The organism is Micromonospora sp. NPDC048842 (assembly GCF_040649935.1).
Classification (GTDB): domain Bacteria; phylum Actinomycetota; class Actinomycetes; order Mycobacteriales; family Micromonosporaceae; genus Micromonospora; species Micromonospora hortensis.
On record NZ_JBEZGK010000002.1, the window covers coordinates 338,808 to 395,953 of the forward strand.

Here is a 57,146-nt window from a genome sequence, read left to right on the forward strand (position 1 = left end):
AGCGACGACGACTTCGCCCTGGGGCTGGTCGGTGCGGCGGCGTACGGGATCGTCGGCCTGGTCATCATGGCCGCGGCGTTCCTGCTGCTCGACGCGGTGACCCCGGGCCGGCTCGGCGAGCTGCTGGTCGACCCGGAGCCGCACCCCGCCGTGTGGGTGTCGGCAGTGGTGCACCTGGCCACCGGCGCGATCATCGCCGCCGCGATCCTCTGATGACCGGGGGACCGCGACCGGGCGATGCCGGTCGGCCGTACCCGGGGCGGTCATGAGCACCGGGGCGCCGCCGGTGGTCGACGGCGGCACCGAGGCCCGGCCGCACTGGCGGCTCGCCCGCGCGGCGGTGCTGGTCGCGGTTTTCGTCTGCGCCGCCTGCGGGCTGGTCTACGAGCTGGCCCTTGTCGCGCTCGGCAGCTACCTGATCGGCGACACCGTCGGGCAGGCGTCGATCGTGCTCGGTGTGATGGTCTTCGCGATGGGCGTCGGCGCGCTGGTCGCGAAGCCGTTGCAGCCCCGGGCCGCCGCAGCGTTCGCGGTGATCGAACTGACCCTGGCCCTGCTCGGTGGTCTGTCCGTACTCGGCCTCTACGCCGCCTTCGCCTGGCTCGACCTGTACGGCCCGGCGCTGGTCGGCACCGCCTTCGTCCTGGGCCTGCTGATCGGCGCGGAGATTCCGCTGCTGATGGTGATGTTGCAGCGCATCCGCGAGCAGGCCGCCGGCAGTGCGGTGGCCGACCTGTTCGCCGCCGACTACGTCGGCGCGCTGCTCGGCGGGCTCGCCTTCCCGTTCCTGTTGATCCCCGTCTTCGGCCTGCTCAAGGGTGCCCTGGTGGTCGGCGCGGTGAACGCGGTGGCCGGTCTCGCCCTGGTCTGCACGGTGTTCCGGAGTGAGCTGAGCCGCCGGGCCCGGCTCGTCCTCGGCGCCGGCTCTGTCGTGGTAGCGCTCTGCCTGGGGTACGCCTGGGTGACCGCCGCCGACTTCGAGGTGACCGCCCGGCAGCAGCTCTACCGGGACCCCGTCGTGTACGCCGAACGCTCCCGTTACCAGGAGATCGTGCTGACCCGGTCGGTGCGGGAGGTCGGCCACGCCGACAGCGACCTGCGGTTGTTCCTCAACGGTGATCTTCAGTTCAGCTCGGTCGACGAGTACCGCTACCACGAGGCGCTGGTGCATCCGGCGATGCGCGGCCCGCGCGGCGACGTCCTGGTTCTCGGTGCCGGCGACGGCCTCGCCGTCCGGGAGATCCTGCGGTACCCGGACGTCCGCCGGGTGACAGTGGTCGACCTCGACCCGGCGGTGGTGGCGCTGGCCAGCACCGTGCCGCAACTGCGGGAGCTCAACGGCGGCTCGCTCGACGACCCCCGGGTACGGGTGCTGAACACCGACGCGTTCGGCTGGCTGCGTACCGCCGCCGAGCGCTTCGACGTGGTGGTCGCCGACCTGCCGGACCCGGACGAGACGGCCACCGCCAAGCTCTACACGGTCGAGTTCTACGCGCTGATCAGGTCGGTGCTCGCCGAGCAGGGACGGCTCGTGGTGCAGTCCGGCTCGCCGTACTTCGCGCCCCGCTCCTACTGGTCGATCGACGCGTCGGTGCGGGAAGCCGGCTTCGCCACAGTGCCGTACCACGTCGACGTGCCGTCCTTCGGCGACTGGGGTTTCCTGCTCGCCACGGCGGGACCCGTCCCGCCGGTGCTGGAACTGCCGGCCGACGCGCCCCGGCTGCGTTTCCTCGACCCGGGCGTGCTGCGGGCGGCGGCGGCCTTTCCACCCGACCGCGCCCGCCTGAACGTGCCCCCCAGCACCCTCCTCCAACCGAGGGTCCTCGACTACGCCCGCACCGAGTGGCGCGGCTACTGACCCCACCGCCTGGCGCCTGAAACGAGGCGCTGAGACAGGCGAGTGTCCGCTCATGGCGCAAACCTCGTGATTAACGGGGTGGAGTGGGGGCGGACGGGGAAAGGGTGGAGGCATGTTTGGGATGCGGAAGGCTTGGGAGCGCGAATTGGGCGCCGCCGTCGACGAGTTGGTGGCGGCTGACACGCTCGCCTTCGGTGGGGTGGGGATCGCGGGCGCGCTGCTGCCGGTGACCGAGGCGTACCACCGGGTCGAGGCCGCCCTCAGCGACCACCCCGAGGAGGTACGCCGCCAGCTCGACCGGGTGCTGGCCGACGGCACACCCGCCGGCCGGGCGTACGCGGCCACGCTGCTGGAGCGCGTCGACCCGGAGGCGGCCCGAGCGGCCTGGACGTCGCTGCGGGACGATCCGAGCGAGTTCACCACCTTCGTCGGCTGCGTGATGGATCGCGAAACCCTCGGCACGTACGCCAGTCGGCGGCTCGCCTCAGCATGATCCATTCGCCGGTCGGTGCTGCCCGATTGGTGCTGCCGGTCGCCGACGCCGCGCCGTACGTTGCGAGCCATGAGCCCGCCCGTCGCCGCGCCGCGTCCGCCCCGCCCGGTCACCGTGACCATCGCCTTCTGGCTGCAACTGGCAGTGGTGCTGGTGCTGCTCGGCCTGGCCGCGCTGACGGTGGCCGAGGCGGTGCACTTCGATGGCCAGATCGACCGCGCGGCACGGCTGGTGCCGGACGCCGACCCGGACGAGGTGGCTGGCGAGCGGCAGGGCAACGTCGCGATGACGCTGATCCTCGGCGTGCCGGCGGTGCTGCTCGCGGTCTGGTTGGCGGCCACCGCCGTCCCGGTCCGGCGGGGCGCCAACCTCGCACGGATCCTGGTCTTCGTGGCCAGTGGCGCGCAGCTGCTGGTCTGCTTCGCGCAGTGCTGCTCCGGTGGGTTCCTCGTGCCGCTTCTGACCATGCCGGAGATGGGGGACGAGCCGGCACCGGACTGGGACGAAGAGTGGGAGACCTCGACGTTCTACGACACGCTCTACTCCGGCACCGATCCCTGGGACGACCTGTTCTTCCCCGCGGCGGGGCTGGGGGTGCTCACCGTACTGGCCCTCTCCGCAGCCGTGGTCCTGCTGCTGGCGCTGCCGCCGGCGAACCGCTGGTTCGTGCCGCGTACCGCGAACGAGGCGCTGCCCGGCCCGGCCTGGGTGATGCCCGTCCCCACCTACGCCCCGACCGGTTACGGATATCCGACAGCTCCACTCGTGCCGGGCTTCCTGCCGCCGAACCAGCCGCTCCCACCCGGCTACCTGATCTGCCCCGACCCGGCCGCGCACCTGACGCCGGGTGCGCCAGGCACCTCACCAGGGACGACGGGACCGCCGACGGTGCCTCCGGAGGACGCACCCGACCACCCTCGCTAGCTGAGCTGTCGGCCACAGCGCGGGCCTTCCTGGTGCCGAGGGTTGTTACCGTCTGCGCCGACGTACCTGGGGAGGTGGTCGGGTGGACGCGCTGGTGACGTGCCTGGTGGCGGCTGTTGCCGTACTCGCGGTGGCGGTGGTCGTGGTCGTCGTGCGGGCCCGCCGACGGCCGACGGGCCGGCCCGACGGCCAGTCGACGGAGCCGCCGCGCGACGGCCCACTCCGCCTGACTCAGGGCGACCGCGTGCGGATCCGCGAGCGGGAGTACGCGGTGAGTGCCACGATCCGTCTGGTCGAGGGCGACTGGAGTTGGGTGCAGCACCTCCTCGACGACGACTCCGGCACCCGCCACCGGCTCTCCGTGGAGGACGGCCCCGAACTCGAGCTGGTGTTCTGGACCGCCGAACCGGGCGCCACCGTCACCCCGGGCGCCCCGACCATCGAACTCGGCGGGCGGCGCTACACCTGGGCCGAGACCGGGCAGGCGCGTTACACCGCCACCGGAGAGACCGAGCTGCCGTCGACCGGGACGATGCGCTACCACGACTACCAGGCCGGTGGCGCCGCGCGGCTCTCCTTCGAGGCGTACGGCGAAGAGGGTTGGCGGGTCGCCCGCGGTGACCTGCTCGCCCCCGCCGACCTGACGATCCGCCCGCCTCGTGCCTGAGGCCCGCTGAGCCGGACCGAGCGGACGCGCCGGGCTCGTCACGGCATGCCGAACTGGCTGGTTGTCGATACGGTGTGGGCGCGATCTTAGGGAAGGAGAATCGTGGTCGATTCCCAGAGCACGCCGGCCCGTCAGCGGCCATCCATTGTGTCGATTTCCAGTTACCTGCTCTTCCTGTTCCTGGCACTCCAGGTGATCACTCTGATCATCACGCTCAGCACCTTCGGCAAGACGCGGGACGCTCTCCGTGAGGCGTACGCGGGCAGCGCCACCGACGGTGAGCAGGTGGCCGATGTCTTCGCCGTCATCGGCATCGGCGGGAGCATCGTCCTACTGCTGCTCGCGGTCGTTCTGGGCGTGCTGGCCCTGTTCAACAACCAGGGCCGCAACGGCGCCCGCATCACCACCTGGATCGTCGGCGGCATCATGGTCTGCTGCGTCGGCGGTGGTCTGCTCAGCAACGCGGCCGGCGGTTTCAACACCGGTGGCGGAACTACTGCCAACGGGCCGAGCCCCGAGGAGATCCAGCGTCGCCTGGAGGAGGCCCTGCCCTCCTGGGTCACCCCGGTCAGCCTCCTGCTCAATGTGCTCAGCCTGATCACGTTGATCGCGGCGCTGGTCCTGCTGGCGCTGCCGAAGGCCAACCCGTTCTTCCGCAAGCAGACCGCGGGCTGGGAGCCGCCGACCCCGGGCGCCAGCTACCCGGGCAACCCGCAGGCGCCCGGTCAGCCGGGCTACCCGCAGGCATCGGGTGAGCCGGGTTATCCGCAGGCATCGGGTGAGCCGGGTTATCCGTCGAGTGGGGAGCCGAGCTACCCGCCGCCACCGGCGGCGGACCGGCCGGACGACACGCCGCCCACGGACCGGCCCGGGTCAACCCCGCCGCCGACCAACTGACGGCTCGATAAGCACGACGCCGACGATCCCTCCGAGTAGGTTGCAACCCGACGCCTACCGGAGGGATTCGTCGTGTCGTACCCGGAATCGGCGCCGGCCCGCCGGCCCGCCGCCGTTCTGTCGGCGGCGACCGTGCTGTCGGTGATGGCTGTCGCCGCACTCGCGTACGCGGTGGTCGACCTGGTGGTGCTGGGCGGGACTGTCGACGCGTTCCGCTCCGCCGCCCGCGACACCTCCGCGAGCGCGGAGCAGATCGACGACGTGGTGACTCTGCTCCGCGCGTCCGCGGTGCTGTCGGCGGTGGTGGCGGTGCTCTCCGCGCTGCTGCTCGCCGGCCTGGCCCTCGGCCTGGTGGCCGGTCGCAACGGTGTCCGAGTGGCGACCTGGGTGGTCAGCGGGCTCGGCCTGCTCGCCGGCTGCTGCAGCGTGGCGGTGGTCGCCGGCGAACGGGCCGCGCCACTGCAACTGGGCTCCGGCGAGGAGGCTCTCGCCGAGTTGCTGGGTCTGCTCGGCGATGCGTACCCGTCCTGGTGGATCCCGCTCAACGCCGGGCTTTCCGTCGCACAGGCGCTCGGTTACCTTGTAGTAGCTACGCTGCTGGCGCTGCCGGCGGCGAACAGGTGGTTCGGCCGCCACCGCTCGACGGCGCCAACCGCACCGCCCATGTTCCCGCCCGCCCCGCACCAGCCCCCGTCTGCGCCGCACACGCCCCCGTACCCGCCCAGGTGAGGACAATGCCGTGACGCTCGACCCCACGACTGCCGAGCGCCGAGCCCTGATCACCGGGGCCACCGCCGGCATCGGCGCGGCGTTCACGCGAAAGCTGGCCGCCGACGGCTGGCACCTGGTGCTCGTTGCCCGCGACGCGGCGCGGCTGACCGAGCTGGCCACCGAGCTTGGTTCCACGTACGGACGCGAGGTGGAGACGATCTCGGCGGATCTGTCCACCGACGACGGCTGCGCCACGGTGGAGCAGCGGCTCGCCGACGGCAGCCCGGTGCACCTGCTGGTCAACAATGCGGGGATCAGCCTCAACAAACCGTTCCTGCGCTCCACGGCGGAGGACGAGGCGCGACTGTTGCGACTCAACGTGCACGCGGTCATGCGGCTGACCCTGGCGGCGCTTCGACCGATGACTGAACGGCGAAATGGGGCAGTGATAAATGTCTCTTCGGTCGCCGGCTTCGGTACGGCGATGCCCGGATCGACGTACTCGGCCAGCAAGGCGTGGGTCACCAACTTCAGTGAGTCCGTCGGGCAGTCGGCGCGGCCGTTCGGCGTTCAGGTGATGGCTCTCTGCCCCGGCTACACGCGCACCGAATTCCATCAGCGGGCCGGCATCAACATGTCCAAGACGCCGGAGTGGCTGTGGCTGCGGGCCGAGGATGTGGTGGAAGAAGCCCTGCGTGACCTGCGCAAAGGCAAGATGGTCAGCATCCCGGCGTGGAAGTACAAGGTGGTCGTCGCCGGCATGCGACACGCGCCGCGGCGGCTGCTCCAGGCGGTCGCGCGGGACACCCGCGGCCGGATCGGTCGCGACGAGCGCTGAGCTTCGACCGGCCCGCCGACCCCGAGCGAGTGGTGGGACGGCGCTGGCACGCCGCTGTCGGGCCAGTTGCTGAGCGTAGTCGAACATCGCCAGTCATCGGTTCCCCTCGGGGCTGATCAGGGTGGACCCCGCACACGGCGTTCAGAGTTGCGCAGTAACCTCTATCGCCATGGGGGACCACGACGACCTGCGTAAATTCATTACCGACCTGGCTGTGGTCCACGGCCGGGTCGTGCTCTCGTCGGGGCGCGAGGCAGACTGGTACGTGGATCTGCGGCGCGTCACGCTCCATCACCGGGCCGCTCCTCTGGTCGGCCGGGTGTTGCTCGACCTCACCGCCGACTGGGAGTTCGACGCCGTTGGGGGCCTCACCCTGGGCGCGGATCCTGTCGCGCTCTCGATGCTGCACGCCGCCGCTCCGACCGGCCGGGCCCTGGACGCCTTTGTGGTGCGCAAGGCGGGCAAGGCCCACGGTCTTCAGCGGCGGATCGAGGGACCGGAGGTGGCTGGCCGTCGAGTGTTGGCGGTGGAGGACACATCCACGACGGGCGGAAGTGTTTTGACCGCTGTCGAGGCGCTTCGCGAGGCCGGGGCGGAAGTCGTGGGCGTGGTGGTTATTGTTGATCGAGGCGCCGGCGACGCGGTGCGAGCCGCCGGATTGCCGTACCGGGCGGCCTATACGTTGGCTGACCTCGGCCTTGTGGCGTAAAAGTCTGCCGATTCGGATCTGCTGATATGCAGGCGGATCGATGCTGCTGGTGGAAGGATGGAATACGTGGGAACTGCGTTGGCCGAAATGACTATGCCTCAGATCTCGCCGCTAAACGGCGAGCCGATCGAACGTGCCGATGCCGAGCGTCTGGCCGGGGTCCTCAAGGCCCTTGCTGATCCTGCTCGGTTGCGGCTGCTCAGCCTGATCCAGTCGGCCCCCGAGGGCGAGGCGTGCGTCTGTGACCTGACGGCGCCGCTCGGCCTCTCTCAGCCGACGGTCAGTCACCACCTGCGTATCCTCACCGAGGCTGGCTTGTTGCAGCGGGAGAAGCGCGGTGTCTGGGCGTACTACAGCCTGGTCCCGAGTGCGATCGCGACGATCGCCGACCTGCTGACCCCGCCGCGTAAGCGGGCCACCAAGAAGGCCCGCTGACCTAGGCACTACACGCCGTTCCGAGCCGGGGCGGCGTCCGGTGGCGAGCCAGGGGTGGCGCCACCGGTGGTTGACACCTGCTCGTCCCCGGTCGCACCACCGGAGGCCGGGTTCGACATGCCGACGGCCGACCCCCTCACCAGGGGGCCGGCCGTCGTCGTACCGTTCAACGGTCCTGGCCGTGCTCCGGGCGCTGACGGCCGTGCTCGTGCCGGTCGTGGTCGAACGCCTCGCGGGCCGCCTCCACCGCGCCGGCGGCACTGGCCGCCGCGACCACAGCGACCGCCTCGCCGCGCTTACGAGCCCGCCGGTCGCGGAGGAACTCGAAGAAGATCGGCAGCACCGAGATCACAATGATCAGGGCCACCACCGGCAGGATGTAGTGGTCGATCTTGTCACCGATGGCCTGGTAGATCTGCTCGGCCAGCAGGTAGCCGATCAGCAGGATGCCGTCCACCCAGAGCACCGCGCCGACGATGTTCCAGAGCAGGAACTTCTTGGCCGGCATGCCGAGCGCGCCCGCCACCGGGTTGAGGAACGTCCGGACGATCGGAATGAAGCGCGCCAGCACGACGGCCTTCGCCGGGCCGAACTTCTGGAAGTAGTACTCCGCCTTCTCCACGTACTCCTTCTTGAAGAGACGGGAGTTCGGCCGCTCGAACATCGGCCGGCCGTACCGCGCGCCGAGCCAGTGCCCCAGCTGCGCCCCGACGATCGCGCAGATCGGCCCACCGATCAGCAGACCGGTGAGGGAGAGGCGGGTGCCGTCACCGAAGATCGCGTCCGCCACCGGTGACGAGGCGACCCCGGCGAGGAACAGCAGCGAGTCACCGGGGAAGAAGAAGCCCACCAGCAGGCCGGTCTCGGCGAAGAGGATCACCCACACGCCGATCAGCCCGAAGGTCTGCAACAGATCCTTGGGATCGAGCGGGTTCAGGGCGACGCTCTCCAGGAGAGCGCGGGTCTTCTCAGCTGTGTCCACGGCCACAAAGGGTACCGAAGCCCAGGGTCCCGGCCGCGCCGGACCGGCCCGTCACCACCCGCCCGCGTCTTGGGGTCGTGGGGTCGTGGGGTCGTGGGGTCGTGGGGTCCAACGACGGTGCCCCGCCGACCGTGTGGTCGACGGGGCACCGGTGGTGCGGGGTGGGTCAGGCGACGAAGCGGGTCCGGCGGCGCTTGGCCACCAGGTAGCCGCCGGCGCCCGCGGCGAGCAGCAGCGCGCCGAGGCCGGCGATCAGCCCGGTGGACTGACCGGTGATCGGCAGCGAACCGCCGTCGTCACCGCCGCCCTGGCCGCCGTCTCCGCCGCCGTTCACCAGGATCTGCGCGGTGTCGTTGGCCGGGTTCAGGTCCTTGATCTCGGTCTCCTCGCGCCCGGTACGCAGCGTGACCTCGCCGGCCTGGTCGCCGGCCTGGTCGATCCGCACCTGGAACTCGTAGTCGACCTTCTCGCCCTTTTTGATCGAGCCGTCCACGAAGCACCGGTAGACCCGCGCGCCGGGCTTGCCCGGCTCCCACCCGTCGTCCTCGGAGTCGAAGCAGTTCTCCGGAGCGCGGACGGCGGTGACGCCCTTCGGCAGCGTGACGGTGGTGCCGACATATGGCGACTCGCCGCCACCCGCGTTGACGGCCGCCGGCCCGTTGTTGACGTAGCCGACAGTGAGCGCGACGGTGGCGCCGACGTCACCGGTCACCGTCGCGCCGCGCGCTGCCACATCGGCCCGCTGGTCGCCGGTCACCTGAAGGTCGACCCAGGTCGAGTTGTCCAACGGGTTGACGTCGGTCTGCCGGGAGCGCAGGTTCATGACCGGCTCGAGCTTCAGCTCACCCTCGGTCCCGTTCGGCCCGATCTTGGCCGGGAGTTCGGCCTCGGACCTGTACTCGTCCCAGTCGGCAGGCGTGAACCAGGTGGAGAACCCGCCGAAGGCGTTCGGCGCCCAGGTGTCGGCGGGCACGGTGAACCCAAAGCTGTCGTCGAGGCGGAAGCTACTGTTCTCGCCGATGGTCGTGTCGAAGCGGCAAGCGAACGCGAAGTCGTGCAGCGGGCCCTCGGTGTACTCGCAGTTCTCGTAGCGCTTCGACGGCTGAAGACCGTCCGCGCCGACGACGTAGAGAACCGCGTCCTTCGCTGGCACCTCGCCCCGGTTGGTCACCTGGAACGGGGCCTTCAGCGTGGCGCCGGGCGCCCCCTTGAGCTCCAGGGACTCGTTGGTGGTGAGGTCGACGCCCTCGCCGATTTCTACCGTCGAGCTGTAGGAGGCGGATTCGGACTTGCCGTCCGGCGTGACGGTGAACCTCAGCTCGCCCTTCTGATCGGGCTTGGCGTCGGCCTTTGCGCGAACGACGAGGGAGACGAGGTTCAGGTACGAGCCGTCGTCGTCCTGGTCCTCGACCTTGCACGTCAGGATCGCACCGGACTCGGTGCAGTTGTCCCCGCTGCTCTCGACGTCGGCGAAACCGTAGACCTTGCTCCGGTCCACCTTGATGGTGTAGTCGTCGGGCTGCCGCTCCGTGGTGAGCGAGAAGAGGGTGAGCCACTTGTCGGTGCCGCCGGGCGCGACGATCACGTTGTTGGCGTACAGGTCGAGATTCTCTACCGGTGCGGCGAGGGCTGCCGGTGCGGCGGCGGCGGGGGCGGCGGCGGCGACGAACGCGCCTGCTACGCCCAGTCCGGCGAGCCAACGCCGGGTGGAGTGGGTGAGCATGAGGGGGGTTCCTCCAGTTGGGGGATCAGGTGGAGCCTGCGGATCTTAAGGAATCGCTAAGGCAGACTGCAGCCCTCAAATCCGCCCGCTGAGCAAGACGAACCAAAAGGTTGATCAGAGTCACCGCAATGTTCGGTCGGTCCGCCTCCGTCATCTGAGGCAGGAGCCCCCGGGAGGTGCAGTGACGTACGAGGAGTTCGCGGACACGCGGCTGGCCCCGCTACTGCGGTACGCGGTGATGCTGACCGGCGAACCACACCAGGCCCAGGATCTGGTCCAGGAGACCATGGTCCGGGTCCAGCTCAACTTCGGCGAGCAACCGTCGTACCGGTTGGCGGACTCCGTCCTGCTGGTGCACATCCCGGCCGACCGGAGCCGGCCGTACCTCATCTCGTTGCCGCGTGACCTGGAGGTCTCGATCCCCGGCCGGGGGGTCGAGAAGCTCAACAGTGCGTTCTACACCGGTGCCGGCGAACCCCGGCCCGACCTGGACGCCGGCTACGACCTGACCCGGCGGGTGGTCGCCGACCTGACCGGGGTACGCGTCGACGCTGGCGCGGTGCTGACGTTCGCCGGGCTGCGCCGGATCACCGAGGCGGTCGACGGGGTGGAGGTGTGTCTGCCAAAGGAGGTGCGGTCCTGGCACACCCGCCGGACGTTTCCGGCCGGCTGTCAGCTGCTCGACGGAGCTGCATCCGTCGACCTGCTGCGGCAACGGCGGTATCTGCCCGACGGCACGTTGGACCGGGACCGTAACGCCCAGCGCTACGTCGCCGGGCTGGTACGGCGGGCGGTCGCCCAGGACGTGCTGACCAACCCGGTACGGCTCACCGCGCTGCTGTCAGCCGCCGGCAAGGGTCTGGCGGTCGACGACGACGGCCTGCCGCTGACCAGGCTGGTGGCGGTGCTACCCGAACTGAAGAGCGTCGATCCGGTGGGGCTCAGCCTGCCAGTCGGCCCCCCGGCAGGCAACGCTTCGCGGCTGCCCCTGGACCCGAAGGAGGGCCCGGATTTCCTCGCCGCGCTGCGCGAGGATCGGTTGGCGCAGTGGGCGGCGCAGCACCCGGAGCAGGTAAATCCCGTCCGCTGACGGACGCGGACAGCACGACGACGCCCCGCCAGCCCGGTACGGGCCGGCGGGGCGTCGGTCGGGTCGGGGTGGGTCAGGCGGCGCAGCGGGTGCTGTGGCGTCGGGCGAGCAGGTAGCAGCCGGCACCGGTGACGAGCAGCAGGGCACCGATGCCCGCGATCAGGTTGGTGGGGGCGCCGGTGATGGGCAGCGAACCACCGCCACCGCCACCGTCGTCATCGCCATCACCATCGCCCTGGCCACCGCCGCCCTGAGGCGCGTTGACCACGATGGTGGCCCTGTCGTTGACAGGTTTGAGGTCGTCCTGGAAGCCGCCGCCGGCTGGGCACTCGCACGGCGCGTTGACCCGCACCGCGCCCCGGGCGTTGGGGATGACCTTGTCGATCCGTAGCCGGAACTTAACGGTGTAGGCCTGCCCGGCCACCAGGAGCATCTCCGAGGCGCACAGGTACGTGCGGGTGGTGTCCTGCCGCAACCAGCAGTTGTCGGGGACCTCGACGGCGGTGGTGCCCGGCGGCAGTTCGACGTTCGTGTGGGTGGCGGCCTCGAAGTCTCCGTTCGTCCGGTCGAGCGTCGCCGGGCCGTTGTTCCGGAAGCCGACGGTCGCCGTGACGACGGCACCGGCCGTGCCCTTGAGCGTGGCGCCGATCGCCGCGAGGTCGGTGCCATTAGTGCCGGTGGCCTTGATGGTCCACCCGGTGTAGTCGTTGCCTGGGCCAACGTCGGTCTGGGAAGCCTTCCGCATCCTGCCGGGTGCCCCGGTCAGAGTCAGCTTCGGACCGCCGCCAGGGGTGGCCGCCCGAGCGCCGACGGCCGTCCGCACCCGAGTCAGGTCCTCGAAGTCGGCAGTGGTCATGAACTGGGCGTAGCCGGAGTGGTTGGCCGGCGCGTAGGTGTCCTTGACGAACTCGAGGTTCAGCGTGGTGGCCAGCCCGGTGCCCACCGGGATGTCCTCGTCGAACTGGCAGGAGACCAGGTGGTCGTCGGAGTAGCGGCAGTTGCTGAACCGGTCCTTTGTGCGGATCGAGTAGGGGAGATCGAAGACCGCGACGAATCCGTTGACGACCTTGTCGCCGGCGTTGGCCACGGCCAGCGGAACGGTGAACTTCCCACCCGGCTTGGCGGAGAGGCTGGTGAACGGGCCGCCGGCCAGGTCGACCCCCTCGCCGACCCGGACGTGCGAGGTGTAGCTGCCGCTCCGCCCGCCGGCCGCCTGGAAACTGACCGCGACGTCCCCGGAGTCACCGAGCTGCGCGTCTTCAGTGAGGCCGAGGTGCACCCGCTTGACCCCGTTGCGGTAGATCCCGCTGCCGAGCGGCGGCATCTCGTAAAGGGTGACATCGGAGGGCTCCGTGCAGACGAGGACGCCCGGCTCCGGCGCGGTGCACTCCTGGCCGTCCGCAGGAGTCACAGTGATCGTGTCGGCCAGGGAGCGGTAGTCGTACCGCACGGACACGTCGGTGAGGACCGTCGGTTCGTCGGCGTACAGCAACAGACCGCGGATGGTCGCCTCCGCGCCGATGGCCACTGTGGCGTCCTGGAAGTAGGGCTCGATCGTGGGTGCGGCGACGGCGGGGGTGGCGGAGGCGGCGATCAACGCGCCTGCGGCGCCGAGCCCGGTCAGCCAGCGGAGCGAATGCTTGAGCATGGGGGTCCTCCCGTGGGGGTACAGGTGGCGCTCGTCCAACCTAGAGACGCCCCGACTCCCCCGGTAACCCCCTTCGGATCGATATCTATCCAATGACCCGAACGGCTGAGCACCAGTGTCGCAACGGGCAGCCGACCCGCGACGGGATCAGCGGTAGTCGTCCTCGTCCCCGGTGACCACCCGGGCCTGCTCCATCGCGTCCCAGTCGTCGACCTCCAGGCCGCGGTGCGGCTCACCGTCGATGTCGGCCGGGCCGGCGACAGTGGCCTGCTCGACTGCGTCGGCCGGGTCCGCCTCGGGGTCGCGTTCGTCGGGCGCGAGGTGGTCGCCGGGGGTGAAGTCCTCGTCGGGCTGACCCATCATCCCTCCCGGGGGTCTCGGGGCACGGTTCCCACCCACCGTACGGGTTGGGCCGGCGCACCGCCCGGAAGCGGAGTAGGCGGAATCAGCCCTCGGCGGCGCGACCCGGTGCCAGGATGGTGCCGTGGGCTTCCTCATCAGACTGGCGATCACCGCTGTCGCGTTGTGGATAACCACGCTGATCGTGCCCGGGGTCGACGTGCACGGTCGTTCGGGTGGCAACACCGTCCTCACCCTGATCGTGGTGGCGCTGATCTTCGGCGTGATCAACGCGGTGCTCAAGCCGGTGATCCGGGTCGTCGGTTGTGTGTTCTACCTGCTGACCCTGGGCCTGTTCGCGCTGGTGGTCAACGCGTTGCTGTTCCTGCTCACCGACCGGATCGCCAGCGGGCTCGACCTGCCGTTCCAGGTGGACGGATTCTGGCCGGCGTTCTGGGGAGCCATCGTGATGACCGTGGTGACCTGGTTGATCAGCGTCATCGTGCCGGACAACCTTGACCGCCGGTGAACGGCAAGCACCCGGGTCGGTTGTTCCGGCGCACCTCACCTACGGGATACTCCCGGCGGAGGACAGCGCGGTCCGGCGCACAAATGAAGAACAGCGGCCAGCACGGCCGAGAGTAAGGAGCGCATCACATGCCCATCGCTTCCCCCGAGGCTTACGCGGAGATGCTGGACCGCGCCAAGGCTGGCCGGTACGCGTACCCCGCGATCAACGTGACCTCCTCCCAGACGCTGAACGCGGCGCTCAAGGGCTTCGCCGACGCGGAGAGCGACGGCATCATCCAGGTCTCCACCGGTGGCGCCGAATACCTTTCCGGCCCCTCGATCAAGGACATGGTCACCGGCGCTGTGGCCTTCGCCGCGTACGCGCACGAGGTCGCCAAGAAGTACTCGGTGAACATCGCCCTGCACACCGACCACTGCCCGAAGGACAAGCTGGACGGGTTCGTGCGTCCGCTGATGGGCATCTCGCAGGAGCGGGTGAAGCGCGGCGAGGAGCCGCTGTACCAGTCGCACATGTGGGACGGCTCGGCCGTGCCGGTCGCGGAGAACCTGCAGATCGCCGCAAAGCTGCTCGACGAGGCCGCCAAGGCCAAGATCGTCCTTGAGATCGAGGTCGGTGTCGTCGGTGGCGAGGAGGACGGCGTCGAGAACGCCATCAACGACAAGCTCTACACCACCACCGATGACGGCCTGGCCATGGTCGAGGCGCTCGGCCTCGGCGAGAAGGGCCGCTACATGGCGGCACTGACCTTCGGCAACGTGCACGGCGTCTACAAGCCGGGCAACGTCAAGCTGCGTCCGGAGATCCTCAAGCAGATCCAGGACGCCGTCGGCGCCAAGTACGGCAAGGACAAGCCGCTCAGCCTGGTCTTCCACGGCGGCTCGGGCTCCCTGCTGAGCGAGATCCGCGAGGCTCTGGACTACGGCGTCGTGAAGATGAACATCGACACCGACACCCAGTACGCCTTCACCCGCCCCGTCGTGGACCACATGCTGCGCAACTACGACGGCGTGCTGAAGATCGACGGCGAGGTCGGCAACAAGAAGCAGTACGACCCGCGCGCCTGGGGCAAGGCCGCCGAGGCCGGCCTGGCCGCCCGGGTCGTCGAGGCCTGCGAGCACCTGCGCTCGACCGGCACCACGATGACCAAGTAACGACGTCCCACCCGACGGCCGGCTCCCCGCACGGGGAGTCGGCCGTCGTCGTCAGGTCGTCAGCAGGCGTACGGCCTCGCGCACGTCGTCGGTGAGGTGGATCGTCGACGACAGGTCACCGAACGGGGACGCGGCCAGCAGCGGACGCAACAGCGCCTCCACCGGCAACTCGACGGTCCAGTAGGCGCGGTCCAGGAAGATGTACGCCCCGCTGGCGCCGTCGGTGCCGTAGTAGGTCTTGGTGGCCGCCTGGAACACCTCCTGCACAGTGCCCGCCCGCCCCGGCGCGAAGACGATGCCGCCCCGGGCGAGGCGCAGGATGGTGTCCTCCCGGATCGCGTTCGAGAAGTACTTCGCGATCCGCCCGGCAAAAAGGTTCGCCGGCTCGTGCCCGTACAGCCAGGTCGGAATGGCCAGACCACCCGCACGCGCCCAGCCCAGGTCGTCGCCACGTTGCCGGGGCACCCCCGCGTACCGCTGCCGGACCGTCAGCGCCGTGGCCGTGTACCTGTGGTGGTCGGTGAAGTCGGGGGCGGTGGCCAGCAGGTCGATGGCGGCCGTCACATCGGTCGCCGGTCGGTCCGCCAGGTAGGCGCCGAGGTTCGCGGCCTCCATCACACCCGGACCGCCGCCGGTCACCACCAGCCGGTCGGCCCGCGCCAGCTCCCAACCCAGCACGGCCGCCATCCGGTACGCGGGACTGCCGCGCCGCACCGCGTGCCCGCCCATGATGCCCACCACCGACTGCGGCCCGTGCGCGGTCAGCCAGACGCGGGTGGCGTCGGCCAGCGCGTTGTCCACGCCGTGGTCGTGCAGCCGCTGACCAAGCGCCTCCTTGACGTCCGGCAACGCGCCGCCGTGCGCCCGGTAGTGGTCGTACACCCGGGTGTCGTACATCCCGGTGAACCCGCCCTCGGCGAACCCGGCGGCCAGTTCGTCCGGGGTGTAGAGGTGCGTCGGCTGGGTCGGGTACGGCAACCCGGAGAACGGCGGCACCACGTTGGCGCCGCGCCGGACCAGGTCGGCGCCCACATCCCGGGACGCGAACCGGCAACCGACGAAGAGGGTGCCGGCGACGTCGACGCCGGTCAGGTCGGGCACCGGCGCGAGGTCGAGCCGCAGGCCCTGCACGGTCAGTCCGGTCAGCCGACCGGTGGTCAGCTGACTGTCGAACTCGGCACGGGTCTGGATCTCACCGGCGTGCAGGTGCGGCTCGATGACGTCCGCGGGAGGTGGGGTCGGCACCGGGCCATCCTGCCCCTCCACCGGGGCCGGTCAAACCTCGGGCCAGGGGTGGAACCGACAGGAGCCCGGTGGTCGTGGCCACCGGGCTCCTGCATAACCGGTTCCTGGGGAGGCTCCGGACCATTAGTTGTAGTGGAAAACACCAGGCAGCGGCATAGGCCGCAGGCGTGACCAACTCCTCAGCCGTTCAGCGGGACACGTCGGCCGACCCGCTCGCGTGTCGCCCTGTCCAGCGGGTTGAATGGGGCGATGCAGAACCTTTTGCCAGAGCCACCGGCCACCCGCCTGCCCGTGAACGACGAGGCCGACGCCGCCCTGGCCGCCGCCGCCGAGGCCGGCACCGATGAGGCGTACGCCAACGTGGCGGCCGGCTTCCCGACCTACAGCGCGGCCTGGGCGGAGCTCGCGGCGCGGGCGTTCGCGCAGGGCCAGGTGGTGACGGCGTACGCGTACGCCCGCACCGGATACCACCGGGGCCTCGACCAACTGCGCCGCAGTGGCTGGAAGGGGCACGGCCCGGTGCCGTGGTCACACGAGCCCAACCGGGGCTTCCTCCGCTGCCTCTACGTGCTGTCCCGCGCCGCCGACGAGATCGGCGAGGCCGATGAGGCGGCCCGCTGTGCCCAGTTCCTGCGCGACTGCGACCCGGAAGCGGCGGACGCGCTGGCGAGCAACTGACCCCGCCCCGACGGCCGGCCCGACATCGGGCCGGCCGTCGGCGGTTACAACCCCTCGGCGACCGCCGCGGCGATCTTCAGCCAGGCGTCCCGGGTGGCCGAGGAAAGCCCGCCGTACCGGATCGGCTCGCCACTGTCGATGAGCCGCTCGTACGGGGCCAGCAGCACCGCCCGGGTGCGGGCTGCGAAGTGCTCCTGGATGGCCGGCAGGTCGATCTCCTTGCGGGACGGTGGCATCGACACCACAGTCACGGCCTGACGGACCAGCCGTTGCCGGCCGCTCTGCTCCAGGTGGTCGAGCATCCGGGCGGCGGTCTCGGCGGAGTCGTTACGGGCCGACATGGTGACAACCAACTGGTCGGTGGCATCCATGGACGCCTGCCAGTTCTGCGCCCGGACGTTGTTCCCGGTGTCCACGAAGATCAGCTTGTAGAACCGGCTGACCACCTCACGGATCTCGGCGAAAGCGGCAGCGGTCAACATCTCGCCGCCGGTGGCCGACTCGTCCGAGGCCAGGACGTCGAACATCCCCTCGCCCTGCGAGCGGACGTACTGCGACAGGTCGCCGACCCGCCCGTGCGCGCCCTGGAACTGCCCGAGGTCACGCAGCATGTCCCGCACCGTGCGGGAGTGGAAGTCCTGTTGGGCGCGCATCCCCAGGGTGCCCTGGGTCTCGTTGTTGTCCCAGGCCAGCACGTAGCCGCCGCGCTTCTGACCGAACGTCATCGCGAGCAGCAGGATGGCCACCGTCTTACCGGCACCGCCCTTCGGGTTGACCACTGTGACCTGCCGCAGACCGCCGAAGTTGCGGCGCACCATCTCGATGTCCCGCTTGAGCTCCTGCTCGTGCCGCCCCGGAGAGAGTCGGAGGAGGCCCATCTTGTTGACCACCGCGCGGACACCCATTGTCGCCACCGGGTCGGCGGGTCGAACCTGGCGGCGTCGGGCGAAGTCCTCGGCGGTCGGTGCGGCTGTGGTGTCCGGCGTCCAGCTCGCATCCGGGTACGCGGCCGCGTCCGGGTACGCGGGGGCCGGCACCCGGGTCACCCCGTCGGCCTCCTGGTACGGCTGCCCGGGCGTGCCGCCGGGCGAGCCCTGCTGCCAGGGCGGTGGGTACCAACCCGGCGAGGGCGGGAACGGCCCGGGCGGTGGGGTCCCCGGACCGGCCTGCCCAGGACCGTGCTGCGGTGCGGGCGGCCCGGGCGGAGGGCTGAACTGCGTCACGTCGGGCGGCGGCGGAATCTGCGCCGGGCCGGCCTGGCCGGGGATGAACGGCTGCCCGGGATGTGCCTGCGCGGGACCGGCGTGCGGGACGACCGGCGGAGGCGGAATCGGAGGCGTCGCGCCGGCCTCGTCCGGAGGGGGCGCGGCCGTTCCGGCCGGCCGCTGCGGCGGGTACGCCCACGGCGACTCGGCAATCGGCCGCGCCGGCCCGTCGGCGGACCCGTCTTCACCGGACCCACCAGCCTGCGGTGCTGATCCCGCCTGTGGTGCTGGTCCGCCGACCTGCGGCGTCGGCCCACCGGCCTGCGGCGTCGGACTACCAGGCCGCGGTGCCGGACCGGCCACCGCAGGGCCGGCGGCCGAGGGGTCTGCCGGCGCTGGGCCGGCGGCCGTCGGGCTGTCGGTGGCGTTCGGGCCGGCGGTGGCCGCCTGTACGGGCCGGTCGGGGGTGGCTGCGGCCGTGGTGGGGCGGTCGGCAGAGGCGGATGCGGCGGCGCGGTCGGCAGCGGCGGTCGGGTGGTCCAGGGTGAACGGCAGGTTCAGATCGACGCCGCCCGGGGCGATTGGCGCGGCGGCCGGACCCCGGTCGCCGGGCTGTACCTGTGCTACTTCGCCGGCGTGGCTGGCCGCGTCGGGCGCGGCACCGCCCGCGTCGCTCGCCGAGGGACGGCCGTCCCTCGGCGCGGAGGTGGTGCCCGGTGTCGCGGCGGAACCCGGGATGCCGGGGCCAGTTGGCCCGCCGTTGCTCCCCGGGCCGGTCGCCGGCGGCGTCGGCTGTGCACCGGTCGCCGACGGAGCAGGCGGCGGTGACGCAGCGGCCGGGGCGGTCGGTGGCGGCCAACTCGGCTGCGCCGGCGCCCAACCCGACCCGGCGCCGGACGGACCGCTGACCCCCCACCCCCCGGGTGCCGGGACGGCGCCGGTGAGCGACGGGTAGTCCGACGGCGAGGGCGGCGACTGGGCCGCAGCGCCGGGCTGGCCGGGCACCGGCGGTCGCCCGGTCGGCGGCGCGGCCACCGGTGGCGTGACCGGTGGCGTGACCGACGACGGCCCACCCCGCTGCTCGGCGACCGCAGCCCACGGCGGCACCGCGCCCCGGTCGCCCGGATCTGGTGGCCAGAGTGGTTCGACGTCCCGCTCCGGCACCGGCTGCTGGCCGGGCACCTGCGCCCGGTCGGCGTTCTCGTCCATTACGGCCCTCCCCAGTCCTCCTGCGAGGATAGGCCCAATCGCCCAACAGGGCCGATCGGTGCAGGCAGGTCGGCCGGTCGGTGCGGTCGAGTCAGATCGACCAGACCGCCCAGGCGCCCGGCTCGACCCACCAGGAACGCTTACGGGTCAGCGCGCCCTCGACACCATCGTCGAGGTACGGCACCTTGCCCTCCCTGGGCAGCACCGACACCGCCCGCCCACGGGCCCGCCGAACTTCGAGGCGTACCCGCTTGCGTCCCCACGCCGAGCGGACGACCACCGGCACGGCCACCGCGACCTCGACCTGGCCGTCGGCCGGGTCCGGCGCGGTCAGCAGCGTCACGTCGTTGAGCGTCGCGTACCCGCCGGCATTGCCGACAGCACAGGCCAGCAGCGGTTCCGCACCGTCGGTGAGGATGGTGTCATCGACCTCCACCCGGGCGCGCCAGTGCAGCGGCCGGCCGGCGTCGTCGGCCGCGCCGAGGAGCGCGCCGTCCAGGGTCACCGAACCGCCGTCGTTGCGCAGCAGGTCCAGCCGGCGCGGTGTCCCGTCCAGCACCGCGGCGGCCACCGCCGTCGGGTCACGGGGCAGCCCGAGCTGCGCGGCCAGGTCCCGGTGGGTGCCGCCACGGGCCGGGTCGAGCGGGAGTACGGCCACCGGCGGCAGGTCGGGCAGGGTCCGGTTGCCGGGCAGATCCGCCGGGCGCTTGCTGGGCGCCGGGGCGTACCGCTTGACCAGGCGGCGCAGCACGGCGCGCAACTGCCCGTCGCTGGCCGTGGCGATGACCAGCCGGGTCTTGCTGTCCGGGTCCGGCCAGGTGAGGCCGTCCGGGCGCGCCGGGCCGTCGAGCCGGGCCAGCACCGCGTCGATCTCGGCGTCGGATCGGGCCGTGACCGTCTCCACCCGGGCGCCCCGGGCGTTCAGCGCGTCGGCGCACGCCAGCACCGGCACCCGTGGCCGCTCCGTCGCGCACTGCCCGGTGTCGGTGCTGGCCTCGCTGCCGCCGGCCTGGCCGACGCTGGCCTGATCGGTGTTCGCCTGGTCGGTGTTGGCGTGACCGGTGTCGGTCTGGCCGCTGTTGGCTTGGCCGGTGCCGGTCTCGCTCGTCGGGACGGTGTCGGCCCCGGTCGCGCCGCCGCAGCAGGCCCCGCCGCTGCCACAGCCCCCGGGAGCGTCCCGCTCCGAACCGAGGGTGAGCAGCACCACGTCGTACACGGAAGGAGCCTCCTGCCTCTCGACGCGACCCCTGCCGGCCACGCCGTCACTACTTGTTAACCTGACACCCCGGGCTCGCCGAGCGGTCGCCACCTGGCACCCGAGCCTTCTGGAGGCGGAAAAGATGCCAGCGATCGTGCTCATCGGCGCTCAGTGGGGCGACGAGGGCAAGGGCAAGGTTACCGACCTGCTGGGTGAGCGGGTCGACTACGTCGTGCGCTACTCCGGCGGCAACAACGCCGGGCACACGGTGATCACCCCGGACGGCCAGAAGTACGCGCTGCACCTGATGCCGTCCGGCGCGCTCTCGCCGAACGCGATGATCGTCATCGGCAACGGTGTGGTGGTCGACCCGAAGGTGCTGCTCGCCGAGATCGACGGCCTGGCGGAGCGCGGCGTCGACGTGTCCCGGCTGCGGATTTCCGGTGACGCGCACCTGATCATGCCGCACCACCGGGCGCTGGACCGGGTCATCGAGCGCTATCTCGGCTCGTCCCGGATCGGCACCACCGGCCGCGGCATCGGCCCGGCGTACGGCGACAAGGTCGCCCGGATCGGTATCCGCCTCCAGGACCTGCTCGACCCGGGCATCCTGCGCAAGAAGCTGGAACTCGCGCTGCGCGAGAAGAACCAGATCCTGTTCAAGGTCTACAACCGCAAGGCGATCGACCTCGAGGCGACCGTCGAGGAGTACCTGGCGTACGCGGAGCGGCTCAAGCCGTACATCGCGGAGACCCGGGCGATGCTCTGGGACGCCCTGGACCGGGGCGAGACGGTGCTGCTGGAAGGCGCCCAGGCCACCATGCTCGACATGGACCACGGCACCTACCCCTTCGTGACCTCGTCCAACCCGACCGCCGGTGGTGCCTGCGTGGGCGCGGGCATCCCGCCGACCGCGATCAACAAGGTCATCGCGGTGAGCAAGGCGTACACCACCCGGGTGGGTGCCGGGCCGTTCCCGACCGAGCTGTTCGACGCCAACGGTGACCACCTGCGCAAGATCGGCGCGGAGTACGGCACCACCACCGGCCGGGAGCGCCGGTGCGGGTGGTTCGACGCGGTCGTCGCCCGGTACGCCTGCCGCCTCAACGGCGTCACCGACCTGGTCATCACCAAGCTGGACGTGCTCACCGGCCTGCCGAAGGTGCCGATCTGCGTCGGTTACGAGATCAACGGCGTCCGGGTCGACGACATGCCGATGAGCCAGACGGACTTCCACCACGCCAAGCCCGTCTTCGAGGAACTCGACGGCTGGTGGGAGGACATCACCAAGGCCCGCACCATCGACGACCTCCCGGAGAACGCCCGCCGCTACATCGCGAGGGTCGAAGAACTCTGCAACACGAAGGTCAGCGTCGTAGGCGTAGGCCCAGGCCGAGAAGAAAACGTAGTCCTCCACCCCCTCCTCCCCTAACCCCACCCCCACCCCACCCCACACCCCCCACCCCCACCCCACCCCGGTGCTCGCCTCGGTGATCAAGAAGTTTGCGTCAGATCTGGCCGTGAGGTTGACGTAAAGCTCTTGATCACCGGGGCGGACTGTGGGGTTATCCACAGGGGTTCGAGGGTTGTCCACAGGGGCTTCGCTCGGGTGAGGTGGGTGGGCAGGGTGTGGGTGTGGGTGCACATCAACTTCTACGCCGCATTGCAGCCGTGCAGGACGGCATGGTCACCTTGGACCAGGCATTGCGTGCCGGCCTGACCAGGGACCAGATCCGACAGTTGCACCGGTCCGGCAGGTGGCAGCGGCTTCTCCGTGGGTGCTTCGTTCCAGAAGCGGAGTTGAGTGATTCGACGCGTCGGCGGGCACGAATCCGCGCTGCGGTCGTGAGCCTCGGCCCAGGCGCCTTCGCTGTTCTGGACTCCGCGTTGGAGTTGCACGGCATCGCGGGTCTTCGCCTGACAGCACAGGTCCACGTTTCGGTGCCAGTCGATCGACCCCGACCCCAGCGCGCCCTGGTGCCGTGGTTGACGGTGCATCAGGTGACCGTCGGCCCCAGCGACATCGTCAAGGTTGCGGGCATCCCGGCGACCTCTCCGCTTCGCACCGTCTCGGACGTCATCCTTCGGGTTGATCGTTATCCAGCGGTCTCGGTCCTCGACTCAGCCCTGAACCAGGGCCGCATCGATCCGGCACATCTGGCGGCCATTCCGAACCTGATCCGGGGACGTCGGGGCGCGGTCATGGCACGCGCCTGTCTCGCCGAGGCGGACGGGCGGGCGCAGTCGCCGCTGGAGACGCGTAGCCGGCTTCGGTGCGTGGACGGCCGGGTACCGCCGGACACGCTGCAGTTGGAGGTGCGCGACGATGACGGCTATCTGCTCGGCATTGGCGACCTGGGCTGGCGCGGCCCAAGGCTGATCGCCGAAGCGGACGGCCGAGACGCGCATGGCACCCCGGAGGCCGCCTACGCCGACCGCCGTCGCCAGAACCGCCTGGTCAACGCCGGCTGGACCATTCTCCGTTTCACCTGGCAGGACACCCTCCACCCCACCTACATCCCCCGTACGGTCCGCCAAGCGATCGCAGTCGCGGTCGCTCAGCGAAGGTGATCAAGAGGTTTCCGTCAAGAACGGGTCCACCGCTGACGCAAACCTCTTGATCATCGAGGCCCTACGGCGGCGGGGGTTGGGGAGGGGGACAGTAGGATCTCGGGCGTGCGGGTTCTTTTGGTGGGTGGTGGCGGGCGGGAGCACGCGCTCGCGCTTGGTCTGGTGGCGGATTCGGGTGTCTCCGCGCTGATTGCGGCGCCGGGTAATCCGGGGATCGCCAGCCTGGCTGAGCTGCGAGCGGTCACTCCGACAGATCCGGCCGCGGTGGCGGCGTTGGCCGTGGAGGTGGCGGCTGACCTGGTGGTGGTCGGGCCCGAGGCGCCACTGGTCGCCGGGGTCGCCGATGCGGTACGCGCCAAGGGCATCGCCGTGTTCGGTCCAAGCGGTGCGGCCGCGCAGCTGGAGGGCTCCAAGGCGTTCGCCAAGGACGTGATGACCGCCGCCGGCGTGCCGACCGCCCGGGCGTACGTCTGCACGGACGAGGGAAGCACCGCTCGGGCGCTGGACGAGTTCGGCGCGCCGTACGTGGTGAAGGACGACGGGCTCGCCGCCGGCAAGGGCGTGGTGGTGACCGACGACCGGGCCGCCGCGTTGGCGCACGCGGACGAGTGTGGACGTGTCGTGATCGAGGAGTTCCTCGACGGCCCGGAGGTCAGCCTCTTCGTGGTCACCGATGGCGAGGCGGCGCTGCCGCTGGTGCCGGCACAGGACTTCAAGCGGCTCGGTGACGGCGACACCGGGCCGAACACCGGTGGCATGGGGGCGTACGCGCCGCTGGCCTGGACCCCGCCCGGCCTCGTCGACGACGTGATGCGCGATGTGGTCCACCCGACGCTCGCGGAGATGCGTCGCCGGGGCACCCCGTTCGCCGGCCTGCTCTACGTCGGGCTCGCGATCACCGCCGCCGGCCCTCGGGTGATCGAGTTCAACGCGCGCTTCGGTGACCCGGAGACCCAGGTGGTGCTCGCACTGCTGGAGACCCCGTTGGGTGGGCTGCTGCACGCGGCGGCCACCGGCTCGTTGGCTGAGCACCCGCCGCTGCGGTGGCGGGACGGCAGCGCCGTGACCGTGGTGCTCGCCTCGGCGGGTTATCCGACCGCGCCGCGCACCGGCGATGTGATCACCGGTGCGGACGGTCCGGGCATCATCCACGCGGGCACCGCCCGCCGGGCCAGCGACGGCGCGTTGCTCTCCGCCGGCGGCCGGGTCCTCTGCGGTACGGCCACCGGCGCCGACCTGGCCGCGGCGCGGGACGCCGCGTATGCGCTGGTCGACGGGGTGGAGTTGGCCGGCTCGCAGCACCGCACCGACATCGCCGCCGCCGCGATCGAGGATCGGATCACGATTCCCGGCTGACCTCGGGCAACCTCGGCCCGCCTCGTCTCCGTTTGCTCAGTGAGACGAGGGGGTGGCGGCGGATGCCGGTCGATGTCGAGGGTTACCGCGACTACGTCGGCGCGCGGCTGGAGTCGTTGCGCCGCACGGCGTACCTGTTGTGTGGCGACTGGCACACGGCCGACGATCTGGTGTCCACGGCGCTGGTCAAGCTGCTCAGACACTGGCCGAGGGTGTCCGCCATGGACAGCCCGGACGCGTACGTCCGGCGGACCCTGTTGCGGGTCTGGCTGGACGAGCGGCGTCGGCCGTGGCGACGCGAGGCCGCCTGGGCCGAGGTGCCGGAACAGCCGGCCGCGGCCGGCGGCACGGACGGCGCTGCCGACCGACTGACCATCCTCGCTCTGCTGGCCGAGTTGCCGCCGCGTCGTCGGGCGGTCCTGGTGCTGCGCTACTTCTGTGACCTGTCCGTCGAGGAGACCGCCCGCGAGCTGGGCTGCACCGCCGGCACCGTGAAGAGCCAGTCGGCTCGTGCGATCGAGGCGCTGCGTGGTCGCCTCGTCGACCTGCCGACTCAAGTCGAGGAGGTTCGGACCGATGGATGAGCTGACGGAGCATTTCCGGGACGCCGTGGCCGGGTCGCCGCCGAGCCGGATCGATCTGGACGGGCTGATCGCCGCCGACCGGCAGCGCCGTCGACACCGGGCGTGGACGTTTGCCGGCACCGGGGTGGCCGCAGCCGTCGCGGCCGTCGCGGTGCCGACCCTGGTCGCCGTGCCGGGACCGGGCGGGATGGCCCTGCCGCCGATGAGTTCCGGGTCGGGCGACGTGTCGCTCTGCCCGGCGCCGATCCCGTTGGACAGTGGGCCCGAACCGTTGGCCAGCGGACCGGAGCCGTTGGCCAGCGGACCGGAGCCTTCCTCCCAGACGTACGACACGGTGCGCGTACGCCCGACGGAGCGGCCGGAGACGGGCGTACCTCGGCTGACGGCGGCGCTGCGGGCAGCGCTGGCCACCACCGTGCCCACGAACCTGACGATGACCGGGGCGGTGCCCGAGTGCGATCGGCCGCAGTTCGCGTACCAACCGCCACACCGGCAGTACGAGACGATCGCGATACTCAACCGCGACGGGCGGCACAGCCATCTGAAGGTGGCCTTGTATCCCACCCCGGCAAAGGCGCAGCCGGACTGCGCGGACGCGCCTGACGGTCGGAACTGTGAGGTGCGAGGGCTGGGCGACGACGGGGTGGCGATGCTGAGCACCAGTACGGACCCGGCCGGGGACACTCTGCGCTGGGTGCACCTCATGCGGGTGGACGGCACATCGGTGACGGTCACCGTCGGCAATCTCCTGCACGGGTACGGCGGTCCGGTCGACGGGGTTGCCCGCGAGGCGCTGCTGACCTCGCAGGAGCTCGTCGAGCTGGCGCGGGCGCCGGGCCTGACCCTCTACCCCTGAACGGCGGTCAGCCGTAGTAGCGGCGCAGTTCTCGGGTGAGCACCTTGCCGGTGGCGTTGCGGGGCAGGTACTTCACGAAGATCACGTCCCGGGGGACGCTGAACCGGGCCAGGAAGTGCCGGACGTACTCACGGACCGCCTCGGGGTCGAGGGTCTCGCCGGGGTGCAGGGCGAGGAACGCGGAGAGGCGCTGGCCGTACTCGGGGTCGGGCACGCCGATCACGGCCGCCTCGCGGACCTGCGGTAGTTGCGCGAGCAGGTCCTCCACCTCGGATGGGAAGACGTTCTCGCCGCCAGAGACGATCATGTCGTCGGCCCGGCCGTCGACGAAGAGCAGCCCGTCGGCGTTGAGTCGGCCGAGGTCGCCGGTGTCGAGCAGGCCGTCGTGGGTTTCCCGGCTGGCACCCGAGGTGTAGCCCTCGAAGAGCATCTCGTTGCCGACGAAGATCCGCCCGACCCGTCCGTCCGGTACGGGTTGGCCGTCGTCGTCGAGCAGTTCCAGCCGGGTGCCGTGCGGGGGACGACCAGCGGTGGTGGGTGCCTGACGCAGGTCCTGCGGGCCGGCGATGGAGGCCCAGGAGACCTCGGTGGACCCGTAGAGGTTGTAGAGGACGTCTCCGTAGACGTCCATGAACTTCGGGGCCAGCCCGCCGGGCAGGGCGGAGCCGCTGACCGCGACGACAGTGAGCTGGGGGCGTGGGTCCGGCGGGGGCACCTCCAGCAGCCGTTGCATCATCACCGGTACGGCGAAGAGCGCGTCGCACCGGTGCGTGCTCAGGGCGGCGAGAGTGGCGGCCGGGTCGAAGCGGCGGTGCAGCACGATGGTGGCCCGTAGTGCCAGGCACACCTGGAGGGCGGCGAATCCCCAGGTGTGGAAGATCGGTGCGGCGATCATCACGCGGTCCCGGGCGTGCAGGGGGATGCGGTCGATGATGGACACCAGTGGGCCGAAGCCGCTGGGCGTCGGCCGGCGAGCGCCCTTGGGCGTACCGGTGGTGCCGGAGGTGAGCACGATGATTCGGCCGTCGCGCTCGGGCGGGTGCAGGTCACCCGGCAGTGCCCCGGCCACCAACTCCTCGCGGGCGCGTTCGTCGAGGCGGGGCAGCTCGGCGGGGAGGCCGAGGACCCGCTCGGCGAACTCGTCGTCGTGCACGAGGAGCCGCAGCCGCTGTTCCTCGGCGACGGTGCCCAGTTGGGCGGCGCTGAGCCCGGTGTTGACCAGTACCGCGTCGACGCCGAGCAGGGTGGCGGCGACGATCGTCTCGATCAGCCCGTGGTGGTTGCGGCAGAGCACGCCGATCCGGTCGCCGGCCTGTACGCCGAGCCCGGCCCGCATCGAGCGGGCCATCCGTTCGGCCCGGTCGAGCAGGTCGTGGTAGGTCAGCTCGCCGCCGTTCTCGTCGATGACGGCGGGACGGCCCGGGTCCCGGGCGGCTGCTTGGCGTAGCTCGCCTGCCAGGCTCCACCCCCACGTGCGCAACGCGTTGAGCTGCGAGGCGACCCGGACCGGGCTGCCGGGGGTGAGCAGCCCGCGACGGGTCAGCGTGGCAATGACGAACGGCAGGTCCATGCCGCAGACCTCCTCGGGGTGGTGCGCGGACGGGGCGGCGGCCCGCCCGTCCATCAGGGCTTCTTTCCTTGATCATGCACTGGGCGCGGCAGAAGGCCCAGTTGGCGTCGGCGTGGGGTGACAAAGACGGCACTGATCGTGGAATTCGGCCACCGTCGGCCCGACCTCGGTCGAGGAGGGGCTGGGCCGACGGCGGTCAGCGGATCTGCATCCCGGAGATCGCCCGGGAGATGACCAGTCGTTGGATTTCCGAGGTGCCCTCGAAGATGGTGTAGATCTTGGCGTCCCGGTACCAGCGCTCGACCGGGTGGTCACGCAGGAAGCCGGCTCCGCCGAGCAGTTGCACTGCTTTCTCGGTGACCGACACGGCCACCTCGCCGGCCTTGAGCTTGGACATCGATCCTTCGCCAGCGGTGAACGGGCGGTTGTTGCGGCCCATCCACGAGGCCCGCCAGACCAGCAACCGCGCCGCGTCGATCTCCATCCGCATGTCGGCCAGCGCGAACGCGACAGCCTGGTTCTCGATGATCGGGCGTCCGAACTGGACCCGGTCCTTCGCGTAGTCGAGGGCGTACTCGTAGGCGGCCCGGGCCACGCCGAGCGCCTGGGCGCCGACTGTGGGTCGGGACAGCTCGAAGGTGCGCATCGCGGCCTGCCCGGTGGCTCGCTGACCGGAGCGGGCCCGGTCCAGGCGTGCCAGCAGGGCGTCCCGTCCGCCGAGCAGGCAGCGGCCGGGTACGCGTACCCCGTCGAGGAAGACGTCGGCGGTGTGTGACGCGCGGAGGCCGAGTTTGCGCAGCTTGCGGGTGGCGGCCAGGCCGGGGGTGCCCGGCGGTACGACGAACGCCGCCTGACCGCGGGAGCCGAGCGCGGGGTCGACCGAGGCGGTGACCACGTGCACTCCGGCGATTCCGCCGTTTGTGGCGTACGCCTTCTGGCCGGTGAGCACCCACTCGTCGGTGGCCTCGTCGTAGACGGCCCGGGTGCGCATCGCGCCGACGTCGGAGCCGGCTTCCGGCTCGCTGGTGCAGAAGGCGGCGACGGCCGGCGAGTCGACGTCGCCGAAGCACTGCGGCACCCACTCGACCATCTGGTCGGGGGTGCCGGCGCCGTAGATGGCGGCGACGGCGAGCGAGGTGCCGAAGATGCTCATGCCGATGCCGGCGTCACCCCAGAAGAGTTCCTCGCTGGCGATCGGCAGGGAGAGCCCGGTCGGGTCGGCCCAGCAGGTGGCGAGGAACTCGAAGCCGTAGAGGCCGACCTTGGCGGCTTCCTGGATCACCGGCCACGGGGTGTCCTCGCGCTCGTCCCACTCGGCTGCGGCTGGGCGCACGACCTCGGCGGCGAAGCCGTGCACCCAGTCGCGTAGATCCCGCTGTTCCTCGTTCAGGTCGAGCGAGAACTCAGCCATGTCAGGCCTTGGGGATGTCGAACAGGTTGGCGATGTTGGCGGCGAGGCCGAGGTCGCCCTTCGCCTTCAACTTGCCGGTCATGAACATCATCACCGGGTTGGCGCCACCGGAGACGATCTTCAGGAACTCGACAGGGCCCATGGTGAGGCTCAGCTTCGGGTCGTGCTGCGGGGTCTCGTTGACGACACAGGTGCCGTCGGCGATGACAACCTCGTAGGTGTCGCTGCCGCCGTCGGGGCGACCGGTGATGATCCAGTGGATGACCGCGTTCGTGGAACCGGCCCGGTCCGCGCGGAACAGCGACGGCATCCGGCCGAACACCTCGCCCAGGACCTTGTCGCGCAGGTCGCCGGACATCACCTGGGCGATCTTGTCGTCCGGGGTGGACTTGACCAGCTGGGCGAACTCCTTGGGGCCGACGTTGGCGAAGGTGGCCGGGTCGAAGTCAGTCATCAGGTGCGCCTTCCGGAAGATTGGCTACTCGCGCGTAACCCTACGCACGAGTAGGTATGCTCGCAAGGTGTCCAGCGTCCCCGCCTTCAAGCGCCTGCCTCGTGCCGTCCGCGAGCAGCAGATGCTCGACGCGGCCGTCAAGGTCTTCTCCCGACGTGGCTTCCACGCCGCCAGCATGGACGAGATCGCCGAGGACGCCGGCATCTCCAAACCCATGGTGTACGCGTACCTCGGCACCAAGGAGGAGCTCTTCGTCGCCTGCCTGCATCGGGAGGGCACCCGGATGATGCAGGCCATCGCCGGGGCTGCGGCTCCCGACCTGCCGGCCGACGAGCGGCTCTGGCGCGGGCTGAGGGCGTTCTTCGGCTTCGTGGGCGCCCACCGGGACGGCTGGGCGGTGCTCTACCGGCAGGCCCGGGGCGAGCAGCCGTTCGCCGGCGAGCTGGCCACCATGCGGGCCCGGCTGGTCGAGGTGGTCGCCGGGATGCTCGACCACGCGCTGCGCGCCGAGGGCCGCGAGATCGCCGCCATCGACCTGGAGGTCGTCGCGTACGCCCTGGTCGGCGCGACCGAGTCGCTGGCCGACTGGCTCGCGGACCACCCGGAGGCCGACCCGGAGAAGACTGCCACCCGGATGATGAACGTGGCCTGGCTCGGTGCCGCCCAACTGCTGCACGGCGTCACCTGGTGTCCGCCGGCCGACTGACGGCCCCGGCGGTAAGAGCGTCGGTGCCCGGCCCGCCGGCCCGCGCCGCGCCCGGCCCGCCGGCCCGCGCCGTACGGCGTCGGTTGCGGAGCCAGCGGACCACCTCGACGACCACAGTCACCGTCAGGGCGAGGCCCAGACCGAGCAGGAGGCCGCGCAGCGGGTCCTGTTCGAAGGCCAGTCCGCCGACGTAGCCGACCAGCGCCGAGTAGAGCCCCCACGAGCTGGCTGCCAGCGCGTCGAAGGCCAGGAAGCGTCGCCGTGGATAGCGCACCGCACCCATGGTGAGGGTGACAGCGGTCCGGCCGCCCGGGATGTAGCGGGCCACTGTGAGGATCAGACCACCCCGGGTGGCGATGCCCCGACGGGCCCGGTCGATGGCGGCTCGGCGTCGACCGTCGGGCGGCAGCCGGTCGAGCAGCCGCGTGCCGCCACCCCGCCCGATGGCGTACGAGATGTGGTCGCCGACCAGCGCCCCGGCGGCGGCCACCAGGATGACCGCCGGCAGGTACGGCGCTCCGGAGGCCGCGAACACCCCTGCGGTGATCACCGCCGTCTCGCTCGGCACCACCGGGAAGAAGCCGTCGAGCACCGCGATCGCGAAGATCGCCAGGTACACCCAGGGTGAGGACATCGTGTCGTGCAACAGGTCGAGCAGATCCATGATCCCGATGCTGGTCGGGGCGGCGACTCCCGACATCGGCCAGTGGTCAGGTGGGCGCCACTACTTAGGTAGCGGCCGTCCCCGAGGGCGGGTAGGGGTCTTCCCCCACCGCGCCCCGGTCCGCCTGCGCACGGCGGCGCGATAGGTGCGTGAGGCCCTACGCTCGCTGCGTGGCCTCCAGCGCCGTCGCTCTCCGGCGGGTCATCCAGCGGTACGGCCCGATGCTGCTCGCCGTCGTCGTCGCCGCGGCCGTCTGGGCCAGCGCGACAGGTGACCTCGGGGTCCGCTCGCCGCTGCCAGGCGCGGTCGTGCTGCTGATCGTGTTGGGCTCGGCGTGGGCCGCCGGCACGGTTCGCACCCGTCTTTGGCCGTTGTTCCTGGCCGCGGCGGTCGGCTGGTTGGTGCTCGCCGCGGCGGCCGCCGGGGTGCTGGCCTCGTACCAGGCGGGTCTGCGGCTGCGCGGTCGCCAACTCGCCAGCTACCTCGCCGGGGCGGCGCTGGTGCTGGGCGGCGGGGTGCTGGTCGGGCTGGCGGTGGGTGGCGTACGCCGGATGACCACCGCATCCAGCGGCAACGTGCTGATGCTCGCCGTCTGTCTGGTCGGACTTCCGTTGGTCTTCGGCCTCTGGGTGCGGGCCCGTCAGGACACGCTCGCCGCTCTGCGGGACCGGGCCGAGCGGCTGGAACGCGAACAGGAGGCCCGCGCCGACCGGGTCCGTGCCGAGGAGCGGACCCGGATCGCCCGGGAGATGCACGACGTGGTGGCGCACCGGGTCTCGCTGATGGTGGTGCATGCCGGGGCGCTGGAGGTGACAGCCGTGGACCCGGCGACCGTGGAGGCCGCCGCGTTGATCCGGACGACCGGCCGGCAGGCGCTCACCGACCTGCGTGAGGTGCTGGGTGTGCTGCGCCAGGCCGGCCCGGCCGTGACGCCGGAGCGAGGGCTCGACACGTTGGACGAGTTGATCGGGGAGTCCCGTGCCGCCGGGCTGCGGGTGTCCCGGCAGGACGAGGGTGTGCCGACGGCACTACCCGCGACGCTGGGGCGTACCGCGTACCGGGTGGTCCGTGAGGCGCTGACCAACGTGCGCAAGCACGCGGCCGACGCCGAGACGACAGTCTGCCTGCGCTACCTGCCGGACGGTCTGGAGGTGTTGGTCCGCAACGGCCCGTCCGAGGGCGGGTCGACGCTGCCGGGTGCCGGGCAGGGGCTGCTCGGGCTGCGTGAGCGGGTGGAGTTGCTCGGCGGCCGGCTGGAGGCCACTCCGGTGGACGGCGGCTTCCTGGTCCGGGCCCTGATCCCGCTCGCGGGTGTGGCGTGATCCGGGTGGTGGTGGTCGACGACGAGCAGCTGGTCCGTGCCGGGCTGCGGCTGATCCTCGAGGCGGCGGAGGACATCACTGTCGTCGGTGAGGCGGCGGACGGCGCCGGCGCGCTGGAGCAGGCCCAGCGGTTACGCCCTGACGTGGTGTTGCTCGACGTGCGGATGCCGGGCATCGACGGGCTGACCATCGCGCCCGAGGTGGTCGCCGCCGGCCCGAAGGTGATCATGCTGACCACCTTCGACCTCGACGAGTACGTGCACCGGGCGCTGCGGGCGGGCGCTGTCGGCTTCCTGCTCAAGGACACCCCGCCCCGCGAGTTGGCCGCAGCCGTTCGTACGGTGGCCGCCGGCAACGCGATGCTCGCCCCGACCGTGACCCGGCGTCTGATCAGCTCGTTCGCCGAGCGTGGTCCGGCCCGCCGGGAAGCGGCCCGCGAGCGGCTCGCACCGCTGACCGAACGGGAGCTGGCGATCGTCCGGGAGGTGGCGCGCGGGCACGGCAACGCGGAGATCGCCCGGCGGCTGACGATGAGCGAGGCCACCGTCAAGGCACACGTCAGCCGGGCGCTGGCGAAACTCCACGCGGGCAACCGGGTGCAGGTGGCCATCCTGGTGCACGATGCCGACCTGCTGTGACGGGTGTCAGGTCGATCCGGCCCGATCGGTGGTGGCGGCGGCGCGGCGGCGCGCCCGGTGGCGCAGCCAACGGATGCCCTCGATGCCCAGTGTGACGATCACCGACAGGCCGATCCCGGCGAGGACGCCCTTGACGGGGTGCCGTTCGAAGGCCAACCCACCGAAGTAGCCGAGCAGCCCGCAGTACAGGGCCCAGGTGACCGCCGCGATCGCGTCGTACAACAGGAACGACCGGCGGGGATAGCGCACCGCGCCCATGGTGAGGGTGACGGCGGTCCGACCGCCCGGCAGATACCGGGAGGTGGTCAGGATCAGCCCGCCACGCCGGTTCAGTGCGCGCCGGGCCCACTCCGAGCTGGCTCGTCGGCGGCTGCCGTCGGGAAACCCGGCGAAGCGTCTCGCGCCGCCACCGCGCCCGATGGCGTACGAGACGTGGTCGCCGGCGCAGGCGCCTAGCGCGGCGGCGACGATCACCGCCGCCAGCTTGGGATTTCCGCTGGTGGAGAGCACGGCGGCGGTGATGACGGCCGCCTCGCCGGGTACGGCCGGAAAGAACGCGTCGACCGCCGTGAGCCCGAAGATCAGCAGGTACACCCACGGTGAGGTGACCAGCTGCCGGAGCAGGTCGAGCGCGGAGTCCATGCCTCCATGCTCGCCGGGTGCGACCCGCCCGGTGGCCGAAGCCGCTGGATAACCCCCACCTCTCCCCGCGCCGATCTTGCACTTTGGGCCCGAACCAACCACTGCAAGAGCCGCAGAACAACGACCGAAAGTGCAAGATCGACGAGGTTGGGGCGCGCGGGGTGGGTCAGGCCGTGCGGGTCAGAGCCCGTGGGGCTAGCAGTGGGCCGCGTGGGGTCTTGTCGTCCGCGGTGGGGCCCTGCGAGGTGAGCACCACCGGGGTGTCCAGCTCCGCGCTCACCGCTGCCGGCCAGTCCTGCGGCGGTTCGTCGTACACCGGGCGGGAGCGCAGCAGGCGGGCGGTGAGCGCGGCCTGCCGGTCCAGGTCACCGGGCGGGCCCGGGATGAGCCGGTCGGTGGTGTCGTAGCGGCGGCAGATCTTCAGGTCGGGGCCGGCCAGGTCGAGGTGGGTCACTGCCAGGCCGTCGACGCCGCCGGCCGCGGCGAGGGCGTACCGGTGGGCGACCGCGTCGAAGTGGCCGAACCGGAACCGGCCCTGCCACTGGTTCGTGGCGTTGTGCGCGTCGGCGAACGGCAGGCTCGGGTCCTCGGTCACCAACGGGCCGTGCCCGTGCCGGGTGGTGACCACGCGGAGCACCCCGATCCGGGTCACGTCTCCGGGCCGGCCCGCCTCGGCGAGCAGGCTGTCGACGTTGGCGAACGTGGTGGTGCTCCAGGTCGTGTACGGGTGGAAGCCGTGCCACTCGTCGAGCAGCACCCCCTGCGCGCCCTCGAACACGCAGGTCCCGGTACGCAGCGCCCCGGCGAGCCAACTGCCGTCGACGATGGTGACTCGCCCGGCGAATCCGGTGAACGCGGGCAGGCAGTCCTCGATCGGTGGCGCGTCCAGCGGGCCCAGCTCGGCGGTCAGCCGGTCCCGCACTGTGGTCAGCCTGCGGCGCAGCAGTGCCGGGTGGTGGCAGTCGGCGACCCGCGGCGCGTCGTCGGGGTGAGCGAGACCGTACGCGACGGCCTCGCCCACCCCCAGCCCGCAGGAGCCGTGCCGGTCGGCTCCCCGGGCGATCTCGCGGGCCCGGTTGGCGGCCCGGTGGTAGGGGGTGGCGAGCAGCGCGCCCCCGTCGACGGTCAGCCGGTCGAGCGCGTCGGGCACCCCGACCGTGGCGAGGTGGTCGGCCTCGGCGGCCAACGCCAGCGGGTCCACCACCACGTGCCGGGACAGGTGCGTACGCACACCGGGATGGAACGTGCCGGCGCCGAACTGTGCGAACGTGTGGTGCCGCCCGTCGCGCAGCACGACGTTGTGTGCCGCCTGCGCGCCCCCGTTGAAGCGGACCACCGTGTGCACGGGACGGGTGGCGCAGAGCCAGTCCACCACTGTGCCCTTGCCGGCGTCGCCGTAGCCGAGGTCGACAACCGCCACGTGGTTCACAGCCGGGTCACCCCGCTGGCCGTGTCGGTGAACGCCGGCAGCGTCGACACCTGGGCTCGCCGCTCCCGGCCGAAGCGGGCCAGCGCCTTGGACACGGTCCCGGTGGCGCCGGAGCCGGCGCGGTCCAGGTCGCGCAGGCCCTCGTCCAGGTCGATGGCCTGTTCGCCGAGGCCGATGGTGAGCGCGATGGTCTCGCAGACCGCGTCGAGGTCGTCGAGCACTACGGTGTTCTGCCCGAGCAGGTCCCGCCAGAAGTCGAGCACCTTGGCGTTGCCGGCGTAGTGGCTGCCGGCGGGGAGCAGGTAGTAGGTGTCCCAGCGGCGGGTCACCTCGTCGACCACCTGCCGCAGCGGCACGTCCTCGGAGAGGTCGTCCCCGATCAGGCTGGCCACCTCCCGGGCCTTCACCCGCTGGTAGGCCAGCTCGTCGCCGATGATGAACAGGTAGCCGCGCCGGCCGCGCTTCTCCCAGTTGTCGGTGACTGTGTGCCGGGCCATGAAGTACATGGCCAGCTCGTACGACTCGCTCATCTGTCCGCCGCCGCCGCCCTCCAGCACGATCCGGCCGAGGTCGTCGTCCATCCGGTTGTCCGACTCGAACTGGCCCACCTGCAACGGCACCCGGTCGCAGGTGGCGTCGCCGATGGCCCCGAACATGATCTGCGGGTCGCTTGCGTAGCCCTGCCGTTGCAGCAACCCGAGCAGTTGCGGCAGCTTGGTCTGGAGGACCCGCGGCACCGTGCGCATCGAGCCGGTCACGTCGAAGAGCACCGCGACGGGCGTCGACCGGGGGTGCTCGTCGGAGTCGCGGCTCTCGCGGGTCGCGTCCCTTGGGTCGAGCGCGGGGTGCACGGTGCGCGCCCCGCTGTCGCTGTAGGAGAAGGCGCTCTTGCCGGTCGACCGGCGGTAGCGGTCGGCGGCGTCGTACACGTCGGTGGACCAGATTCCACTGCCCATGACAGCTCCTTAGGGGGTGAGGGTGAAGGGCCGGAAGGTGCGTGGCCCGTAGAGCCGGTCCAGCACCTGGTCGAGTTCGCGCAGCAGGCGCCAGGCGTCGTCGGGCCGGGCGTGCAGGGACCGTTGCCGGCAGCCCTGCGCGAAGGTGTGCAGCTCGCGGGGTGCGCGCGGCCCCATCAGCCAGCTCATGCAGTGGCTGGCCATCGCGATGTCGGTGCCCGGCCCGCACTGCTGCTTCTTGAGGACTTCCTCCGGGTCCCAGCCGTGGCCGGGGACGACCGCCGGGATCGTGCTTCCGACGGCCGCGGAGAAGCACCAGTCGATCAGCACCACGCCGTGGGCGTCCGGCTCGATCAGCACGTGTCGGGGCAGGACCGCGCCGTGCACCACGCCCGCCCGGTGGGCCAGGCCGAGTACCACCAGCAGCCGCCGCCACATCCAGGCCGCATCCCGGGCGTCCAGCCCGTCGGGGTACGCCCGCCGCACCTCATCGAGGTCGTGCAGGCCGGGTGCGGTGGCGAGGACGTTGATCCGCCGTTCCGCTCCGGTGGTGGCGTCGCGGTGCCGGAACTCGTCGACCAGCCGGGGCACGTACGGCAGGTAGCGCGGGTCGCCGCGCTCGGCGATGGTGCGCAGGGCGTGCGCCTCGCGGGCCATCAGGTCGTTGTCGGTGGGCCGTCGGGGGAGCTTGAGCAGCCTGTCGTCGCCGACGTCGTAGAGGTCGGCGAGGTCACCCGAGTGGGCCGGCGCGCCGAACCGGTAGTCGCCGAGAACTGTGGTCCGCCGGGCCTGCCACCGGGTGGTGACGTGGATGAACGCGTCGATGGCTTCGGCGCGTACCGCCGGGTCGGTCGGCAGGCGGTCGGGGTGCAGGGCCGCGACCAGCTCGCGGTAGCGGTGGGCCGGCTGGTCGGCGCCGAACAGGTCCGCGTCGGTGCGGGCGGCCGCGACCAGGCGGATGGCCTCCGTGGCCCTCACCGCACCGTCTCCTCGCGGGCGGGGCGCAGCAGCGCCGGGTGCAGCAGGCGGGCGTCGCCGGCCCGGTAGAGCCGGGCGCGCGGGCCGCCTCGGGCGCCACCGCGCTCGGTGCTGGCGCCGGTGCTCTCCACGAAGCCCGGCACGGAGAGGACCTTGCGGTGGAAGTTGCCGGCGTGCAGAGGGTGCCCCCAGACCGTCTCGTAGACCGCCCGCAGTTCGCTGATGGTGAACTCGGCGGCGAGGAAGCGGGTGGCGAGCGGGGTGTACTCCAGCTTGGAGCGGGCCCGTTCCAACGCGTCGTCGATGATCCGGCCGTGGTCGAAGGCGAGCTGTCGGCTGGTCAACGCGGTCACCGGGAGCCAGATCGCCTCGTCGGCGTCGCTGCCGGCGGCCGGGTCCGGCAGGTCGGGGGCGAACGCGAGGTGGGCGATCGAGACGACCCGCATCCGCGGGTCACGGTCGGGAGCGCCGTAGCTGCCCAACTGCTCCAGGTGTACGCGGCGCAGCGCGTCGCCGCCGAGCCCGGTCTCCTCGGCCAACTCCCGTCCGGCGCCAGTGGTCAGATCCTCGTCGGGGCGGACGAAGCCCCCCGGCAGCGCCCAGTGCCCGGCGAAGGGTGCCTCGCCGCGCCGGATCAGCAGCAGGTGCAGTGCGCTGTCGCGGATGGTCAGCGCCACCACGTCGACGGTCACGGCGATCGCCGGGTAGGCCCGGGGGTCGTACGCGGCCAGGAACTCCTGCTCGTTCATCGCGTCTCTCTCATCTTGAGAATATCTCGCTGTGAGAACAACTTAGCGCACGAGGGAGCTTCTGCCAAGCTCGGAATTCTCAGCGCAGGTGACCCGTCAGGTGCGGTCGGCCACGGGAGTCGTGCAGGGCGAACCCGCCGTCCGGCAGGTGCGCGAAGTTCACAGTGCTCGGCAGCGGCACGGGCAGCTTGAAGGCGACCTCGACCGTGTACGCGTCCGGCAGCCGGGCCTCCAGCGCGGCCAGGCAGCGGGCCTTGCTCCACATGCCGTGCGCGATCGGCCGGCGGAAGCCGAACAGCCGCGCACCGAGTCGGGAGGTGTGGATCGGGTTGTGGTCGCCGGAGACCCGCGCGTACTCCGTACCGATGCGCGGTTCCACACGCCAGCGTGCGGTGGCCGTCGGCGCCGCGGGACGTTCGCCCGGCTCGCGCCCGCCCGGCTCGCGCCCCCGACCGAGGTACGTCGATACGCCGCGCCACACCTCCGCCCCGTCGACCGAGCCGACAAGCACCACGTCCACCTGCCGCCCCCGGTCGTGGGGGCGCAGGTTCTCCGCGTACGTGGTGAAGTCGAGGGTCTCGTCGGCGGTGATCGGGCGGAGCGTGGTGATCCGGTTGCCGACGTGCACCAGGCCGATCAGCGGGAGGGGAAAGTCCGGCGTGGTCATCAGGCGCAGGGCGAGCGGAAAGCCCATGACGTGCGGGAACGTCGCGGGCAGCCGATCGGTGAGCCGGAACCCGCAGACCCGGTCGTAGTCGGCCAACTGCGCCCGGGCGACGCTCACCCCGCCCACTGTCACCTCGACCGCCGGCAGATCGGGTCCGCGTCGCCCACCGCCGAGGCCCGGTAGCGCGCCGAGCAACGCCCGTCGGTGCAGCGCCCCGGCCGCCGGCATCCGGGGCAGCTCGACAGGGGTACGGCTGCCCGACTCCGGCCGCGCGTCCATCACGCCCCCAGCAGGCTCTGGCCGCAGACCCGGACCACGTTGCCGCTGACCGCGCCGCTGGCCGGCCAGGCCAGCCAGCCGATCGTCTCGGCCACGTCCACCGGCAACCCGCCCTGGGCCAGGCTGTTCATCCGCCGGCCCGCCTCGCGGACCACCAGCGGGATGCGCGCGGTCAGTCGGGTCTCGATGAAGCCGGGGGCCACCGCGTTGACGCTGATCCCACGCTCCCGCAGGGCCGGCGCGAGTGAGTCGACAAGCCCGATCACGCCGGCCTTGCTGGTGGCGTAGTTGGTCTGCCCCCGGTTGCCGGCGATCCCGGCGATCGACGAGACCGAGATGATCCGCCCGCCGGCCGGGAACAGCTCCCGCTCCAGCAGCACGTCGTTGATCCGCTCCTGGCTGGAGAGGTTGACGTCGATCACCTGGTCCCACCGGTCGGCGTCCATCCGGCCGAGCGTCTTGTCCCGGGTGATGCCGGCGTTGTGCACCACCACGTCGACCCGGCCGTGTCGGCTGGCCAGGTGCTCGGCGAGTCGGGTCGGCGCGTCCGGCGCGGTCAGGTCGAGTTGGACGGCGGTGCCGCCGATGTCGTTCGCCACCGCGGCGAGCGCGTCACCGGCTCCCGGGATGTCCAGGGCAATTACCTTCGCGCCGTCGCGGGCGAGCACCTTCGCCAGCGCCGCACCGATGCCCCGTGCGGCGCCGGTGACCAGCACGACCTGCCCGTCCAGTGGGCGATCCCAGTCGGCCGGGACGCTCGCCGCGCCGCCGCCGACCCCGATGACCTGCCCCGACACGTACGCGGAACGGCCGGACAGCAGGAACCGGACAGTCGATTCGAGGCTCGTGATCGTCCCGGCGTCACCGTCCGCGCGGGTCACGTAGACGAGTTGCGCGGTGATGCCCCGGCCGAACTCCTTGCCGATGCTGCGGACCAGCCCTTCGAGGGCACGCTGGGCGGTCGCCTCGCGGGGTGTCGGGCACTCCTGCGGCGGGGTGCCCAGCACGATCACCCGGCCGCTGGGCAGCACGGCCCGGGCCTGCGGGTGGAAGAAGTCGTAGAGCTGGCGCAGCTCGGTCGAGTCGGTGATCCCGGTGGCGTCGAAGAGCAGTGCCCCGTACCGCTGCGCGTTGGCGCCGGCCGGGTCGGCCAGCTCGACCCCGGCGGCGGTCAGGATCTTGGCGATCGGGTCGGCCAGCCGGCCGCCGGTGGCCGCGCCGAGCAGGGCCGGGCCGGCCAGCAGCGGGTCGCCGGGGTGGTGCCGGCGCAGTCGGGGCGGGTCGGGCAGCCCGAGGCGCTTGACCAGCGCGCGGCCGGCGGCCGATTGGACGAAGCTCGCGTACCTGTCGGTCATGGGCGTAGCCTACTGGCGAGTAGGGTTCGAGCAACACATGTCGAGGAGGCGGATCGTGCAGAGCATTCGGCGGGTCGCGGTCATCGGGGGCAACCGCATCCCCTTCGCCCGTTCCAACTCCCGCTACGCGGACGCGTCGAACGCGGACCTGCTCGGCGCGGCGCTCGACGGCCTGATCGCCCGCTACGGGCTGGCCGGGCAGCGCATCGGCGAGGTGGTCACCGGTGCGGTGCTCAAGCACTCCCGCGACTTCAACCTCACCCGCGAGGTGGTCCTCGGCTCCCGGCTCGACCCACACACCCCGGCGTACGACATCCAGCAGGCCTGCGGCACCGGCCTGGAGGCGACGATCCTGGTCGCCAACAAGATCGCCCTCGGTCAGCTCGACGTGGGCATCGCCGGCGGTGTGGACACCACCTCCGACGCCCCGCTCGCCGTCAACGAGGAGATGCGCCGCACACTGCTCAAGCTCAACTCGGCCCGCACGCTGGGCGAACGGCTCAAGATCGCGGCGAAGCTGCGCCCGCTCCAGCCGTTCAAGCCGGAGATCCCGCGCAACGCGGAGCCGCGTACCGGCCTCTCCATGGGCGACCACGCCGCAGGGACCGCAGTGCGCTGGCAGATCGACAGGCGCTCCCAGGACGAGCTGGCGCTGCGCTCGCACCAACGGCTGGCCGCCGCGTACGACAGGGGTTTCTTCGACGACCTGATGACCCCGTACCTGGGGCTCACCCGAGACCAGAACCTCCGCCCGGACAGCAGCCTGGAGAAGCTCGGTTCGCTGAAGCCGGTCTTCGGCACCCGCGGCCCGGACGCCGAGCAGGCCACCATGACGGCCGGCAACTCGTCACCCCTCACCGACGGCGCGTCCACGGTGCTGCTGGCCAGCGAGGAGTGGGCGGCGGCGCACCACCTGCCCGTGCTGGCCTGGTTCAGCTGGTCGGAGACGGCGGCCGTGGACTTCGTGCACGGCGACGAGGGGTTGCTGATGGCACCCGCGTACGCGGTGCCCCGGATGCTGGCCCGCGCCGGGCTGACGTTGCAGGACTTCGACTACTACGAGATCCACGAGGCGTTCGCGTCGCAGGTGCTGGCCACCCTCGCCGCTTGGGAGTCGCCGGAGTTCGCCAAGGACCGGCTCGGCCTGGACGCGCCGCTGGGCGCGATCGACACCGACCGACTCAACGTCAACGGTTCGTCGCTGGCCGCCGGGCATCCGTTCGCCGCCACCGGCGGGCGCATTGTGGCGACCCTGGCGAAGCTGCTGGCCGAGCGGGGCAGCGGGCGCGGGCTGATCTCCATCTGCGCAGCCGGTGGTCAGGGCGTGACCGCCATCCTGGAACGCTGAGCGGTGTGTGCAAGGCGACGCCCGCCGGACCCGAGGGTCCCGGCGGGCGTCGACAGTGCGGTTGGGCTCAGCCGAGGGTGAACCTCTCCCAGGTGCTGACGACCAGGCCCTTGGCGATCAGTGGCCTGCTGCCCGCGCCGTCGGCGCTGACGTACTTGTTGTTGACGGCGGCCTTGAAACTGACAGTGCCGTCGCTGCTGCGGACCATTGTGAACCGCTCCCAGCTGCCGGCCGTCGATGCGCCCGCGATCAGCGGCTTGGCGCCTGCGCCGGCGGCGGACACGAAACGGTTGTTGACGCGGGCGAGGAGGCCAACCTGCCCGTTGCCAAGATCCACCACGTCGAACCGCTCCCAGAGGCTGACCGCCGGGCCGTTGGCGATCAGTGGCTTGCTGCCCGCGCCGTCGGCGCTGACGTAGCGGCCGTTGACCCGCGCCTTCAACGTCCGGTTGGCGTCGGTGGCCTTGACCTGGTGGAACTTCTCCCAGGTGCCGATCGTCGGTCGGGTGGCGGCCAGCGGCACGGCGCCGCTGGGATCGGCGGTGACGTACAGGCCGTTGTCGGCCTTGAGGCTGACGCTGCCGTCGCTGTTCCGGTTGAGGTTGAACCGCTCCGGAGCGTCCACGACCTGGCTCATGGCGTGCAGCCAGTCAGGGCCGCCGCTGTAGGTCCGGCTGACGTACCGCCCCGTGACGTAAGAGAAGAGTGCAACCTGGCCACCGCCTGCGTCGGTGAGGTCGAACTGCGTGGCGAGGCCGAACTCGGGCCTGCTCGGCACGAGACCGGTCGGCGTGCCGTACCCGTCGACGTAGCGGCGGTTGGCGAGAGCGAGGAGACCCACCGTCGCGGTCCGTCGTAGGACGCTGAACCGCTGGGTGCTGGTGTTCGTCCGACCGTCGGTTCCGGTCACCTCGACGCTGAGGCTGTAGGTGCCCGGGTTGGCGTACGTGTGTGAGGCCACCGGCGTGCTCTGGGTGACCCCGGACCCGTCACCGAACTCGAACCGGTAGGACTTGATCGGATGGAAGCCTGGCTTCGACGCGGAGGCGTCCAGCTTCACCGAGAGCGCTCCGAGATCGATGCTGACGCCGAACGACGCTGCCGGCGGCCTGATGGTCTCCACCGCGCCACGGTCGGCGTAGGTGATCGGGCCGGCACCGGTGTTCGCCACGGCCGGGTCGTCCATGCGCGGGGTGCCGATGCGGTCGAGTGCCGGGAACCCGGGGGCCGCGGAGTTCGCCGAGTCGATGTCGTCTCGTGGTTGTCCCGTCTCCCGGTCGTGTGCGGCCTGCCCGGACGCGGCCCGGAAACCGGCGAGGCTCATCCGGGTGTTCAAGGCGTAAATCTGCGGGGAGTCGCTGTAGTAGTGGTGGGCGTTGTTGTAGTCGACCTTGGTCTTTCCGACGGCCCCGCCGTAGACCCCGATCTCGACACCGTCGAGAAAGGCCGGGTCGCAGTAGCCCTGGCTGAAGAAGCCGTTCGTGGTGAGCACGTTGTTCTGCACGGAGACGCCGGACGAAGTTCCGTCGACCCGGATCCCGTCGCGGCAGCGGTTGCGGATCGTGTTGTTGGTGATCGCCGTGTTAGCGGCACCGTTGTTGTGCACCCCGTGGCCGGGGCCACCGTCGATCTGGTTGTTGGCCACTACGGTGTCGACCGCGCCGGCCCCGATGGCGACTGCCGCGCCCGTGAAGCCGCTGACCTTGCTGTCGAGGATGCTGACTCTCGGCCCGTCGATCCGAACGCCGACGCCGTCGGAGGGTGTCCGGTACCCGGCGCTGCTCAATACGTTCACTGATTTGACCAGCACGTCGCTGCTCGCGGCGTCGATGATGATTCCGGCGTTCAGGGTCGGCCCGCTGGCGTTGATCTGCTTCAGTGTCGACCTGGTGACACCGGCCAACCGGACCGCGGGCGCGGTCGATGAGGTGTCCATCGCGAAGTTGCCGCCCTGGATGGTGATCCGCGAGGAGTTGCGCAGGTCGAGGCCGGGCAGGACGCTTGTCGACCCGTTGGTGCGCAGATTCTTGAGTACGACATCGTGCTGGCCGTCGATCACGAAGCCGGCGGTCGCACCGGTCAGAGTTGCCACGTTACTGGCGAAGAAGGTGACTGGCTGCTCAGGCGTGCCGGACGTGGGGATCGTGACGCGCTCCCGGTAGTTGCCGCTGCCGACGTCCACCGACTGGCCGGCCGTGACCACCGCAGCCGCGGCACCGATGGTGCAGAACGGCTGCGTCAACGTGCCCGGGAACTGGTCGGAGCAGCCGGTGGCGGGGTTCTGCCGGACGTAGAGCGTCGTCGGAGCGTCCGCCTGGGCCGGCAGGATGGTGGCCACCAGGGCACCACCGGTCAGCACGACGGTCGCGAGACCGGAAAGGAAGGATTTGCCCATGCTTTGCCTCGGGGATGAGGAGGAGCCGGCGATCGCCGGAAAGTCAGTAAAGGTGATCATGCATCACCGGCCGATTGAGGCGCTGACCGCAGTGACAAAACGGCCACTCCGCCGGTGTGTGCAAGGCGACGCCCGCCGGACTTGAGGGTTCCGGCGGGCGTCGACAGTGCGGTTGGGCTCAGCCGAGGGTGAACCTCTCCCAGGTGCTGACGACCGGGCCCTTGGCGATCAGTGGCTTGCTGCCCGCGCCGTCGGCGCTGACGTACTTGTTGTTGACGGCGGCCTTGAAACTGACAGTGCCGTCGCTGCTGCGGACCATTGTGAACCGCTCCCAGCTGCCGGCCGTCGATGCGCCCGCGATCAGCGGCTTGGCGCCTGCGCCGGCGGCGGACACGAAACGGTTGTTGACGCGGGCGAGGAGGCCAACCTGCCCGTTGCCAAGATCCACCACGTCGAACCGCTCCCAACTGCTGGCGGTCGCCGCGCTCGCGATCAACGGCTTGGTCCCCGCGCCGTCGGCGCTGACGAAGCGACCGTTGACCCGGGCCTTCAAGGATCGGTTCGCGTCCGGTGCGACGACCTGGAGGAACTTCTCCCAGGTGCCGATGGTGGGCCTGCTGGCGCTCATGGCAAGCGTGCCGCTGGGGTCGGCAGTCACGTACTGGGTGGTGATGGGGGCCTGGAGGCTGATGGTGCCGTCGCCGTTGCGCACCAGCGTGAACATTTCGCGTACGTCCACGAGAACGCTGTCCGCGGTCAACGTGACGTGGTCGAACTGGGAGATGGCGACGTAGCGACCGGCCGCCCGGGAGAAGAGGGCGACCTTGCCGTTGCCGGCGTCCGCCAGGTCGAACTGGGCAATGGTGCTCGGCTCGGCCTGGTCCGGTCGAAGCCCGAAGCCGGTCTGGTAACTCACGTAGCGGCGGTTGGACAGGGCGCGCAGACCAACGGTCCCGGTCGGCCGCAGCATGCTGATCTGAGTATGGCGAGTATCCGACCGGCCGTCGGTGCCAGTGACCGTGACGGTGACTTGGTAGCTACCCGGGTTCGCGTACGTGTGCGAGGCGATCGGGCTGGACTGGGTGACGACGCTGTCGTCACCGAACGAGAACCGGTAGGACGCGATCGGATTGAGACCGGGGGTGGAGGCGGACGCGTTCACGCTCACCGAGCGCGCCTGGATGTTGAGGGCGACGTCGAACGACACTACAGGGCTTCGGACAGTCTCCACGGTTCCACGGTCGGCGTACGTGACCGGGCCGGCGCCGGTGTTCGGCACGGTCGGGTCGTCGACGCGCGGCGAGCCGGCGTGGTCGAGGGTCGGGTAACCGGGGGCCGCCGAGTTCGCCGAGTCGATGTCGTCCCGGGCCTGTCCCGTCTCGCGGTCGTGCGCGGCCTGGCCGGAGGCGGCCCGGAACGCGGCGAGACCCATCCGGGTGTTCCAGGCGTAGATCTGCGGTGAGTCGTTGTAGTAGTGGTGGGCGTTGTTGTAGTCGACCACCGTCTTCCCGACGGCCCCACCGTAGACGCCGATCTCGACACCGTCGAGGAACGCCGGCTCGCAGTAGCCCTGGTTGAAGTAGCCGTTCGCGATCAGCACGTTGTTCTGCACGGAAACGCCGGACGATGCTCCGTCGACGCGGATGCCGTCGCGGCAGCGGTCCCTGATGGTGTTGTTGGTGATCGCCGTGCCGGTGGCCCCGTTGTTGTGCACGCCGTGGCCGCCACCCCCGGAAATCACGTTGTTGGCCACCACGGTGCCGGCCGCGGCGGGTCCGAGCGCGAGCGCCGCGCTGGTGAAGCCGTCGATGCGGCCACCAACGTACGAGTTGCCCGGCCCGTCGATCCGGACACCGACCGTGTCATCGGCAAGGAAGTAGTTGGCGTAGCCCTGCAGTGTCGTTCCCTGGATGTCCACGTCACTGCTTGCGGCGTCCACTGTGATGCCGGCGGCGGAGGTCAACCCAGTGACGCTTGTCTTCGACACGCTCGAGCCGGTTACACCGGCGAACCGGATCACCGGCGACGTCGCGGGAGTGTGCAGGGCGTAGGTGCCGCCCCGGATGGTGATGCCCGAGGAGTTGCGCACATCCGCGGCCGGCACGTCACCCGACCCGACGACGCGGATGTTCTGAAGCTCCACATCGTGCTGGCCGTCGATCACGAAGCCGGCCGATGCGCCGCTCAGGGTGGCGGAGGTGGAGCTGCTCGCGAACACGATCGGCTGTTGCGGAGTGCCGGACGAGGTGACGCTGACTCGCTCCATGTAGACACCGCCGCCGATGTCGACGGTCTGCCCGCCGGTGACGATCGCTGCCGCGGCGCTGATGGTGCAGAACGGCTGCGCCAAGGTCCCCGGGAACTGGTCGGAGCAGCCGGTGGCGAGGTTCTGCCGGACGTAGAGCGTCGTCGGAGCGTCCGCCTGGGCGGGCAGCGCGGTGCCCACCAGGGCGCCGCCGGTCAGTACGACTGTCGCGAAAGCGGCGAAGGAGGATTTACGCATGCGGGCCTCGAAGATGAGGAGGAACCGGCGACGCCGGGAGTCAGATAAGGCGATCTTGCATGATCAACAGCCGCGGCGTTGACCCGGGTGACAAAACGGCCACCCGCCGCGTGATCGTCCTGGTCGCAGCGGATCGAAGTGGCCGGCGGATAGACGTTCACGTCCTGTTCAACGGGTGGCCGACAGCCCGTGAGGTTGTCGGGTAACGGTGACCGTCCGCACCCCCGAACGAGGTGCGTTCGATGACACCTGCGTCCGGAACGGGGCCGGTAAGTGTTGGTGCTGTCTGTCGTCATTCCGATGTACAACGAGGCCGCGGTCATCCCGGCCCTGATCGCCCGGCTACGTCCGGTGCTCGACGCGCTCAGCGTCGAGTACGAGGTGGTGGCCGTCGACGACGGCAGCCGGGACGACACAGTCTCGGTGCTCTTCACCCATGCGCGGAGCTGGCCGCAACTGCGCCTGCTCCAGTTGCGCCGCAACAGTGGACACCAGGCGGCGTTGACCGCCGGGCTGTACCGCGCCCGTGGGCAGTGGGTGGTCAGCCTGGACGCCGACCTCCAGGACCCGCCGGAGACGGTCGCCGAGATGCTGCGGGTGGCCCGTGAGCAGGGCGTCGATGTGGTGTACGGCGTACGAGCCGACCGCAGCACGGACACCGTGTTCAAACGGCGCACCGCGCAGCTCTACTACCGACTGATGCGCCGGCTCGTCGGTGCCGAGGTGCCCGCCCAGGCCGGCGACTTCCGGCTGGTCAGCCGGGAGGTGATCGAAACACTGCGTCAGCTGCCCGAACGCACCCCGGTCTACCGGCTACTGGTACCCGCGCTCGGCTTCGCCAGCGCGGAGGTGCGCTACTCCCGGGAGGTTCGGGCGGCGGGCGAGACGAAATATCCGCTGCCCCGGATGATCGCGCTCGCCTGGGACAGCGTCGCCAACTTCTCCGCGGCGCCGCTGCGTCTCGCCACCTGGCTAGGTGCGATCAGCTTCCTGGCCTGTCTCGGCCTCATCGGGTTCGGCGTCGTGGCGTACCTGCGTGGTCTGACCATCCCGGGCTGGACGTCGACCTTCGTGGCGGTCCTGCTCCTCGGTGGCGTGCAACTGGTCTGTCTCGGCCTGCTCGGTGAGTACGTCGGGCGGATCTACGCGACAGTGCAGGGTCGACCGACGTACCACGTCGGTGCCGACTCGGCGGAAACCGAGCTGACCTCCCCGTTTCCCGCCGCGCCGGTGGGTAGCGCCCGTGGCTGACTCGCTCGGGCTGGTGGAACGACAGGCCCCAGCACCCGCGCCGCACTTAGACCGACGACCCGCCCGGTCGCTCCGGTCCGCCGGTGTCGCGGCCCTGCCCTGGTCGGTGCTCCTCGCCGCGTTGCCGGCCGCCTGGTCGTACACCGACGTGCCCGCCGCCGACGTGCTCCGCTACGTGACCTACTGGTCGTTGGCAGTGGTGTTACCCGGCACCCTGGTGCACCGGGCGGTACGCGGTGGCCGCGGCAACCTGCCTGAGGACCTGGGGTACGGCGCGGCCACCGGCCTGCTCCTCGAACTCGGCGCCTGGGTCGCCGCGGCTGCCACCGGTCAGCAGCACCTGCTGCGGTGGTGGCCAGTGCCCCTGGTGTTGGCCTTCCTGGCAGTTCCCCGGCTACGTCGGCACTGGCGGGTCGGGGCCCGCCGGCCGCTTCCCCTCGCCTGGCACTGGTCCGTGGTCGCGGTGTTGCTACTCGTGCTGCTGTGGGCCGTCGCGCAGTGGCGTCTGGTGCCGCTCCCGCCGGTGAACCACAGCTACTACCAGGATCTGCTCTACCACCTGTCGCTGGTCCAGGAGCTGACCCGGGACCTGCCCTTCCAGCTGCCGCAGCTGGCCGGCGAGCCGCTGCGCTACCACTACCTGTCCGACGCGCACATGGCCGCCGGCAGCATGATCACCGGTATTCCACCCGCGACGGTTTTGCTCCGGCTGTGGCTGGCGCCGGTTGCCATCGTCAGCGTGCTGGTCACCGCCGGCCTGGCCCGGGACCTGACCGGCCGCTGGTGGGCGGGTCCGGTGGCGGGCGCGGCGGCCGGCCTCGGCATGCCGGTGGCCGTCAACTCGGCCATCGCGGACGGCGCCTTCGCGTTCTCCTTCTCCAGCCCGTCACAGACGTACGTCCTGCCGCTGCTGGTGCTGCTCGCCGGCATCTGCGTCGATGCCGTACGCGGGCGGCCGCTGGGCGTGGCCTGGGCGCTGCTGCCGGCACTCGGGCTGGCCTGTGCCGGCGCCAAGTCCAGCGCGCTGCCGCCGCTGATCGCCGGCGTCGCCGTGGCCGTCGCCGCCACCTGGTGGCAGAAGCGACGGCGGGTGCCCTGGCCGGCGCTCGGGACCCTGATCTGCCTCGTGGTGCCGATGGGCGTCGGCTATCTCCTCTTCGCCGGAGGCGGAGCGGGCACCCTGGCCCCACAGGCGTTCGCGTTCCTGCACGCGATGCCGCAGTACCGGGAGACCATCGGCGCGGGCGACGGGGTGCGCGGCGGCGGGCTGCTGCCGTTCGGTCTGAGCAGGGCTGGGGCGTCCGGTTGGCTGCTGACGTTCGTCCTGCTCGGCTGGTGGCTGCTGGTGCAGTTGCCCCGGCTGATCGGCATGCTGGTCCTCGCCGGGCCACGCCGTGCCGATCCGGCACCCTGGCTGCTGTCGGGCGCGGTGCTCGCTGGCGCGGGCGGCATCTGGACCCTGCACCATCCGTCGCTGAGCCAGGTCTACTTCTGGCTGGACGTGCTCCCGTTCGGTGCCGTGCTGACCGTGTGGCTGCTCACCCTCGTCCGGCCGCCGTGGCCGGTGGCGGTGTCCGCGGCGGTGCTCGGCGTGGCCTCGTATCTCCTTGTGCCCATGATGCCCCGGCCGGCCGCGACCATGGCGGGTTGGATGGGCGTCCTCGGCCGGTCGTACCTGCGGCTCGCGGTCCTACTCCTGCTGGGCGCGCTCGTCGCGGTCGGAGTCCGTGCGCTGCTGGGTCGCCGGGGCGGCGGCGGGCGGCGACGGACCGTGGCGGTGGCGCTGGCCGGCGTCACGGCGGCGCTGCTGGGCGCGAGCGTCGCCCGGGGCGTCGACGGTGCCGTCCGGGACGTCCAGGTCGCACCTGGGTTGCCCGCGTCGGTCGCGCAGCCGTCCACCGTGACGGCAGCGGAGATGCGGGCCGCGTTGTGGCTGGACGAGCACGCCGCGGACGACGACGTGGTGGCCACCAACGTGCACTGCCGACCGGTGCCGACCACCGCGCACTGCGACGCCCGCGCCTACTGGGTGACCGGACTGGGTGGGCACCGAACGGTGGTGGAGAGCTGGGGTTACACCGACGCCGCCCTTGCGGCCAACGGACGGCGGGGTCTCGGCTACGTACGGCAGGATCCGCCGGACCCGACCCGGTTCGCGCTGAACGAGAGGGTGTTCCGAGCACCCACAGCGGCCGACCTGGACCGGCTGCGCGCCGACTACCGGGTCCGTTGGCTGTTCGCCGACACCCGGGCCGGCGAGGTGTCGCCCGCGCTGGCCGATCTGGCGGAGGTACACCTCGTCTCCGGCAGCGTCACGGTCTACGAGCTGCGCTGACTGGGCCTCCGCACGACGGCGCCCGCCGGACCCGAGGGTCTGGCGGGCGCCGATCGTGTGATGTGGATCAACCGAGTGTGAACGTCTCCCAGGTGCTGATGGCCGGGCCGTTCGTGATCAGTGGCTTTGAACCGGCGCCGTCGGCGCTGGCGTAACGGCCGTTGATGGCGGCCTGGAAGCTCACCGTGCCGCTGGCGCTGCGCGTGAGATAGAACATTTCCCAGCTGCCGACCGCCGGGGCGGCGGCGATCATCGGTTTGGTGCCGACGCCATCGGCGGAAACGAAGCGGTTGTTGACGTGCGCGAGCAGGGCGACCGTCCCGGAGCCGAGGTCCACGAGGTCGAACCGCTCCCAGGTGCTGGCGGTCCGGGCGGACGCGATCAGCGGCTTTGAACCGGCGCCGTCGGCGCTGACGTAGCGCCCGTTCACCCGGGCCATCAACGACTTGTTCGTGTCAGTGGTCGACACCTGGAGGAATTTCTCCCAAGTGCTGATCGTGGGCCGGCTCGCCGTCAGCGGGACGGTGCCGCTCGGATCGGCAGTGACGTACTGACCTGTGCTCGCCTTGAGACTGATGCTGCCATCAGTGTTCTTCGCGACGGTGAATGTCTCCCGGGCTCCCACCGATTGACTCGTCGCGGTCATCGCCGTCGGGTCGGCGGTTCCGATGGCGAGGTATCGGCCGGTGCTGCGAGAGAAGAGCGCGACCTGGTGATTGCCGGCCGTCACGACATCGAACTGCGCGGTGGCGCCCAGCCGGAGCTGGTTCGCCCGAAGGCCGGTGGTGGCGTTGCCCGCGTCGATGTAGCGACGGTTGGACATGGTGAGCAGACCCACTGTCGAGGTCGGGTAGAGCACGCTGATCGGTTGAGAGCTGGTCGCCGACTGCCCATCGGTCCCGGTGACCTTGATCCACAGGCTGTAGTTGCCCGGGTTGGCGTAGGTGTGCGCAACCACCGGGCTCGACTGAGTGACGACGCTGCCATCGCCGAACGTGAACTCGTAGGACTTGATCGGATTCAAGCCCGGGGTGGAGGCGGACGCGTCCACAGTTACCTTCTGCGGCGCGAGGCTGAGCGTGACGTCGAAGGAGGCCACCGGAGGCCGGATCGTCTCCACCGCGCCCCGGTCGGCGAAGGTGACCGGGCCGGCGCCGGTGTTCGGCACCGCAGGGTCATCCACGCGCGGGGTGCCGGTCCGGTCCAGTTTCTGGAACCCGGGTGCCGCGGAGTTCGCCGAATCGTAGTTGTCCCGCTGTTGTTCCGTCTCCCGATCGTTAGCGGCCTGGCCGGATGCCGCCCGGAACCCGGCGAGGCTGGTCGGAGTGCCCCAGGCGTAGGAGTCGGTGCGATGGTGGTGCACGTTGTTGTAGTTGACCACCGTCCGGCCGACAGCGTCACCGTAGATCCCGATCTCGACACCATCGAGAGCCTTCGGGTCGCACCCGACCCGTCCGGCGAAGCCGTTGGAATCGAGCACGTTGTTCTGGATGGAGACTCCGGAAGAGGCCCCGTCGACCCGGATGCCGTCGAGGCAGCGCTGCTTGATGCTGTTGCTGGTGATCGCGGTGCCGGTGGCCCCGTTGTTGTGGATGCCGCGGCCGGCTCCGGCGGTGACCACGTTGTTGGCCACCACAGTGCCTGCCGCACCGGTTCCCAGGACGACAGCCGTTGCGGTGAAACCGCCGATGCTGCTTCCGATGACCGTGTTGCCGGGCCCGTCGATCCGGATCCCCACGCTGGGTACGTCAAGGGAACGGTTGACGTTGCCCGACACGGTCGTGCCTGAGATGTCCACGCCGCTGCTCGCGGCGTCCACTGTCACCCCAGAGGTGGCGGCCTTCCCCGAGACGATGCTCGTCTGCGTCAGGCTTGACCTGGTCACCGCCGCGAATCGGACCACGGGTATTGCTGAGGAGCTGTTCAACGAGTAGCGGCCACCGCGGATCGTGATGCCCGAGACGTCGTGGGCGTCGACGGCGGGCAGGTCGCCCAATCCGTTGACCTGGATATTCTGGAGCACGATGTCGTGCTGGCCGTCGATGACAAAACCAGAATTCTCCCCGACCAGACTCGCCGAGGTGCCGACGAATACGACCGGCTGCTGCGGGGTGCCGGAGGTTCTCACCGTGACGCGTTCGCGGTAGCTGCCGGCACCGATGTCGACGGTCTGCCCGCCGGTGACGATCGCCGCAGCGGCCCCGATCGAACAGAGAGGTTGGGCGAGGGTGCCGGCGTTCTGGTCGGAACAGTCGGTCGCCGCCTGCCGGACGTACAGGATTGTCAGGTCATTGGCCTGGGCCGGGACGGTGACGCCAAGGGTTCCGCCCGTCAGGATGACGGTGGCGAGACCAGCGAGAAGCGGTGCGCGCATGAGTGTCCTCAAGGAGAGGGATCCGGAGTACGAAGATGATCATGCGGTATTGGGACGTGTGGCCCCGGCCGCGATCGTCGTTGATGTACCGATCTGAGCGATGTGCAACGAGAAGTTCGTGATCTCTTCATTGGGTGGCCCGTTGCCGGCAAGGTCGCCCGATCGCCTCCGTCACCCTCTGACAAGCTCCGCTGGCTCGTACGCGACGACGCCCGCCAGACCGGACGGTCTGGCGGGCGTCGAGGTGGTGATCTGGCTCAGCCGAGGGTGAACTTCTCCCAGGTGCTGATGGCCGGGCCGTTGGCGATCAGTGGCTTGCTGCCCGCGCCGTCGGCGCTGACGTACTTGTTGTTGATGCCGGCCTTGAAGCTGACAGTGCCGTCGCTGTTGCGGACCACGGTGAACCGTTCCCAGGTGCTGACGGCCGGGCCGTTCGCGATCAGCGGCTTGGTGCCTGCGCCGTCGGCGGACACGAAACGGCTGTTGGCGCGGGCGAAGAGAGCGATCTGACCGTTACCGAGGTCGGCGAAGTCGAATCGCTCCCAGCTACCGGCGGTCGCCGCGCTCGCGATCAGCGGCTTCACACCGGCACCGTCGGCAATCACGAAACGGCCGTTCACGCTGGCCTTCAGTGACCTGTTCGCGTCGGCGACCGGGACCTGGGCGAACTTCTCCCAGGCGCCGATGGTGGACCGGCTGGCGCTCATCGAGATGGTGCCGCTGGCGTCCGCGGTGACGTACAGGTTGTTGCTCGCCTTGAGGCTGACGGTGCCGTCACTGTTGCGGACGACAGTGAACTTCTCAAAGGCGCCGACCACCTGACTCTCGGCGTTGAGTGCTTCGTTGGCCGACTGCGTGACGTAGCGGCCGTTGGCCCGCGCGACGAGGGCCACCTGCCCGTTGCCGGCGTCCGCCAGGTCGTACTGCGCGGAGGCGGTCAACCCGACCTGGTTCGGCAGGAGAACCGGCGCGGATGTACCCACGTAGCGACGGTTGGACATCGCGAGCAGGCCCACGGAAGCGGTCCGCCGCAGCACGCTGACCTGCTCGGTGCTGCTGCCGACCAGGCCGTCGCTGCCCCTGGGGACAACGGTGACGTCATAGGTGCCCGGCTTGGCGTATTTGTGCGTGGCGATCGGACCGGACTGGCTCGTGTAGGAGGTGCCGTCGCCCCAACGGAACTCGTAACTATCGATCGGCACGAAGCCCGGCGTCGAGGCCGAGGCGTCCACCCTGACAGTGCTCGTGGCGAGGTCCACAGTGGCGTCGAAGGACGACACCGGGTATTTGATGGACTCCGTAGTGCCACGGTCGGCGTACGCGATCGGGCCTGCGCCGGTGTTCGCCACGGCCGGATCGTCCCGGCGTGGCTTTCCGCTGGTGTCAAGCTCCTGGTAGCCAGGTGCCGTCGAGTTCGCCGAGTCGACGTTGTCCCGGACAGAGGACGTGTACCGATCGTGTGCGGCCTGCCCGGAGACGGTGCGGAACTGGGTGAGACCCATCCTGGTTCCGTTCCACGAGTAGCCGGTCGCGGACGCGGACTGATGCCAGGTGTTGTTGTAATCGATCACCGTGCCGCTCGGCGCCGCGTCGTAGACCCCGATCTCGGCACCCTCGGGGGCCTGCGGATCGCAGTAGCCCTGGTTGAAGGCGCCGTTGTTGCGGAGCACGTTGTTCTGTACCGAGACCTGGGACGACGCCCCGTCGACCCGGACGCCGCCCACGCAACGGTCCTGGATGTCGTTGTTGGCGATGTCAGTGCCCACGGCTCCGCGGTTGTGGATGCCGTATCCGATCCCGCCCAGGATCCGGTTGTTGGCGATCACCGTCCCGGCGGCGGCAGGGCCCACCGAGATGGCAGCTCCGGAGAAGCCGGCGACATCGCCGTCAACGATCGTGCTGCGCGGCCCGTCGACTCGAATGCCCACGCCGTTATCGGCGGCGACGTGGTTCGGGGCGGTCGACACCAGCGTGTTGCTAACGCGCACGTCGCTGGTGGAGGCATCCATCGTCAATCCGTCGGCGAGCGCCGCTCCGGTGGCGATGAGGCCATCCAGCCATGTCCACGTCGCATTGGCGAGTCGGATGGCGGGCGCGGTGGCGACGTTCGCCATGGTGAATCTGCCGCCCGCGACCACTACGTTCGAGGCGTTCCGCAGATCGAGGGCGGGCACGTCGGCAGACCCACTGACATTGATTTCCTGGATATAGATGTCGTGCTGGCCGTCGACGACCAGCCCCGCGTTCGGACCGACGAGCGTCACCGGGGTGCGAGGAGTCTTGGCGACGAAGGAGATCGGCAGTTCCGGTGTGCCGGAGCTGGTGAGGGTGACGCGCTCGGCGTAGGTGCCGCCGTCGACCCAAACCGTCCCGCCGGCGGTCACCACGGCGGCTGCTGCACCGATCGTGCAGAACGGATCGGCCTCGGTGCCGGGCCCCTGGTCGGAGCAGTTCGCATCGGCCTGCTTGACGTACAGAATCACAGGGTCGTCTGCCTGGGCGGGTGCGCCGGTGGCCAGCAGGGTGCCGCCGGTCACCGCGATCGCGGTGAGGCCGGCGAGGGATCTTTTACGCATGCATGCCCTCTGTCGTGAAGGGTGGATTCGGCTTCGCCGGAGATCAGATGGAGCCATGATCCGATACCGGCGGGTAACGCACCGCCCCGGGTGACAAAACGGCCAACCTGTCCCACCGGCATCGGTAGTGGCCTCGCGGATGGGCGACCCGCCGGGTAGGAGAGAATGAGGCACGTGACGACGATCCCCAACGTGCTGGCCAACCGGTACGCCTCGCCCGAACTGGTCGCCCTCTGGTCCCCGGAGGAGAAGGTACGGATGGAGCGGCGGCTCTGGCTCGCCGTTCTCCGCGCTCAGCGCGACCTGGGCGTGCCGGTGCCGGACGGCGTTGTCGAGGCGTACGAGCGGGTGCTCGACCAGGTCGACCTCGCCTCGATCGCCGAGCGGGAGCGGGTCACCAGGCATGACGTGAAGGCCCGGATCGAGGAGTTCAGCGCGCTCGCCGGGCACGAGCACGTGCACAAGGGGATGACCTCTCGGGACCTCACCGAGAACGTCGAGCAGCTCCAGGTGCGCGCCTCACTGGAGCTGATCCGCGACCGGGTGGTGGCCACCCTGGCCCGGTTGGCCTGGCTGGCCCACGAGCACTCCGAGCTGGTCATGACCGGCCGTTCGCACAACGTGGCGGCGCAGGCCACCACGCTGGGCAAGCGCTTCGCGTCGGCGGCGGAGGAGCTGCTTATCGCGTACGAGCGGCTGGAGGAGCTGATCGCCCGCTACCCGCTGCGGGGGATCAAGGGACCGGTCGGAACGGCCGCCGACCAGCTCGACCTCTTCGACGGCGACGCCGACAAGGTGGCCGAGCTGGAGCGACGGGTCGCCGAGCACCTGGGCTTCTCCCGGGTGCTGGACAGCGTCGGGCAGGTCTACCCGCGCTCGCTCGACTTCGACGTGCTGGCCGCGCTGGCCCAGACGGCCGCCGCGCCGTCGTCGCTGGCCACCACGATCCGGTTGATGGTCGGTCAGGAGTTGGCGACCGAGGGCTTCAAGCCGGGTCAGGTCGGTTCCAGTGCGATGCCGCACAAGATGAACACCCGCTCCTCGGAGCGGGTGAACGGCTTCGCCGTGATCATTCGGGGTTACCTGTCGATGGTCGGCGAGCTGGCCGGTGACCAGTGGAACGAGGGGGACGTGTCCTGCTCGGTGGTCCGCCGGGTGGCACTGCCGGACGCGTTCTTCGCCGCCGACGGGCTGTTCCAGACGTTCCTCACAGTGCTCGACGAGTTCGGCTCGTACCCCGCGGTGATCAACCGGGAGCTGGAGCGCTTCCTACCGTTCCTGGCCACCACGAAGATCCTGGTCGCGGCGGTCCGGCGGGGCGTCGGCCGGGAGGTCGCCCACGAGGTGATCAAGGAGCACGCCGTGGCGGTGGCCCTGGCGATGCGCGAGAAGGGCTCACCGGAGAACGACCTCTTCGACCGCCTGGCAGCGGACGGCCGACTCGGCCTGTCCCGCGCCGACATCGACACCCTGGTCGCCGACCGCAACGCCTTCGTAGGCGCCGCCCAAGCCCAGGTGGCAGCGGTAACCAGCCGAATCACCACTGTCGTAACCGCCCACCCAGAAGCGGCCACCTACTCCCCACCCCCCATCCTCTAACCCCACCCCACCCCACCCCACCCCAACCCCCAACCCCCACCCCACCCCCCAACCCCCAACCCCCCACCCCCGGGTGATCAAGAGGTTTGCGTCATTTTCGATCTCCCTGCTGACCGAAACCTCTTGATCAACAGGGGAAAGGGGTGGGTGGGTGGGTGGGTGGGTGGGTTGGTGGGTTATTCGCCGGTTGGGGTTTCGGCGGCGGTTCTCAGGTTGGGGGCGCTGGCGGGTTCGGCGATGCCGCCGGGCGACTCCGTGATTCCCGCGACCTCCGCGGTTCCGGCGGCGACCGCCGGCTGGTCGGCCGGCATGACCTCGGGCATCTTGGGTACGGCGACCACTGCCGTCCCGTACGCGCAGATCTCCATCCACATCTCGCCACAGTCCCGGCTGTCGAACCGCATGCCGATCACCGCGTTCGCGCCGAGCCGCAGGGCCTCCTCGCCGAGGCGGGCCACCGAGTCGGTGCGCCACCGGGTCAGGTTGTCCGGGGCCATCGGGTCGTACGCGCCACCGCGCAGGTTCTTCACACCCTCGCGGTACGGGTTGCGCGTCCTGGCCATCGATGACACCACCTCACCGAGAATCTGGCGGATCTCGTAGCCGGGCAGTTGCTCTGTCGTCACGACCAGCACGGTTCCGATGCTGTCAGGAGTGGCGCGACCCGATCGTGTGCATTGTTCACCTGATCGGATGCTGCAAAACGACGCGGCGCGGACGGCCGGCACGTGGCCGACCATCCGCGCCGAGCGGGGCGCTAACCGTCAGACACCGGCCACCGAGGTGATCCAGGCCCGGTTGTACGCAACGCTGCCGTAGTTCTGGATGCTCGACCCGTCGGCGGTGGAGGCGACGCCGACCTGCTGGCCGTTGTAGAACTGCGGGCCGCCGGAGTCGCCGCGCCAGGCGTTGCCGTTGATCCGGGAGCTGCGGATCGCCTGGCCGCCGTACGCGTCGGTGGCGCTGTTGCTGGTCACCCGCACGGTGGCGGTCTTCAGCACGGTGGACGCCGAGCAGCCGCTGTAGCAGGTCATGCCCCAGCCGTA

The 57,146-nt window shown here is 70.8% G+C and carries 50 protein-coding genes (2 of these 50 cut by a window edge); 26 read left to right on the top strand and 24 right to left on the bottom strand.

Features of this window, described 5'->3' with window-relative positions; all coding sequences use genetic code 11:
* The 10 genes from AB0C19_RS04090 to AB0C19_RS04135 all read left to right on the top strand — a co-directional run.
* Positions 1–213, top strand: the 3' portion of a protein-coding gene (locus AB0C19_RS04090; RefSeq protein WP_357179022.1) for a DUF350 domain-containing protein. It extends 210 nt beyond the left edge of the window; 213 of the gene's 423 nt are visible here — the last part of the coding sequence; its start codon lies off the left edge, out of view; it ends in the stop codon at positions 211–213.
* Positions 214–265: 52 nt separating this feature from the next.
* Positions 266–1,858: a polyamine aminopropyltransferase gene (locus AB0C19_RS04095; RefSeq protein WP_357179025.1), complete on the top strand. Its 1,593-nt coding sequence runs from the start codon at positions 266–268 to the stop codon at positions 1,856–1,858.
* 112 nt (positions 1,859–1,970) lie between these two features.
* Positions 1,971–2,351 carry a hypothetical protein gene (locus tag AB0C19_RS04100; protein WP_357179028.1) on the top strand — a complete coding sequence of 127 codons (381 nt, stop codon included), beginning with the start codon at positions 1,971–1,973 and terminating at the stop codon, positions 2,349–2,351.
* Positions 2,352–2,420: 69 nt separating this feature from the next.
* Positions 2,421–3,275 (top strand): hypothetical protein, encoded by an 855-nt coding sequence (locus AB0C19_RS04105; RefSeq protein ID WP_357179031.1) that lies wholly within the window; start codon positions 2,421–2,423, stop codon positions 3,273–3,275.
* Between the two features lie 82 nt (positions 3,276–3,357).
* On the top strand, positions 3,358–3,942 hold the full coding sequence (locus AB0C19_RS04110; protein ID WP_357179034.1) for a DUF4178 domain-containing protein: 585 nt from the start codon (positions 3,358–3,360) through the stop codon (positions 3,940–3,942).
* Between the two features lie 102 nt (positions 3,943–4,044).
* Entirely contained in the window at positions 4,045–4,839 is a 795-nt protein-coding gene (locus AB0C19_RS04115; protein ID WP_357179037.1) for a hypothetical protein, read from the top strand.
* Between the two features lie 72 nt (positions 4,840–4,911).
* Complete coding sequence (locus AB0C19_RS04120) at positions 4,912–5,568, top strand: hypothetical protein (protein ID WP_357179040.1); 657 nt, start codon at positions 4,912–4,914, stop codon at positions 5,566–5,568.
* Between the two features lie 10 nt (positions 5,569–5,578).
* Complete coding sequence (locus AB0C19_RS04125) at positions 5,579–6,388, top strand: SDR family oxidoreductase (RefSeq protein WP_357179042.1); 810 nt, start codon at positions 5,579–5,581, stop codon at positions 6,386–6,388.
* A 169-nt stretch (positions 6,389–6,557) separates the two neighbouring features.
* On the top strand, positions 6,558–7,097 hold the full coding sequence (gene pyrE / locus AB0C19_RS04130; protein ID WP_112586136.1) for an orotate phosphoribosyltransferase: 540 nt from the start codon (positions 6,558–6,560) through the stop codon (positions 7,095–7,097).
* A 57-nt stretch (positions 7,098–7,154) separates the two neighbouring features.
* On the top strand, positions 7,155–7,532 hold the full coding sequence (locus AB0C19_RS04135) for a metalloregulator ArsR/SmtB family transcription factor (protein WP_030332125.1): 378 nt from the start codon (positions 7,155–7,157) through the stop codon (positions 7,530–7,532).
* Between the two features lie 166 nt (positions 7,533–7,698).
* Here AB0C19_RS04135 and AB0C19_RS04140 read toward each other — a convergent pair whose 3' ends face one another.
* Positions 7,699–8,520, bottom strand: a complete 822-nt coding sequence (locus AB0C19_RS04140; RefSeq protein WP_357179047.1) for a DedA family protein — start codon at positions 8,518–8,520, stop codon at positions 7,699–7,701.
* Between the two features lie 160 nt (positions 8,521–8,680).
* On the bottom strand, positions 8,681–10,237 hold the full coding sequence (locus AB0C19_RS04145) for an LPXTG cell wall anchor domain-containing protein (RefSeq protein WP_357179050.1): 1,557 nt from the start codon (positions 10,235–10,237) through the stop codon (positions 8,681–8,683).
* Between the two features lie 181 nt (positions 10,238–10,418).
* Here AB0C19_RS04145 and AB0C19_RS04150 point away from each other — a divergent pair, with 181 nt between their 5' ends.
* Positions 10,419–11,327: an LCP family protein gene (locus tag AB0C19_RS04150; RefSeq protein ID WP_357179053.1), complete on the top strand. Its 909-nt coding sequence runs from the start codon at positions 10,419–10,421 to the stop codon at positions 11,325–11,327.
* 73 nt (positions 11,328–11,400) lie between these two features.
* Here AB0C19_RS04150 and AB0C19_RS04155 read toward each other — a convergent pair whose 3' ends face one another.
* Both AB0C19_RS04155 and AB0C19_RS04160 read right to left on the bottom strand, forming a co-directional pair.
* Positions 11,401–12,975 carry an LPXTG cell wall anchor domain-containing protein gene (locus AB0C19_RS04155; RefSeq protein ID WP_357179058.1) on the bottom strand — a complete coding sequence of 525 codons (1,575 nt, stop codon included), beginning with the start codon at positions 12,973–12,975 and terminating at the stop codon, positions 11,401–11,403.
* Between the two features lie 147 nt (positions 12,976–13,122).
* Complete coding sequence (locus AB0C19_RS04160) at positions 13,123–13,335, bottom strand: hypothetical protein (protein WP_357179061.1); 213 nt, start codon at positions 13,333–13,335, stop codon at positions 13,123–13,125.
* A 124-nt stretch (positions 13,336–13,459) separates the two neighbouring features.
* Between AB0C19_RS04160 and AB0C19_RS04165 the strand changes: the two genes are divergently transcribed.
* Both AB0C19_RS04165 and fbaA read left to right on the top strand, forming a co-directional pair.
* Positions 13,460–13,843, top strand: coding sequence for a phage holin family protein (locus tag AB0C19_RS04165; RefSeq protein WP_238677616.1), 384 nt, complete (start codon positions 13,460–13,462; stop codon positions 13,841–13,843).
* Between the two features lie 128 nt (positions 13,844–13,971).
* On the top strand, positions 13,972–14,997 hold the full coding sequence (gene fbaA / locus AB0C19_RS04170; RefSeq protein WP_357179066.1) for a class II fructose-bisphosphate aldolase: 1,026 nt from the start codon (positions 13,972–13,974) through the stop codon (positions 14,995–14,997).
* Positions 14,998–15,048: 51 nt separating this feature from the next.
* On the opposite strand, the gene AB0C19_RS04175 is transcribed toward fbaA, so the two are convergent.
* Positions 15,049–16,242 (bottom strand): hypothetical protein, encoded by a 1,194-nt coding sequence (locus AB0C19_RS04175; protein WP_357179070.1) that lies wholly within the window; start codon positions 16,240–16,242, stop codon positions 15,049–15,051.
* Positions 16,243–16,491: 249 nt separating this feature from the next.
* On the opposite strand from AB0C19_RS04175, the gene AB0C19_RS04180 reads away from it, so the two are divergent.
* Complete coding sequence (locus tag AB0C19_RS04180) at positions 16,492–16,920, top strand: DUF3151 domain-containing protein (protein ID WP_238685276.1); 429 nt, start codon at positions 16,492–16,494, stop codon at positions 16,918–16,920.
* Positions 16,921–16,964: 44 nt separating this feature from the next.
* Here the strand turns inward: AB0C19_RS04180 and AB0C19_RS04185 are convergent, their stop codons facing one another.
* Together AB0C19_RS04185 and AB0C19_RS04190 are read right to left on the bottom strand one after the other, a co-directional pair.
* Entirely contained in the window at positions 16,965–19,334 is a 2,370-nt protein-coding gene (locus AB0C19_RS04185; RefSeq protein WP_357179075.1) for a chromosome partitioning protein, read from the bottom strand.
* Between the two features lie 91 nt (positions 19,335–19,425).
* The gene (locus AB0C19_RS04190) at positions 19,426–20,550 is read right to left on the bottom strand and encodes a diacylglycerol kinase family protein (RefSeq protein ID WP_357179080.1); all 1,125 of its coding nucleotides are present in this window, start codon (positions 20,548–20,550) and stop codon (positions 19,426–19,428) included.
* Positions 20,551–20,674: 124 nt separating this feature from the next.
* Here AB0C19_RS04190 and AB0C19_RS04195 point away from each other — a divergent pair, with 124 nt between their 5' ends.
* From AB0C19_RS04195 to AB0C19_RS04215, 5 genes are all read left to right on the top strand, one after another.
* Positions 20,675–21,964, top strand: coding sequence for an adenylosuccinate synthase (locus AB0C19_RS04195; protein WP_238678776.1), 1,290 nt, complete (start codon positions 20,675–20,677; stop codon positions 21,962–21,964).
* 203 nt (positions 21,965–22,167) lie between these two features.
* Positions 22,168–23,103, top strand: coding sequence for a type IV toxin-antitoxin system AbiEi family antitoxin domain-containing protein (locus AB0C19_RS04200; RefSeq protein ID WP_357179497.1), 936 nt, complete (start codon positions 22,168–22,170; stop codon positions 23,101–23,103).
* 105 nt (positions 23,104–23,208) lie between these two features.
* Positions 23,209–24,459: a phosphoribosylamine--glycine ligase gene (purD, locus tag AB0C19_RS04205; RefSeq protein WP_357179084.1), complete on the top strand. Its 1,251-nt coding sequence runs from the start codon at positions 23,209–23,211 to the stop codon at positions 24,457–24,459.
* A 62-nt stretch (positions 24,460–24,521) separates the two neighbouring features.
* Positions 24,522–25,043, top strand: coding sequence for a SigE family RNA polymerase sigma factor (locus AB0C19_RS04210; protein ID WP_357179087.1), 522 nt, complete (start codon positions 24,522–24,524; stop codon positions 25,041–25,043).
* The gene (locus AB0C19_RS04215; protein WP_357179090.1) at positions 25,036–25,899 is read left to right on the top strand and encodes a hypothetical protein; all 864 of its coding nucleotides are present in this window, start codon (positions 25,036–25,038) and stop codon (positions 25,897–25,899) included. Before AB0C19_RS04210 ends, AB0C19_RS04215 begins: the two co-directional genes overlap by 8 nt.
* A 7-nt stretch (positions 25,900–25,906) precedes the next feature.
* Here the strand turns inward: AB0C19_RS04215 and AB0C19_RS04220 are convergent, their stop codons facing one another.
* The 3 genes from AB0C19_RS04220 to AB0C19_RS04230 form a co-directional block, all read right to left on the bottom strand.
* Complete coding sequence (locus AB0C19_RS04220; protein WP_357179500.1) at positions 25,907–27,469, bottom strand: AMP-binding protein; 1,563 nt, start codon at positions 27,467–27,469, stop codon at positions 25,907–25,909.
* A 196-nt stretch (positions 27,470–27,665) separates the two neighbouring features.
* A complete protein-coding gene (locus AB0C19_RS04225) occupies positions 27,666–28,880 on the bottom strand; it encodes an acyl-CoA dehydrogenase family protein (RefSeq protein WP_357179093.1) in 1,215 nt (404 codons plus the stop codon).
* 1 nt (position 28,881) lies between these two features.
* Complete coding sequence (locus AB0C19_RS04230; RefSeq protein WP_196920508.1) at positions 28,882–29,334, bottom strand: SCP2 sterol-binding domain-containing protein; 453 nt, start codon at positions 29,332–29,334, stop codon at positions 28,882–28,884.
* A 67-nt stretch (positions 29,335–29,401) separates the two neighbouring features.
* Here AB0C19_RS04230 and AB0C19_RS04235 point away from each other — a divergent pair, with 67 nt between their 5' ends.
* Positions 29,402–30,040 (top strand): TetR/AcrR family transcriptional regulator, encoded by a 639-nt coding sequence (locus AB0C19_RS04235; protein ID WP_357179097.1) that lies wholly within the window; start codon positions 29,402–29,404, stop codon positions 30,038–30,040.
* Here the strand turns inward: AB0C19_RS04235 and AB0C19_RS04240 are convergent.
* On the bottom strand, positions 30,015–30,707 hold the full coding sequence (locus AB0C19_RS04240; protein WP_357179503.1) for a DedA family protein: 693 nt from the start codon (positions 30,705–30,707) through the stop codon (positions 30,015–30,017). The two genes, AB0C19_RS04235 and AB0C19_RS04240, sit on opposite strands and share 26 nt — an antisense overlap.
* A 167-nt stretch (positions 30,708–30,874) precedes the next feature.
* Between AB0C19_RS04240 and AB0C19_RS04245 the strand changes: the two genes are divergently transcribed.
* Both AB0C19_RS04245 and AB0C19_RS04250 read left to right on the top strand, forming a co-directional pair.
* On the top strand, positions 30,875–32,026 hold the full coding sequence (locus AB0C19_RS04245; RefSeq protein ID WP_357179100.1) for a histidine kinase: 1,152 nt from the start codon (positions 30,875–30,877) through the stop codon (positions 32,024–32,026).
* Entirely contained in the window at positions 32,023–32,664 is a 642-nt protein-coding gene (locus AB0C19_RS04250) for a response regulator transcription factor (protein ID WP_357179103.1), read from the top strand. Before AB0C19_RS04245 ends, AB0C19_RS04250 begins: the two co-directional genes overlap by 4 nt.
* 6 nt (positions 32,665–32,670) lie before the next feature.
* On the opposite strand, the gene AB0C19_RS04255 is transcribed toward AB0C19_RS04250, so the two are convergent.
* From AB0C19_RS04255 to AB0C19_RS04285, 7 genes are all read right to left on the bottom strand, one after another.
* Positions 32,671–33,306, bottom strand: a complete 636-nt coding sequence (locus tag AB0C19_RS04255; RefSeq protein ID WP_357179106.1) for a DedA family protein — start codon at positions 33,304–33,306, stop codon at positions 32,671–32,673.
* Between the two features lie 166 nt (positions 33,307–33,472).
* Positions 33,473–34,735: an adenylosuccinate synthetase gene (locus AB0C19_RS04260; RefSeq protein ID WP_357179109.1), complete on the bottom strand. Its 1,263-nt coding sequence runs from the start codon at positions 34,733–34,735 to the stop codon at positions 33,473–33,475.
* A complete protein-coding gene (locus AB0C19_RS04265) occupies positions 34,732–35,691 on the bottom strand; it encodes a hypothetical protein (RefSeq protein ID WP_357179112.1) in 960 nt (319 codons plus the stop codon). The genes AB0C19_RS04260 and AB0C19_RS04265 overlap by 4 nt, the downstream gene beginning before the upstream one ends.
* Before the next feature lie 9 nt (positions 35,692–35,700).
* A complete protein-coding gene (locus AB0C19_RS04270) occupies positions 35,701–36,669 on the bottom strand; it encodes a serine/threonine protein kinase (RefSeq protein ID WP_357179115.1) in 969 nt (322 codons plus the stop codon).
* Positions 36,666–37,418 (bottom strand): NUDIX domain-containing protein, encoded by a 753-nt coding sequence (locus AB0C19_RS04275; protein ID WP_357179117.1) that lies wholly within the window; start codon positions 37,416–37,418, stop codon positions 36,666–36,668. The genes AB0C19_RS04270 and AB0C19_RS04275 overlap by 4 nt, the downstream gene beginning before the upstream one ends.
* A gap of 79 nt (positions 37,419–37,497) precedes the next feature.
* Positions 37,498–38,364, bottom strand: a complete 867-nt coding sequence (locus AB0C19_RS04280; RefSeq protein WP_357179506.1) for a MaoC/PaaZ C-terminal domain-containing protein — start codon at positions 38,362–38,364, stop codon at positions 37,498–37,500.
* Positions 38,364–39,719, bottom strand: a complete 1,356-nt coding sequence (locus AB0C19_RS04285) for a 3-oxoacyl-ACP reductase (RefSeq protein WP_357179120.1) — start codon at positions 39,717–39,719, stop codon at positions 38,364–38,366. The genes AB0C19_RS04280 and AB0C19_RS04285 overlap by 1 nt, the downstream gene beginning before the upstream one ends.
* A gap of 55 nt (positions 39,720–39,774) precedes the next feature.
* On the opposite strand from AB0C19_RS04285, the gene AB0C19_RS04290 reads away from it, so the two are divergent.
* Positions 39,775–41,067: an acetyl-CoA C-acetyltransferase gene (locus tag AB0C19_RS04290; protein ID WP_357179123.1), complete on the top strand. Its 1,293-nt coding sequence runs from the start codon at positions 39,775–39,777 to the stop codon at positions 41,065–41,067.
* 67 nt (positions 41,068–41,134) lie between these two features.
* Here the strand turns inward: AB0C19_RS04290 and AB0C19_RS04295 are convergent, their stop codons facing one another.
* Positions 41,135–43,462 carry a PKD domain-containing protein gene (locus AB0C19_RS04295; protein WP_357179126.1) on the bottom strand — a complete coding sequence of 776 codons (2,328 nt, stop codon included), beginning with the start codon at positions 43,460–43,462 and terminating at the stop codon, positions 41,135–41,137.
* A 178-nt stretch (positions 43,463–43,640) separates the two neighbouring features.
* Complete coding sequence (locus AB0C19_RS04300) at positions 43,641–45,965, bottom strand: PKD domain-containing protein (RefSeq protein ID WP_357179129.1); 2,325 nt, start codon at positions 45,963–45,965, stop codon at positions 43,641–43,643.
* 279 nt (positions 45,966–46,244) lie between these two features.
* Between AB0C19_RS04300 and AB0C19_RS04305 the strand changes: the two genes are divergently transcribed.
* Entirely contained in the window at positions 46,245–47,216 is a 972-nt protein-coding gene (locus AB0C19_RS04305) for a glycosyltransferase family 2 protein (protein ID WP_357179509.1), read from the top strand.
* Entirely contained in the window at positions 47,209–49,551 is a 2,343-nt protein-coding gene (locus AB0C19_RS04310) for a hypothetical protein (RefSeq protein ID WP_357179132.1), read from the top strand. Before AB0C19_RS04305 ends, AB0C19_RS04310 begins: the two co-directional genes overlap by 8 nt.
* A 67-nt stretch (positions 49,552–49,618) precedes the next feature.
* On the opposite strand, the gene AB0C19_RS04315 is transcribed toward AB0C19_RS04310, so the two are convergent.
* Both AB0C19_RS04315 and AB0C19_RS04320 read right to left on the bottom strand, forming a co-directional pair.
* Entirely contained in the window at positions 49,619–51,925 is a 2,307-nt protein-coding gene (locus AB0C19_RS04315; protein WP_357179135.1) for a PKD domain-containing protein, read from the bottom strand.
* A gap of 257 nt (positions 51,926–52,182) precedes the next feature.
* Positions 52,183–54,501, bottom strand: coding sequence for a PKD domain-containing protein (locus AB0C19_RS04320; RefSeq protein WP_357179138.1), 2,319 nt, complete (start codon positions 54,499–54,501; stop codon positions 52,183–52,185).
* A gap of 174 nt (positions 54,502–54,675) precedes the next feature.
* On the opposite strand from AB0C19_RS04320, the gene purB reads away from it, so the two are divergent.
* The gene (purB, locus tag AB0C19_RS04325) at positions 54,676–56,100 is read left to right on the top strand and encodes an adenylosuccinate lyase (RefSeq protein ID WP_328651494.1); all 1,425 of its coding nucleotides are present in this window, start codon (positions 54,676–54,678) and stop codon (positions 56,098–56,100) included.
* A gap of 176 nt (positions 56,101–56,276) precedes the next feature.
* Here purB and AB0C19_RS04330 read toward each other — a convergent pair whose 3' ends face one another.
* A complete protein-coding gene (locus AB0C19_RS04330) occupies positions 56,277–56,840 on the bottom strand; it encodes a YbjQ family protein (protein WP_357179143.1) in 564 nt (187 codons plus the stop codon).
* Positions 56,841–56,864: 24 nt separating this feature from the next.
* A protein-coding gene (locus tag AB0C19_RS04335; protein ID WP_357179146.1) for a trypsin-like serine protease crosses the window boundary here: on the bottom strand, positions 56,865–57,146 show its 3' portion. Its footprint extends 402 nt past the window's final position; 282 of the gene's 684 nt are visible here — the last part of the coding sequence; its start codon lies beyond the right edge, outside the window — the gene reads right to left on this strand; it ends in the stop codon at positions 56,865–56,867.

Excerpts from the sequence above, each read along its gene's own strand:
- AB0C19_RS04095 (WP_357179025.1), top strand. The coding sequence starts at position 266 with ATGAGCACCGGGGCGCCGCCGGTGGTCGACGGCGGCACCGAGGCCCGG.
- AB0C19_RS04100 (WP_357179028.1), top strand. The coding sequence starts at position 1,971 with ATGTTTGGGATGCGGAAGGCTTGGGAGCGCGAATTGGGCGCCGCCGTC.
- AB0C19_RS04315 (WP_357179135.1), bottom strand. The coding sequence starts at position 51,925 with ATGCGCGCACCGCTTCTCGCTGGTCTCGCCACCGTCATCCTGACGGGC.
- AB0C19_RS04135 (WP_030332125.1), top strand. The coding sequence starts at position 7,155 with ATGGAATACGTGGGAACTGCGTTGGCCGAAATGACTATGCCTCAGATC.
- AB0C19_RS04320 (WP_357179138.1), bottom strand. The coding sequence starts at position 54,501 with ATGCGTAAAAGATCCCTCGCCGGCCTCACCGCGATCGCGGTGACCGGC.
- AB0C19_RS04330 (WP_357179143.1), bottom strand. The coding sequence starts at position 56,840 with ATGGTCGGCCACGTGCCGGCCGTCCGCGCCGCGTCGTTTTGCAGCATC.
- AB0C19_RS04220 (WP_357179500.1), bottom strand. The coding sequence starts at position 27,469 with ATGGACCTGCCGTTCGTCATTGCCACGCTGACCCGTCGCGGGCTGCTC.
- AB0C19_RS04185 (WP_357179075.1), bottom strand. The coding sequence starts at position 19,334 with ATGGACGAGAACGCCGACCGGGCGCAGGTGCCCGGCCAGCAGCCGGTG.
- AB0C19_RS04295 (WP_357179126.1), bottom strand. The coding sequence starts at position 43,462 with ATGGGCAAATCCTTCCTTTCCGGTCTCGCGACCGTCGTGCTGACCGGT.
- AB0C19_RS04265 (WP_357179112.1), bottom strand. The coding sequence starts at position 35,691 with ATGGGCAGTGGAATCTGGTCCACCGACGTGTACGACGCCGCCGACCGC.
- AB0C19_RS04255 (WP_357179106.1), bottom strand. The coding sequence starts at position 33,306 with ATGGACTCCGCGCTCGACCTGCTCCGGCAGCTGGTCACCTCACCGTGG.
- AB0C19_RS04160 (WP_357179061.1), bottom strand. The coding sequence starts at position 13,335 with ATGGGTCAGCCCGACGAGGACTTCACCCCCGGCGACCACCTCGCGCCC.
- AB0C19_RS04300 (WP_357179129.1), bottom strand. The coding sequence starts at position 45,965 with ATGCGTAAATCCTCCTTCGCCGCTTTCGCGACAGTCGTACTGACCGGC.
- AB0C19_RS04180 (WP_238685276.1), top strand. The coding sequence starts at position 16,492 with ATGCAGAACCTTTTGCCAGAGCCACCGGCCACCCGCCTGCCCGTGAAC.
- AB0C19_RS04215 (WP_357179090.1), top strand. The coding sequence starts at position 25,036 with ATGGATGAGCTGACGGAGCATTTCCGGGACGCCGTGGCCGGGTCGCCG.
- AB0C19_RS04195 (WP_238678776.1), top strand. The coding sequence starts at position 20,675 with ATGCCAGCGATCGTGCTCATCGGCGCTCAGTGGGGCGACGAGGGCAAG.
- AB0C19_RS04230 (WP_196920508.1), bottom strand. The coding sequence starts at position 29,334 with ATGACTGACTTCGACCCGGCCACCTTCGCCAACGTCGGCCCCAAGGAG.
- AB0C19_RS04210 (WP_357179087.1), top strand. The coding sequence starts at position 24,522 with ATGCCGGTCGATGTCGAGGGTTACCGCGACTACGTCGGCGCGCGGCTG.
- AB0C19_RS04275 (WP_357179117.1), bottom strand. The coding sequence starts at position 37,418 with ATGAACGAGCAGGAGTTCCTGGCCGCGTACGACCCCCGGGCCTACCCG.
- AB0C19_RS04155 (WP_357179058.1), bottom strand. The coding sequence starts at position 12,975 with ATGCTCAAGCATTCGCTCCGCTGGCTGACCGGGCTCGGCGCCGCAGGC.
- fbaA (WP_357179066.1), top strand. The coding sequence starts at position 13,972 with ATGCCCATCGCTTCCCCCGAGGCTTACGCGGAGATGCTGGACCGCGCC.
- AB0C19_RS04145 (WP_357179050.1), bottom strand. The coding sequence starts at position 10,237 with ATGCTCACCCACTCCACCCGGCGTTGGCTCGCCGGACTGGGCGTAGCA.
- AB0C19_RS04285 (WP_357179120.1), bottom strand. The coding sequence starts at position 39,719 with ATGACCGACAGGTACGCGAGCTTCGTCCAATCGGCCGCCGGCCGCGCG.
- AB0C19_RS04225 (WP_357179093.1), bottom strand. The coding sequence starts at position 28,880 with ATGGCTGAGTTCTCGCTCGACCTGAACGAGGAACAGCGGGATCTACGC.
- AB0C19_RS04280 (WP_357179506.1), bottom strand. The coding sequence starts at position 38,364 with ATGGACGCGCGGCCGGAGTCGGGCAGCCGTACCCCTGTCGAGCTGCCC.
- pyrE (WP_112586136.1), top strand. The coding sequence starts at position 6,558 with ATGGGGGACCACGACGACCTGCGTAAATTCATTACCGACCTGGCTGTG.
- AB0C19_RS04105 (WP_357179031.1), top strand. The coding sequence starts at position 2,421 with ATGAGCCCGCCCGTCGCCGCGCCGCGTCCGCCCCGCCCGGTCACCGTG.